The sequence below is a fragment of the Paraburkholderia sp. JHI2823 genome, from assembly GCF_038900695.1.
Taxonomy (GTDB): domain Bacteria; phylum Pseudomonadota; class Gammaproteobacteria; order Burkholderiales; family Burkholderiaceae; genus Paraburkholderia; species Paraburkholderia mimosarum.
The window spans coordinates 1-57,671 of the sequence record NZ_JAYMRY010000001.1; the positions used below are offsets into that span (position 1 = coordinate 1).

A 57,671-nucleotide genomic window follows, 5' to 3' on the forward strand; every position below is an offset into this window, starting at 1 on the left:
GACGCTCCGACGACCACTCGTAGAGGTTTTCGTTGGCGGGCGTGCCTGGATCGAGTTCACTCTCGATGCCATCGAGGCCCGCCGCAATCACGGCGGCCGTTGCGAGATACGGGTTGCAGGAGCCGTCGGGCAGACGCAGTTCGATGCGCTCGCCGGGCATGCGCACCATGGTCGAGCGGTTGTTGTCGCCATAGCTCACATAGGCGGGCGCCCACGTTGCGCCGGTGAGCGAGCGCCCCACCACGAGGCGCTTGTATGAGTTGACGGTCGGGTTGCACAGCGCGGTGAGTGCGGGGGCATGCTTGAGCAGGCCCGCGGTGAACTGGTAGCCAAGCTTTGAGAGTCCCATGCCGAGCGGATCGGTGGCGTCGGCGAACAGGTTGCGCTTGCCGTCGCCAATCGAAACGTGCATGTGCATGCCATTGCCGGGCCGGTTCGCGAACGGCTTCGCCATGAACGAGCAGATCATGCCCAGCTCGTTGGCGATCTCCGACGCGGCCATCTTGAAGAACACGTAGTGATCGCACGACGTCAGGCAGTCGGTGTACGTGTAGTTGATCTCGAACTGGCCGTTGGCGTCCTCGTGGTCGATCTGGTAGACGTCGATGCCCACCGCGCGCAGCGCTTCGGTGAGCCGCTCGAGGAACACGCGCGTGCGCGACAGCCCCTTGTAGTCGTAGCACGGCTTCGCCAGCGTGTCGCTGGGGTCGCACGGTTCGAGGGTTCCGGCAGCGGAGCGGCGCAGCAGCGAGAATTCCGGTTCGAGCCCCGTGAAAAGGGTCCAGCCGCGCTCGGTCAGGCGCGCGACCTGGCGCTTGAGCGTGACGCGCGAATCGAAGGCCCACGGCTCGCCATCCACGTGCCCGTCGCAGACGATGCGTGCGAGGCCCGGCTGCCACGGCACGGGCGTGAGCGTCGCGAGATCGCCGACTGCCATGAAATCGGGGCCGTTCGGCTCGATGCCGACACCCCAGATCGCGAATCCCGCGAAGCCCGCTCCCGCCTCGAGCACCGTCTTCAGATGCGCGACCGGCACCGACTTGGCCTTTGCGACACCGTGGATGTCGACGAACTGCGCCAATACGTACTTCACGCCCTGCTGAGCGAGCCAGCCTTGCGCGTTTTCCGCCGAGTCGAAACGGGGCACGCTTCCGGGCTCGCCGAGCGGCAGCTTACTCGCGTCGTTCAGATTCATCGTCACTCCTTGCACCAACTCCGTTGCGGTTGATAGAGGCTGGGCGCATCGCGCCTGGGCCGGTTCCGGGAACTTGCTGACCATCGTTCGGAGCGCGCACGCGGCCCGCATTACGCGCTCGCCAGGCGCTTCTCGTTGCGCACTGCGTCTGGAACTCCTTTTCCTGCCATGCAACAATGCTTCACACCATGAAACAACCGGCGCGCGCCACAGCGTGCCGGCCAGCTACGCGTCAAGCATTGCTACCGAGGCCGATCATGCACACTGGGGACGACAACAAAACCGCACTCGAACGCTTTCTGGGCGCCACCATCCGCGACCTTCGCCAGCGCCACGCGCTGACCATCGCGCAGGTGGCCGAACAGGCCGGCATCAGCCGCGGCATGCTCTCGAAGATCGAGAACGCGCAAACCTCGACCGGGCTCGACGTCCTGCACCGCATCGCCCAGGCGCTCGGCGTTTCCCTTTCCACGCTCTTTCGCAACTTCGACGCGCCGCAAGGCGGCGCGCAGCTCGTCAAAAAAGGCACGGGCATGGAGGTCGTACGCAAGGGCACCAAGCGCGGACACACCTACCATCTGCTCGCTTACGACCAGGGTCCGCGCAAAGCCTTCGAACCCTTCCTCATCACCATGGAGGACGAAGCCGAGCGTTTTCCGACCTTCGAACACCCCGGCACCGAATTCATCCACATGCTCAAGGGGGTGATCGAATACCGCCACGGCCAGCAAACCTACATCCTCCATCCCGGCGACACGCTCACGTTCCAGGCCGATATCCCTCACGGCCCCGAGCGGTTGATCAAGTTGCCCATCCAGTTTCTGTCGATCTTTATCTATCCGCCCGGCACCGCCGACTGAAGCGCCAGCGACCGCATTATTCAACGCAACCTTCGTGCCATGTTTAACTGCGTGAATCAAAAGTTCCCGCTGATAAACATCCCGGGCGCAATCCGGCGTCTACTGCGTTGCCCGCACGATTCTGGCGCGGCGCGTTGTTCGTTAGCGGTGCGTGCCCTCGTTGCCGCTAGTGCGCGCCTGCACTGAAACGGGACGCACGCTTACGCTGAGTCATCAGAACGTCTTATGCAAAAGCCGGGGCGAGACGCTTCACCGCTTCGAGCGCGCCACCGACCATGCGAACGAGCGTCGGCTGCACCGCCTGCGCCCGCTCGGGCACGTATTCGAACGGCGCAGTCTCGTTCATATAGGTGCATTGACACATTTCCAGCTGGATCGCGTGAATGCCGCGCGCCGGCGCGCCAAAGCAACGCGTGATGTAGCCGCCCTTGAAGCGGCCGTTCGCGACCCACGTCGAGTCGCTCGCCGCCATCGCCTCGACGGCCGCCTGCTGGACCGTGCCCGCGCACGTGCGGCCGTCCTGCGTCCCGAGATTCAGATCCGGCAGCTTGCCCTCGAAAAGCCTGGGCGATCGGCTCGCAATCGAATGCGCCTCCCACAGCAGCACGTTGCCGTGCCGCGCACGCAGGCGCGCCAGCTCCGCCGCGAGGGCATCGTGATACGGCCGCCAGTAACGGGCGATGCGTTCGGCGCGCTGCGCCTCGTCGGGCGCGCTTGCCGGCCGATAAATCGGTTCGCCGCGAAAAGTCTCGCCGGGGCACAGGCCCGTCGTCGTCTGGCCCGGATAGAGGCTCTCGTCGCCGGGCGGGCGGTTCAGATCGATGACATAGCGCGATATCCGCGCACCGATCACGGTCGCGCCCATCTCGCGCGCGAATGCATAGAGGCGATCCAGATGCCAGTCGGTGTCGGCCAGCGTGAGCGCCGCTTCGGTATACAGCGGGCGCAGCGCCTCGGGAATGTGCGTGCCGAGATGCGGAATCGAGATCACCAGCGGCGCCTCGCCGCGCTCCAGCGTGAATAGTTCGTTCATCCGTTCTCTCTTTCGTCTTGCTGCAATGTTGTGCAGCGGCTCACTGCAAGGCGTCGGGCGGCATCTGCGGCAGCGCGCGGGCCAACGCCGGCTGGATGGATCCCTCGAGCACCCGGCGCGTGAGCGTCGCGATCTCGCGCGCGAATGCCTCCCACTCGCCCTGCCGATGCAGCAGGAAAAAATCGCGCCGGCCAAGGCGCCCCGCCGGCAGCGGCAGCACCGCGATCTCCGGCAGGTAGTGCCGTGCCTGCCACAGGCACAGCGGCGTCGATATCGCAAATCCCAGACGCGCCGCGACGAGGCTCAGAAGCGGATCGGTCGCGTCGAACTCGTAGCGCCTCGGACTGTTGATGCCCAGGTGCCGCGCATAGCGTTCCACTTGCTGGCCGATCACCGAGCGCGTCGTATAGCGGATCATCGGCATCTCGGGCGCGAGCGCCCGCCAGTCCGCATTGCGGTGCTCCGCGAGCCAGCTGCGCGAGACGACCGCGACGAACGCCTCCGAAAAGAGCGGTATTTCCACGATGCGTGCATCGTTGATCGCCGTTTGCGTGCAGACGGCAAGATCGAGCTCGCGATCGTGCAACTGCTTGCTGAGGCCAGGCGTGAGTCCTGACCAGAGCGATATTTGCCGCGCCGAGCCGGCCACCGCGCGAATGAGCTCGGGGCCGACCGTCGCGGCGAACGAATCGACACAACCGAGGCGCACCGGCAGCATGCCCGCATGCGACGCATCGCCGATACGCGTGCTCACCATCTGCGCGTGCTCCAGTAGCGCGCCCGCCAGTTCGAGCAGCGCGCGGCCCGCCACGTTCGGGCGCGGCGGCCGGCTCTCGCGGTCGAACAGCGTCGTGCCCTGGTCGCGTTCGAGCCCGGCGATCGCCTGGCTCACCGCGCTCTGGCTGACACCCAACTGCTTTGCCGCGCCCGTCATCGAGCCCGTTTCGCACACGGCCAGAAAGGCCTGCAATGCGTTCAGATCGATAGGCGCCTGCGTACGTCTCATGATCGGCTCCGTGGATGGCCCGCACAATCGCCGTGCATCGCCGGCACCGCACCGGAATGCATGATGCCGCGCCCGATGCCGTGCGCACACTCGATGAGCATTTGCGCTCGCTGACCATAAGTTTGCCTAATACAAAAAAGCGTGGCCGCCCGTATTTCTAAAATCCGGCCCATCGTGCATTTACGGGGGCTTCATGAGCCACTATGACTTTGTCGTCATCGGCGCCGGCGTGATCGGCGCGTCCGTCGCCCATCATCTCGCCGCTGAACACCGATGAGTATCCGCATTCTGGTGCCCGTCAAGCGCGTGGTGGACCCGAACGTGCGCGTGCGGGTGGGCGCAACGGGCACGATCGACACGGCGGGCCTGAAGATGTCGCTGAACCCTTTCGACGAATGCGCGCTCGAAAAGGCGCTGCAACTGAAGGAATCGGGCGTCGCCTCGCACGTCACCGTGCTGACGTGCGGGCTGCCCGCCCATCAGGACGTGCTGCGCACCGCGCTCGCGATGGGTGCGGACGACGCCGTGCTCATCGACACGGGCGCCGCGACGGCAACGCTCGATTCGTTCGCCGTCGCTCGCCTCGTTGCCGCGCACATGAAGGACGCGGATTACGGACTCGTGCTGTGCGGCAAGCAGGCCATCGACGGCGACGTGGGCGGCGTGGCGGCCATGCTAGCCGCGCTGCTCGGTTGGCCGCAGGCGCTCAATGCGTGCGCGCTGGACGTCAAGGAGCGCGGCTGGCGCGTGAGCTGCGGCGAGGACGTGGGCACCGCCGACTGGCAAGTCGACGGCCCGGCAGTGATCAGCGCCGACCTGCGTCTCGCGCAACCGCGCCGCGTCACGCTGCCGAGCATCGTGAAGGCGAAGCAAAAGCCGCTCGTCACGTACGAGGCCGCTGCGCTCGGTGTCTCGCTGTCGGCGCAAAGCCGCGTGGTCGCGCTCAGCGACCCGCCCGCGCGCGAACCGGGCGTTCAGGTGAAGAGCGTGGACGCGCTCCTTCAGACGCTCGCGGATCAGCGCGTGTTCGAAACGGTGGGAGCGTGATGATGAGAACCCTGGTACTTCCTGCGAGTGCAGGTCGATTGCGCCATCGTCGATGAGCAGCAGGGTGCGGTTGTAGCCCGGGAACTGCGAAAATCGCGCGGGGCCTTCCACTGTGGCGACACTCACGCGCCATGACGCGCCGCCGTTTGCCTCGGGTCCGCGCGGGGAGCGTGCGCGTCGTGCCGCCGCCGTTGGCCCACGGTTCGGGTGCGACGCCGCTGCAGTCGATGAACCGCACGGCCGCGCTGGCCGTCGCCGCGTCGAAAACCAGAAGATCGACGGGTTGCGCCGACTGCCGGGCCGCGCCCACCACGCGCAGCGTCACGTCGGATATCGCGCCGAAATCGCCTTCGGCGAGTTGCAGGCGCGCGCCGGTCAGCCGGTGCATTTCTCCGGCGACCTGTACATGTGGGCGAACGCGCCCGGGCAGCCCGTGAGCGTCCTGAACGTCATGTGCAGACGCGGCGTGGCCCGCGCGCGGGTGATGCGCGGCGTGACCCTTGCGCCGCTCCACGTGCTCTGGATCAGCGGACGTTCCGAAGAACTCGCGCTACGGCCCTCGGCCCCTGGCGCACAACTGGCATCCGTCGCCATCGACCTGCTTGACGAAGACGCATCGCGTCCGTGACGAAACGACCGGAAGCAGCCGCTCAGAATCCTTGTGCGGTCCCCGTGGAATGCGCCACCAGCAGCACGACGCCCAGTATGCAGGCCCCGATCAAAGCGGCCAGCCCGACCGCCACGAACGGCAGCCAGCTGAAATTCACATTGGCGAAGTCCGCTTCATGGGCGGCGCTCTTGCGGACGCCGAAGAAGCTCCACAGAACAATGCGTACCATGCGGATGAGTTCCATCGTTTTCTCCATTTCGCTCGAGCGACTCGAACATGGACGTATGTTCGAACTTCTTCGCAAGCAGCAAAAGCGGCAGTTGCAAACGATTCGAGCGATGCAGCAGCAGCGTATTCGGCGCGGCCACGAGAAATGGCCCCGGCACGCGAGTGCCGGGGCCAAAGGCTTGCCACGCTACAGGCAAAAAGAGCCGCAAGCTCTGCGGGTTTAGGTGATGATCCGGGCACTCGCGCAGTAATCCCGGCGCATCCCGGGAGAACAGACCCGGACCTCGATGCGCGCTGATCGCCATGATCCGCCCCTGTGAAGCCACCGTACAGAAGCAGACGACGATAAAATCAGCGCAGCAGATCGCTTCCCCGGTCCGCAGAAGCCGACGCAAATCGCCCCCTCCTTCGATGAACAAAAGCGCATGACACGCTATGAACGCCTGGCGCAGAGCATGGCCACCGAGATCCGGTCCGGCAACCTGGCGCCCGGCGCCCGCATGCCGTCGCTGCGGCAGATCATCGCGCAGCACGGCGTGAGCCAGTCCACGGCGGCGCGCGCTTACTATCTGCTCGAACAGTGGGGTCTCGTGCGCGCCGAGGAGCGCTCGGGCTACTACGTCGCGCCGCCTTCGAAGCCCGCGGGAACGGCAGCGCAGGCAACGAGCGGCGAAACCGCTACCGTCGACATCAGCGAACTCGTTTTTTCGGTGCTCGACGCCGCCAAGCGTCCCGGCATCGTGCCGCTGGGGTCCGCCTTCCCTTCGCCGCTGCTCTTTCCGCTGTCGCGTCTCGCGAAGTCGCTCGGCCAGGCCGCGCGCAACGTGAGCCCGTGGAGCACGGTCGTCGACCTGCCGCCGGGCAACGAGAACCTCAGACGGCAGATTGCGCTGCGCTATATGCGCGTTGGCATTTCGCAGCCGGCCGAGGACATCATCGTGACCAACGGCGCGCTCGAGGCATTGAATCTTTGCCTGATGGCGGTCACGCAGCCCGGGGATATCGTCGCCGTGGAGTCGCCGGGGTTCTACGCCGCGCTTCAGGCGATCGAGCGGCTCGGCCTGCGCGCCGTCGAGATCCCCGTCGATACGCAGACGGGGCTCGATCTCGACGCGCTGGCCGGGGCGCTGGAAAAGCACCCCATCCGCGCATGCTGGTTCATGACGAATTTCCAGAACCCCACGGGCGTCACGTTATCGGCGGCGAAGAAAGAGGCGCTCGTCGACTTGCTCGCGAAACACGAAGTGCCGCTCATCGAAGACGACGTGTATGGCGAATTGCATTACGCGCCGAATTACCCGCCGCCGGCCATGGCCTTCGACCGGCGCGGACTCGTCATGCACTGCGGCTCGTTTTCGAAGAACCTCGCGCCGGGCTACCGCGTGGGCTGGGCGAGCGCGGGGCGCTTCGCCGAACGCGTGCAGCGCCTCAAGCTCATGACGACCATCTCGGCAAGCATCCCCGTTCAGGCCGGCATCGCCGACTATCTGGAGCACGGCGGCTACGAGCGCCATCTGAAGAAGATTCGCCTTGCCATGCAGACGCAACGCGACGCGATGATCGGCGCGATCCGCCGCTGGCTGCCCGAAGGCACGCAGTACACCTGCCCCGAGGGCGGCTATTTTCTCTGGCTCACGTTTCGCGATGCCATCGACGCCATGGCGCTGCATCGTCTCGCTATCGAGCGCGGCATCAGCGTGGCGCCCGGCCCGATCTTTTCCGCGTCCCACGCGTTCGAGAATTGCATCCGCCTCAATTATGGCCATCCGTGGTCGCCCCGCATCGACGAGGCGATCCGCACGCTCTCCGAACTGCTCGTTCATCCCGAGGTGCGCTCGCGAAGCTGACCGATTCGTGCGCGCGGCTTCTGCTGCGCTCTTTTTGGCGTCATCTGCTGCTTGAGGTGCCGGATGCGGCGCGATAAGGTCTTCGCTCCGGTCATTTTCGCAGTCACCATGTATCGCTATAACGAATTCGACAAAGCCTTCGTGGCGAGCCGCGCGGCCCAGTTCCGCGACCAGATCGAGCGCTGGCAAAACGGCACGCTGAGCGAGGATGCGTTTCGCCCGCTGCGCCTGCAAAACGGCTGGTACGTGCAGCGCCATGCGCCGATGCTGCGCGTTGCGGTTCCGTATGGCGAGCTGTCGAGCGCGCAGCTTCGCGTGCTCGCCCGCGTTGCCCGCGAGTATGACGAGCCTGACGCCGAGGTTTACCGGCATGCGCTCGAGGCACAGCGCAAGCTCGGCACCGCCCGCCTGCCGACGCACCATGCGCACTTCACGACGCGCACCAATGTTCAGTTCAACTGGATTCCGCTGTCGAAAGCCGCCGATGTGATGGACCTGCTCGCCACGGTCGACATGCACGGCATCCAGACGAGCGGCAACTGCATCCGCAACATCTCGTGCGACGAGCGCGCGGGTGTTGCGCCGGACGAGATCGCCGACCCGCGCCCCTTTGCCGAACTCATGCGCCAGTGGACGACGCTGCACCCCGAGTTCGCCTTCTTGCCACGCAAGTTCAAGATCGCGATTACCGGGGCGACGGAAGATCGCGCCGCGACCGGCTGGCACGACGTAGGGCTGCGTCTCGTCCATGACGAAAACGGCGAACTGGGCTTTCGCGTAGCGGTGGGCGGGGGCATGGGCCGTACGCCTGTTATCGGCGTGGTGCTGCGCGAGTTCCTGCCGTGGCGGCAGATCATGAACTACATCGAGGCGGTCGTACGCGTGTACAACCAGTTTGGCCGGCGCGACAACAAGTACAAGGCGCGCATCAAGATACTGGCGAAGGCAGAAGGCCAGCGCTTCATCGACGAAGTCGAAGAAGAGTTTCGTCAGATCGTGGACTGCGACGGTGGTCCGCACACGATTGCGCAGGCCGAGTTCGACCGCATGACCACACATTTCGCCGTGCCGCCGCAAGCGGCCGCTGGCCGCGCTGTCGATCCTGCAGCCGCCACTGCGCTGCAAACGGCTGCCCGGCAAACGCCGCAACTGCAGCGCTGGCTGGAGCGCAACGTCGCCCCGCACAAGGAAGCGTCGATGCGCATCGTCACGCTGTCCTTCAAACGCCTGCTGCAGGCGCCCGGCGATGCAACGGCGGAGCAGCTCGAACGCCTGGCGGATCTCGTGGACCGCTTCTCCGCAGGCGAAGCGCGCGTCACGCACACCCAGAACATCGTGCTGCCATGGGTTCATGCGGACGACCTGCTGCCGCTGTGGCAGGCGGCCGTCGACGTGCGGCTCGCGAGCGCCAACGTGCATCTGCTCACCGACATGATCTCCTGCCCCGGCGGCGACTTTTGCGCGCTCGCCAATGCACGCTCGCTGCCCGTCGCGCAGAGCATCATGGAGCGCTACCAGGATCTCGACGAACTCGACGACATCGGCGAGATCGACCTGCATATCAGCGGCTGCATCAATTCGTGCGGCCATCACCACAGCGGGCATATCGGCATACTCGGCGTCGACAAGGACGGCGCCGAGTGGTACCAGATCACGCTGGGCGGCTCGGATGGCTCCGCACGCAGCGGCGAAGCCCGGCCCGGCAAGGTCATCGGCCCGTCGTTCGCCGCGCACGAAGTGACCGATGCCGTCGACGCGGTGATCGGCTGCTATCTGGCGCTGCGCGAGCAGAAGAGCGAACGCCGCGAGACGTTCATCGAAACCGTGCGCCGCGTGGGGCTCGAACCCTTCAAGGCCGCCGCGGACGCGGTGCGCGCAACGGCGGAGGACGCGGCATGACGAATGTTTCGCGTATCCGGCTTTTAAGCGCCGGGGAACACGCCGACGATCACCGGGAAATCGTCCTGACTCTGTCTAACGACGCCGATCCGCTCGCGCACGCCGCGGAAATCTCGGCAGCCACGCGTGTCGAACTGCAATTCCCGACCTTCACCGACGGGCGCGCCTTTACGCAGGCCTATCTCGTCAGACGCCGGCTAGGTTTTCGCGGCGACTTGCGCGCGACGGGCGAGGTGCTAGTCGATCAACTGCTTCAGATGGAGCGCATGGGCTTTTCGAGCGCCGTATTGCGCGATGGCGCTTCAATCCAGGATGCGCTTCGGCAACTCGAACGCTTTGCGGCGTTCTACCAGGGCGACGTGCTCCGTGAAGCGCCCTCGCGCGGACCGTTGTCACGTTGACGCCGTTCATCGCGTTGCAACTGCATCGATACCGTGCGGCGTCGGTGCGCCAGGGGAGCAGGCAAAGCCCACTCCCCTGCTTTACGCGCCAATCAGGCCATTAATCCGCGGCCCGCTCCGGCACCGGGAGATTGACCCACTCCCTGTAAAACGCCTCGATGTCCGGTTCGAAGTCGTGAATCACCGGATACCACGGCGTCGGCGCCTCGACGTCGTGCATCGTGCCGCACTGCGGGCAGTAATACTCGCGATACACCTGCCATTGCGTGTCCGGCGCCATCAGCCTCGGATAGACCTCGGTCATTGCCTCCTCCGTGTCGCGCACGTAGATGGCGGCGTGCATTTTCCAGTTCTCGCGGTAGTCGCAAAACGGGTGGCCGCAGTCGCACTGGGTCAGCCATTTCTTCGTCGTAGCCGACTGCACGATGTAGAGGTGAGGACCGAGCGGCAGGACGATGCGGTCCGGGAAGCTCACCTTGGCCTGGAGCGCTGCAAGGTATTGCTCGAAGCGGCTCTCGTCCTTGGGCATGGAAAGCATGCGGAAGGTGGTTTCCCAGTCGAGCGAGCCTTCGACGAGGTGAGCGACCTGTTCGTTGGTGTAGGTAGACATATTTGGACTCCTGAATTCGATGATTACTCTTCGACCTGAACGACGGTGGTGACGTCGGGCAGGAGCGACAGGTCCATGCGGTGCTTTGCGCCGTAGGACGGGACGCCCAGTTCCTCCTCGAGCAACTGCCAGTCGTCGGGAAGGTTCCAGAACGCCTTGAAGTGGCGGGTGAACTTCTCCGACAGCGCGAAGCTCGTGGCGAACATGTGCTGCACCTGGATGGCGGCGTGCTTGTTCAGGACGCGTTCGCGTTCCTCCTTCATCCATTCTCCGGTCGGCAGGGACCGGGCAAGACGTTCCACCCGCATCTGGTTGCGGCGCGCGGCAGTCCTCGCCGCGTCCACCGTGAACACCCCGCCATCCTCGGTGAAGACCGCGCCGTACACGCTCTTTGCGTATTCCGGCAGCAGGAACTTCTGGTTGAGATCCGCCTCGATGGCCTTCGGGTCACGATCGATCGGATCGCCGAAGCCCGGGCCGCCGCGCAGATAGTTGAGGTACAGATCATGATTGGCATAACAGTCTTCCGTGGTGATGCACTGCTTGTCGCGCTTGACCACAGCAGAGGCGTTGAGGTGCCGTTCGTAGTCCGGGTTGCCCGGATCGATATCGCCGCCCAACGGCAGGGAATCGCCGATGGCAATACGCTCGTCCAGCCCCGTCTTGTGGGCTTCGAAGCGATAGCCCGTCGCGGACGGGTAGCCGCCCATCATGCCCCAGTCGCTGTTCATGAAGCCGTTGCCCATGAAGAACATGGTCCAGTCCTGCGCGTTCCACACCATCCGCAGCGTTTCGAAGCCGCAGCCGCCACGGTATTTTCCGTAGCCGCCGGAGTTGGCCTTCACGTTGCGCCCCAGGTAGAGCAGCGGTTCGGCCATCTCCCAGATCTCGATGTCACCCATGTCGCCTTCCGGATTCCAGATGGCGGCGGCGTGATTGAGACCGTCCTTGATTGCGCATGCGCCCGTGCCGCAGGAACTCGCTTCGAAACTGTTGACGGCATGAATCTCGCCGTCCTGATTGATGCCGCCCCCCTGCAGCCAGTTCGAGGTGTTGGCGTTGCCCGCGTTGACTTCCTCCAGGTAGCCGCGACTGAAATAGGACTGCGAAAGACCGCGCCAGAGGGCCGCCCAGCCGGAGACGAGGAAGTGCCAGGCATAGGCGTGGCCGGTCCGGCGGTCGTCCGGATTGCACCAGGTGCCTTTTGGCAGGCGAAATTCGGTAGCGAAATACGCACCGTCGTTGATGCGCTGGGTCGGCACGAGCGTCTGGCACATCATCACCCAGATCCCGGACGTAAATGCCACCTGATGGGCGTTGAAAGTGTGCCAGCCCCAACGGCTCGCGCCCTCGAAGTCCAGTCGCCACTTGCCATCCGGCCGGATGGTCATCTCCACCGGCGAGTGCATGATGGAGTCGAGCTTGGCGAACGCGTTGGAGACCTGCACGTCCTCATGCTTGTACGGAACGTCGACGAAGGAGACCTTGCGGTACTTGCCCGGCAGGGTCATGGCCTTGATACGGCTTTGCAGTCCGCGCCGCCCTTCTTCGATGACCTCGAAGGCAAACTTCTCGTACGCCTCGATGCCGTCGGCGCGGATCACTTCCTCCACCAGCTCGCGGATCATATGGCATCCGGCAATGCGGGTCTTCTCGTCGAGGATCCAGTACTTCGGTGTGCGAACCGAGCGCTGCGACTCGTGCAGCCAGTCGCGCAGCGGCTCGTCGTTCACGCCGGTCTTGCGGCAGGTGATCATGTAGCCGTCGCCGAAGCGCTGGGTCTGGCCGGTGGACATGGAACCCGGTGTCACCGAGCCCGTGTCGATGACGTGGGTGACGCCGCCGACCCAGCCGATCAGCCGGCCTTCCCAGAAGATCGGCACGATCGTGGCGATGTCGCAGGGGTGGACGTTGCCGATCGCGCAGTCATTGGTCGTGAACATGTCGCCGGGGTTGATGCCCGGGTTGGCCTCCCAGTTGTTCTCGATCATGTACTTGATCGCCGCGCCCATCGTGCCGACGTGGATGATGATCCCGGTCGAGGTGAGGACGCAGTCGCCCGCGGCGTTGTAGAGCGTGAAGCAGAGTTCGCCTTCCTGCTCGACGATCGGACTCGCGGCAATTTTTTTCGCGGTTTCGCGCGCATGCACCAGGCCGCCGCGCAGCTTGGAAAAGAGCTTCTCGTAGCCGATCGGGTCGCTGTCGCGAAACGCCAGTTTCTCGAGACCGTTGTAATGTCCGCTGGCCTTCGTGCGCTCAATGATGCCGTCGCGGTATTGCTTGAGCGTCTGGCCGGTTTTCAGCAGGTCGGCGCAGCCGATTTCCTTGTTGCTCATCATGTTCATGGCAGGTCTCCTTACTTCACTTCCTTGAGGTGGAACAGGCGGTGCTTGTCGACCGTCGTCTCGAAACCATCCGGCACCACGAAGGTAGTGGCATCCGATTCGATGATGGCGGGGCCCACGATGTGGTTGCCGGCCTTGAGCGCTTCCATCTTCCAGAGCTGGGCGTCCACCCACTTCTTGTGACGGTAGAAGGGACGCGTGCCGAGGTAAGCCTCCTGCGGCGGGATCGGCCCCGCGTCCGGGTCTTCAGGCAACACCGGCTTCTGGGTCACGACGGTGCCCCGCAGGATCGCGCCGGTAATCGAGAAGCCCAGTTCCGGCGAGCGGGCGGAACTCGCATATACACGGCCGTAGGTGTTCTCGAAAGCTTCGACGATCTGGTCCCAGTCGGTCGCCGTGCCGGCGCGGGTCACCGGCGAGACGATTTCAAGGTCGTTGAGCTGGCCCATGTACTGCATCTTGTAGCCCGGGATCAGCAGCACATCCTCGGCCTTGTAGCCGTTCAAGACGAACTCGTCGATGACCTTGACGGCCAGTTCGGACCAGGCGTCCTGCAGGGCCTTGCAGGCAGCTTCCTTGTCGGCTGCCGGGGCGAACTGGGCGACGCCGAGATCCACCGACTTGTCGTAGCGGTACTCGAAGTCGGCGCAGGCGCAGCCGAAGGCCGAGAAGCCGGCCGCCCACGCGGGCACGACCACGTCCTTGAAGCCGACGCCCCCGGTGTAGCCATACGTGTGGACGGGACCCGCGCCGCCATAGGAGAAGCAGGTGAACTCGGCCGGGTTGTAGCCCTTCGCGCTGATATTGGCGCGCAGATACTCGGACAAGGTCAGGTCGAGCAGCTCGATGACGCCAGCGGCCGCATCCTCGACAGAGAGGCCGAGCGGATCGGCGATCTGCTCCTTGATGTGCTGGCGGGCACGGTCGACGTCGAGCTTGATCGCGCCGCCGAGGAAGTTGTGCGGGTTCAGGTAGCCGAGCACGACGTGGCAGTCGGACACCGATACCGTGTCGAGCCCGCTCTCGGGCCAGCATGTGCCCACGCGGTAGCCCGCGCTGTCCGGGCCGAGCTTGATCGACTTGCTATAGGGATCGAGCCGCACGAAGCTGCCGGCACCCGCGCCGACGGAATCCATCGCCACGAGCGGCAACGAGAGGACGAGGCGCGCCATGTCCGGATCGGACTTGATGGCGAAGTTGCCTTTGGTGATCAGGGCCACGTCGAAGCTCGTGCCGCCAATGTCGGAGCAGGCGATGTTCTCGTCGCCAAGGGCTTCGCCGAGCAGTTTCGAACCGATGACGCCGCCAATCGGGCCCGAGACGATGGTGCGCGCCAGTTCCTTGGCCTTCCAGCTGATGGTGCCGCCGTGCGTGGCCATCACGCGCAGATCGAACTTTGCGCCGTGCTTCCTGAAGCGGTCGCTCACCTTCTTCAGCGTCTGACGCGAGGGTTCCGCGCCGTAGGCCTCGAGGATGGTGGTGTTCATGCGGTGGCTTTCCTTGCGCGACGGGTAGTAGTCGACCGAGGCAAAGACGGGAATGTCCGCGTTCAGCTTCCTGAGTTCCTCCTTGACGACGTCGCGAGCGCGCAGTTCGCTCGTCTCGTTCTTGTGTGATTGCAGCAGACAGATGACGATGGCCTGGGACCCGGCTTCCACGAGTTCGCGCGTGGCCTGGCGCACGTCGGCCTCGCGCAGCGGGATGACTACCTTGCCCTGCACGTCGGTGCGCTCGGTGACGCCGCGCGTGCGGGAAACCGGCACCAGCGGCTCGTCGTAGCGATGCGTGTTGAGGTGGATGCGGTCTTCGAGCGCGTAGCCCAGATAGCTCTGCAGGGCGCGGCCCATCGAGTGGACCTGCTCGAAGCCGCGATTGCAGATGAGGCCCACGTCGAGACCCTTGCGCATCAGGATGCGGTTGAGCATGGCCGTGCCGGAATAGACGCACGTCGCCAGTTCCGGGTACACGTCGTCGACGCCGCGGCCCCAATGGGCCAGGGCATCCTGCGACGAGTTGTAGATGGCGAGCGATTCGTCGCCCGGGTTGCTCTGCGCCTTGCCGACCACGAAACGGCCGTCCGAACGCACGAAGAAGGTGTCGGTCATCGTGCCGCCGGCGTCGATGCCCATCACCTGTACGGTGGATTGCTGCTGCATGTCTGTCTCCTGTCATTGACCTGTCATGGTGGGAATCCCCACGCACGACATATGGCAAGGGACATGCCAGGCTGACGATGTCGACATCGGCGGCTCGCACGGCCAATGAAATCAACGCGTTGCTGGAATATTCAGGATGACAAACGAGGATCTGCTGCCCGCCACCGGTGTCCGGAATCCCGACACCTGCACAGCCGCATCCGGAATCCGGACACGCTCTGTCTCATTTGATATGGAGTACCTGGTTTTGATCGACCGGGCGCGCCCCATGGGCGCCCTTCGACATCAAGAGGCTAGTGAGTTGCCGGAGGGCTTTGAACCCGGTGTCGAGCATATCGATGGCGTACGACTTCCAGACATCGATCTGCTCGCTGCGGCTCTCGCCGTGCAAGCACCACATGCAGAAGTGCTCGCAGTTATTGGAGATGAGCCGATAGCGGTCCTCTCCCAGCCGGGAGTAGGCTCGCCGAACGGCTTCCTGGCCAGCGAACCTGGCGCTGGGGTTTTTTCTGATCCAGACCGGGTGTCCGTTTGCGAAGGCTTCGAGCGTGATTTCCTGCACCGGGCCGCGATGCAGTGACCGTGACAACCCTGCGTAATGCACCACCTTGCCCGCCCCGGCATAGAGGCCATGATGTGTGTACCCAAGTCGTTCGGTTACGAGATGGCTTCCAATCATTAACTCGTGCCAGCCGATCCCATCACCCACGACGTATTCGTTCTTCGATAAGTACTTCATGACCATCACCGCATTTCGCTGCCTCTTGCGCTCTGCACCGCACGAGGTGTGCCAGGGGCCGATTCGAGCCCAGCACACAGCAGTGCGGTGCAAGGCGTCAAGCGCGCGCGCCTCTTTCTGCCGCGTGGGCAGCGGCGAATGTTGCGGCGCATTAGTCGCGAATCAGCGTGTTGGCGTGCGTGGGCAGGGAGGGCGCATATCGATTTCTGCTGCGCTTCACAGCAAACGCGAATTGCGGAGCGATCTTTACGATCTAAACGCAAGTCATTCCTCACCTTACTTGCGCGAGTGTCCGGATTCCGGACACTCGCGCAAGTAAGCACCATCCGGATTCCGGACACTGTGCGATCGACATGCTGCAGGCACAAGTCATTGATGCAAAAGACCTTAATTGACGGGGCCGTGGCCCCGGGCTAGACTCGCAGCACCAAACGAGCGGGATCGTTCCATGCCGTTTTCCCATTGCGGTGCCCTGATCCCACGCGTCAGCGACGAAGCCGTCGTGGCGTCTGCCTGGGAGCGCTTTCTGCAGGACAAACCCCTGGAGAACGAGGGGGTGCGCAAGGTCGTCCTTGCGTCCTGGCAGCGATGCCGTTCCGAAGCTGTCGATCCGGCCAGACCGTCCGCGCCGGGCGCCGCTGCCGAACGCGTCCGACAATTGCAGCGGCTCAACAGCGATCTCTGTGACGTCGCGCGTCCCGCGCTCGAATCCCTGCGCGACATCCTGCGCGAATGCGGCACGCTGATCATGCTCTGTGATCAGGGCGGCACCATTCTTCAGCTTAGTGGCGAGACCCGGGTCCGCAACGTCGGCGAGGAAATCAACCTGGCCACCGGGGGCTGCTGGAACGAGGAAGTCATCGGCACCAATGCGATCGGCACGGCAATCGTCACCGGTGCGCCGGTTCAGATCCATGCGAATGAGCATTTTTGCCTCGACGTCAAACGCTGGACGTGTGCCGCTGCGCCTATCCTCGATCCCTTCGACCACTCCCTGCTCGGCGTGGTGGATGTCTCCGGCGTCAAGGAATCCCTTCATGGCCACACGCTAGGCCTCGTGGTGGCCGCGGCGAGGCAGATAGAGTGCGAACTCGGCCGCCGCGACGTGGCTCGCCACGAGCGTCTTCTCACTCGAGCGATCGACCATTTCATCCGTTACGCGAGCGACTACGTGGTCCTCGTCGACAGCCGGGGACGCATTGTCCGGACGAACGGAAATGCACAGGCCGCGCGCGAGACGTACAACCTGCAAATGCTTCTGCAGGTCGGCAGCCAGGTACCCGAACTGGACCTTGCCCGCCCGGAGGCCGATCGATACCGCCAACGTCTGCAATGGCTTCGCCCCGAATGGTTACACCCGTTGAAGGATCATGAAGGCGTCCTGGGCACGATGGTGGTGATTCCCCTTGCCGTTGGCGACAGACACGCTGCCATATCGTTGCCGAAGACCGTGACGACGCCGGCAAGCGACGATGCCTTTGGCGAGATCATTGGAGAAAGCGAGGTACTGAAGGCGGCGAAAGCACGCGCGCGCCGCGTTGCCATGCTGGATCTCCCCGTCCTGCTGCTTGGCGAGACGGGCGCCGGGAAGGAACTCTTCGCCCGCGCGCTGCATCGGGCGGGGCCTCGCGCCGCTGCGCCGTTCATTGCCGTCAATTGCGGTGCGTTGACGCGAGAATTGCTTGCGAGCGAGCTTTTCGGCTATGCCGAAGGCGCATTCACGGGCGCGCGGCGGGGCGGCTTGCCGGGCAAGTTCGAGCAGGCCGACGGCGGCACCCTCTTCCTCGATGAAATAGGCGAGATGCCGCTCGACATGCAGCCCCACCTGCTGCGCGTGCTGCAAGATGGCGTCGTCGTCCGCCTTGGCGATACCCGCGAGCGATGCGTCTCGGTACGCATGATCGCGGCTACGAACCGTGACCTCCAGAACGAAGTGAATGCAGGGCGCTTCCGTCAAGACCTGTACCACCGGCTCAGCGTCGTCAACCTGCATTTGCCTGCCCTGCGCGAACGGCCCGGCGACATCGAGACGATCGTCGAGCACCTCAACAACAAGATGGCGCGCAAATATGGCTGTGCGCCCAAACGGCTCGATCCGGCCGTGAAACAGGCATTGCTCGACTATGGCTGGCCGGGCAACATCCGCGAGTTGCAGAATGCCTTCGAGGTGATGTTCGCGCTGAGCGAAGATGACGTCATCGACATCTCGCTCCTGCCGCCGTCCATCGCACAGGCGGAGTGGAGTTCGCCTGCCTCCCCAACCTCGGCGCCCGTCCCACCTTCGTTCGGAGGACTGAAGGAAATCGAGAGGCAAGCGATACTCGATGCGATCGCGAAGGCGCACGGAAATATGTCCATGGCCGCCCGAACGCTAGGCATCTCGAGGAGCACGCTGTACGTCAAGATGGCCGCGATCCGGGCGCAGCCTTGCGATTCGGGTGCCGTTGCCGCACGCGTTTTCCGCTAGCGGCATTCACGCGAGGCGACGCGACCTGCGCTTCGCTCAGCTACGCGCCTTCACGTACGGCCTGATCCATCCAAGCCCTGCGGACGTGCCCGCGCGCGGCCGGTATTCACAGCCGACCCAGCCGTCGTACCCGAGTTCGTCGATCAGCGAGAACAGATACGGGTAGTTCACTTCGCCGATATCCGGCTCGTGCCGCTCGGGCACGCCAGCGATCTGGATATGCCCGATGCCCTTCATGTCGCGCTTGAGCTTGACCGCAAGATCGCCTTCGACGATCTGGCAGTGGTACAGATCGAACTGCACCTTCAGGTTCGGCGCGCCGACCTCCACGCAGATCGCCTGCGCGTCGTCTTGCCGGTTCAGGAAGAAGCCAGGAATGTCGCGCGTGTTGATCGGCTCGATGACGACGGTGATCCCGTCCGCCTGGGCAGCCTTCGCTGCATACGCGAGGTTCCTCAGATATACGTCGCGATGCGCGGCTCGCGATTGCTCCGGCTTGATCAGCCCCGCCATCACGTGCATCTTGTCGTTGCCGAGCATACGCGCGTAGTCGAGCGCCGTGTCGATGCTGCGGCGAAACTCGTCTTCGCGTCCCGGCAACGACGCGATGCCGCGTTCGCCCGCCGCCCAGTCGCCCGGCGGCGCATTGAATAGCGCTTGCGTCAGGCCGTTTTCCGTCAACCGCGCCTTGATCTCGGCGGCCGGAAACTCATAGGGGAACAGAAACTCCACGGCCTCGAAACCATCGCGCGCCGCAGCGGCAAAACGGTCCAGAAACGCGTGTTCGTTGTACATCATGGTCAGATTGGCGGCGAAGCGTGGCATCGAAGCAACTCCTCAAACAAGCGTGTTTAGCGGTTCACGAGCCGCGCGGGCGTCAGCCAGACGGCGATCGCGCCGATCACGAGCATCGCGGCAAGCACGTACATGCCCGACTGCGTGCTGTGCGTGAGATCCTTGAGATAGCCGATCATATACGGACTCGCGAAGCCCGCCAGATTGCCGATCGAATTGATGATCGCGATTCCAGCGGCAGCCGTCGCGCCCGACATGAACGCGGTGGGCAGCGACCAGAAGAGCGGCGCGCAGGTCAAGACTCCCGCAGCCGCAATCGACAGGAACGCAATCGAGACAGCCGTGTTGTGCGCGAACGAAGCCGCAACCGTGAAGCCGACCGCGCCCGCAAGCGCCGGCCCGATCAGGTGCCAGCGGCGCTCGCGACGTTTGTCCGCGCTGTGGCCCATCACGTTCATCACGACAATAGCGACGAGAAACGGAATCGCGCTCAGCAGCCCGATTTCGAACGCGCCAGTCACGCCGGTCGACTTCACGAGCGTCGGCATCCAGAACGTGAGTCCGTATTGCCCCGTGACGAACGCGAAGTAGATCAGCGACATCCACCACGTACGCGGGTCGCGGAACACGGCACCCAGCGAATGCGATTTCGCGTTTTCCTGTGGCTGCGCGGCGATCTCGTCGGCGAGCAGTTGCTTTTCACGCGGCGTGAGCCATTTCGCGTGGGAGATGCCGTTGTCGAGATACAGGATCGTCACGATGCCGATGACGATGGCAGGCACCGCTTCGATGACGAACATCCATTGCCAGCCGGCGAAGCCGTGATGCGAATCGAAAGCCTGCATGATCCAGCCGGACAACGGATTGCCGAAAATGCCCGAAACGGGGATCGCGGACATGAACACCGCGATGATCTTCGCGCGACGATGCGAAGGGAACCAGTACGTGAGGTACAGGATGACGCCCGGATAAAAACCCGCTTCGGCGAGACCGAGCAGGAAGCGCAGCGCATAGAACTGCATGGGTGTCCGAACGAATACGAACAACGCGGAGAGCAGGCCCCACGTGATCATGATCCGCGCGATCCAGATACGCGCGCCCAGCCGATGCATCAGAATATTGCTTGGCAGTTCGAAAAGAAAATAGCCAACAAAAAAAACACGCCCGCGCCGAGACCGAATACGGTCTCGCTGAACGCGAGGTCCTGCGACATCTGCAGCTTCGCAAAGCCCACGTTGACGCGGTCCAGATACGCAACCACGTAGCACAGCATCAGAAACGGCACGATGCGCCAGAAGACCTTGCTGTAAGTGCGTTCGATTTCGGCCGCGCCGGGCTGGCCGGCGGCATCGGCGGTTGAGGCCGGGCGAACGGATACCGCCTGATTGTTTGTCATGCGTTGTCTCCTTCGAGATGGCGCCGGTTGCCGACCATCCGTTTTCATGTCGGACGGTCCTCCGGCTTTTTTGCCTGAGGTGGTTGATACGGATGGCCCGCGCGGGTGCGCGCGAAGCCCGGTTTGCGCCAACGGTTACCAGCGCAGTTACCAGCGCGCGCCAAACACGGTGCGCAACTCTTCGATCGCGGTCTCTTCGAGCGGTGCGGGACGCGGGTCCGTCATCAGCCACAAGCGCGCCGTCTCCTCCAGCTCTTCGAGCACGTACGAAGCCTGTGACACCGAACGCTCCCATACCACGGGCCCGAGCCGCTCCAGCAGCACACCGCGCACGCTCTCGGCAAGCGCAGCGATCTGTTGCGCGACTTGCGGATCGCCGGGGCGCCGGTAACGAATCAGCGGAATGTGACCGACTTTCATCACGTAGTACGGCGTGATGGGCGGCAGCACGTCGGCATCGCTCCAGACGCCTGCGAGCGTCAGCGCGACGAGATGGGTCGAATGCGTGTGCACGATGCCGCGCGCTTCGCGGTTGCGCTCGTAGACGCCGCGATGCAGCGCAAGCGTTTTCGACGGCCGGCCGCCGGAAACCGCGTTGCCTTCGAAATCGACCTTCGCGATTTCCGCGGGATCGAGGCGGCCGAGGCAGGCATCCGTCGGTGTGATGAGCCACCCGTCGTCGAGCCGCGCGCTGATGTTGCCCGCGCTGCCAACGGTGTAACCGCGTGCGTACAAGCTCGCGCCCGTCACGCAGATTTCTTCGCGGACCCTCGCTTCGCTGCTCGTGTGAATGGCGGCGGTCACTGCGCGTCTCCGTCCAGCATGCGCAGCGCCTTCGCGAAGAAGTCGACGGCGCCGAAGTTGCCGGACTTGAGCGCGAGCGCGAGTGGGTCCGCGCCGATGGTCGCCGTGGCGGGCACCCCTGGATCGATCTGGCGGCCGATGCGCAGCATGTCGACACCGAGCGCCTGCACCACGGCGCCCGAGGTCTCGCCGCCCGCGACGACGAACTTGCGCACGCCGAGACCGCGCAGACCGCGCGCAATCGAAGCGAGCGTGCGTTCGACTAGTTCTCCGGCGTGCGCCACGCCGAGCTCGCGCTGCGTCGCCTTCACTTCGTCGGGCGATGCCGTCGCATATATCAGCACGGGCTGCGGCTCGGCACCATTCATGTGCTCGCGCGCGAAGGCCAGAGCGTTATCGATTACGGGCTCGCCGCGCGCCACCGCAAGCGGATCGATGCGGAACGCGGGACGCGTTTCGCGCCACGCGGCAACCTGGGCGTTCGTCGCTTTCGACGCACTGCCAGCCAGCACCGCCGACGCGCCGCCGATACGCGGCAGCTCGCCGGCATCGCCGGCGTCGTCGAGCAAACCGGCGCGGCGGAAATTCGCGGGCAGACCGAGCGCGACACCCGAGCCGCCCGTGATCAGTGGCAAGTCCGCGCAGGCTTCGCCGAGCGTGTAGAGATCGGCGTCGGAAACGGCATCGGCAATCGCCATGCGCACGCCGCCGGCCCGCAACGCGTCGATCGAGGCGCGCACGGCCCCCGCACCTTGCGCCACCGCGTCGTAGCGCACGAGGCCGACTTTCGAGCGCGTCTGCCGCTGGAGCACGCGCACGAGGTTGGCGTCCGTCATCGGCGTCAGCGGATGATGCTCCATGCCGGACTCGTTTAGCAGCGCGTCGCCGACGAAAAGGTGCCCGCGATAGATCGTGCGGCCGTTCTCCGGAAACGCGGGGCACGCGATCGTGAACGGCGCGCCGCCGCTGGGCGCGAGCGCGTCGAGCAGCGCGTCGGCGACGGGGCCGATGTTGCCCTGATCGGTCGAATCGAACGTCGAGCAGTACTTGAAGAAGAACTGGCGGCAGCCTTGCGCACGCAGCCATTCCAGCGCGGCGAGCGATTGCGCGACGGCGTCGGCTGCGTCGATCGTGCGCGACTTCAGCGCGACCACGAGCGCGTCGGCTTCGATGCGCGTGTCGGCCGCGGGCACGCCGATTGTCTGAACGGTGCGCATACCGCCGCGCACCAGCATGTTCGCGAGATCGGTCGCGCCCGTGAAATCGTCGGCGATGCAGCCGAGCAGCGGCTTGCTGCCAGAGGCGGTCGTGTTCGTCATGGGTTGCGCCCCTCCGCTTACCGCTTCGCGGGCACATCGATGCCCGGGAAAATCTTGATGACCGCCGAATCGTCTTCGCCGCCGTGGCCTGCCGTCGAGGCCATCATGAACATCTGATGCGCAGCCGCCGACAACGGCAGCGGAAACTTCGAGCGCCGCGCGGTATCGAGCACGAGGCCGAGGTCCTTGACGAAGATGTCGACCGCCGAGAGCGGCGTGTAGTCGCCATTGAGAATGTGCGGCACGCGGTTTTCGAACATCCACGAGTTGCCGGCGCTGTGCGTGATCACATCGTAGAGTGCGTCGGGATCGACGCCCTCGCGAAGGCCGAGCGCCATCGCCTCGGCGGCGGCGGCGATATGCACGCCCGCGAGCAGCTGGTTGATGATCTTCACCTTCGAGCCCGCGCCGTGCTGCTCGCCCAGCCGGTACACCTTGCCCGCCATCGCGGCCAGCACGTCTTCGCACGCGGCATACGCGGCAGCGGGCCCGGACGTCATCATCGTCATGTCGCCCGAGGCGGCGCGCGCCGCGCCCCCCGAAACCGGCGCATCGAGCAGATGCAGCCCGGCCGCTTCCACGCGGCGGCCGAGGTCGATTGCGAAGTCGGGCGCAACCGTTGCGCACGCAACCACGACACCGCCCGGCTTCATCGACTTGACCGCGCCCTGCTCGCCGAACAACACCGCTTCCGTTTGCGCTGCATTGACGACGAGCGTGACGACTACATCGCATTGCGCGCCGAGTTCGGCGGGATTCGCGCAAGCCTCGCCGCCATCGGCCACGAACTGATCCAGCACATCGCGGCGCACATCGCACGCGTGGACATTGAAACCGCCACGCAGCAGCGAACGCGCGACACCCATGCCCATCGCGCCCAGACCGATCACTCCGACATTTCTCGACATCACTTTTCCTCTACGAACCGTGCTTCAGACAGGACGCCGCGCAGCGCGCGAGCGAATGCGTCTCGCGAATCAGCAGATACCGGCTTCGGCCAAACGGCGCGCCGCGTTGTACATGTGCGTTTGCGCGGCATTGCGCGCGGCCATCGGGTCGCCTGCGCGGATGGCCGCGGCGATCGCCGCGTGCTCGTCGCGCACCTGGCGCGAGAAGTCTTCGCGCAGCGCCTCGTTGCGGCGCGTGACGACCATGCCCGCTTCGAGGTACTGATGGAGAAACGTCAGCGTCTTCAGGAAATACGGATTGCCCGTCACGGCGGCAATCGCGCGATGAAACGCGACGTCTTCGGCCACGCCGTCGCGGCCCTCGGCGACGGCTTCGTCGATCTTCTTGAGCGCGGCGTCGATGGCCATCATGTCCGCGTCGGTGCGGCGCATCGCGGCTTCCGCCGCGACTTCGGCTTCGATCGCGCGGCGCACCGCGAGTATCTGCAGCACCGAGCCGCCTTCCATCGCTTCCGCATAGTCGATGCGCAGCGGGCGGATCGCGCCGTGCGCGGACACGTACACGCCGCTGCCCTGACGCGGCTCGACCACGCCCTCGTTCTTCAGGCGGGAAATGGCCTCGCGGATCACCGTGCGGCTCACGCCGAACTCCTGGGCGAGGACGGCTTCCGTCGGCAGCTTGCCGCCGCGCGCGAAGGTGCCCTTGTCGATCTGGGCGAGCAGCTGTTGCGCGACGGTGTCGCTCAGCGCCCTCGATGGAATTTTTTCGAACATATCCAGAGACTCACCATGTGATATGGTCATCATACAAATTTCGCCGCATGAATGGACACCAGGGAGAACCCTCCGTCGGCGCCGTCATCTTTTGAGGACACGGGCCGTGCAATGGATTCCCTAACAATGTGGAGGCCGGCGGCTACGGCAGCCCTCTTGCTGGCATGCATTTACCGGCACGACCCTGAGCTACGCGAAAAAGGCAAGCGTGGCCAGCTTGTCGCACCACAGCCTACGCTGAAACAGCCGGATGCACGGGCACAATGAACTGAAAGACAGCCCCACGGGGTACGTTCGCACTGACCCACAAACGGCCGCCGTGTGCCTCGACGATCGAGTGGCAGATTGAAAGCCCCAAGCCCATCCCGCTACTTTTCGTCGTGTAGAACGGCTCGAACAGTCGGTCGACGTGCTCTGGAGCGATACCTGGCCCCGAATCGCGCACCGTCAGCCGGACACCCTCTGGTTCATCCATAGCACTATGGATCGTCAATTCCCGTGGTCCGTCTTCAACCGCACTCATCGCATCGATGGCATTGATAACAAGATTCATGATCACCTGCTGGAGTTGCACGCGATCTCCTCTGATGAGCGGCAACGTCTGTGCAAGCTGCAACTGAATAGCAACGCCTCTCGTGTTCGCTTCATTGTGCGTGAGCGCTATGACCTCGCGAATCGCCTCGTTGATTTGCACCATCTCCTCGCACGCCGGGGTCTTCGTGATAAGGCCATGTATGCGCTGTATGACCTCGCCTGCTCGCCGGGTGTCGTGCACGATACGGCCAAGTGCTTCGCGGGCCTTGTCCACATTGGGCGGGTCGAAATCGAGCCAACGCAGTCCGGCTGACGCATTGACAGCCGTCGCGGCGATCGGCTGCTTCATTTCGTGGCTGATCGAAGCCGCGAGTTGTCCAATGGACGAGACGCGGTTGGCATGCAGAAGCTCGAGTTGCATCTGGCGGGCTTGCGCTTCCACGCGTTTGCTCTCGGTCAGGTCGAGTACAAAGGCGATACTTTGGCTTCCGCGCTCTTCCAGTCTCGCAACGCCGATCAGCACGGGCACACGGCTGCCGTCCTTCCTGAAGTACTCCTTCTCGAAGGGGTGCAATGTACCCTTGACCTGAAGCTCCGGCATCCACTCCGTCCTGTCGCGCTCGAGCCACTCCGGTGGCGTGAGGTCAGTCCATCGCAGACCACCCGCCATCAGATCGTTTCTCTCGTAACCGACGATACGAAGAAACGCGTCATTGGCTTCGAGTATCCGGCCGTCGATATCCGCAATGAAGATGCCGACGATGTTGGCGTCGACAAGACGGCGGATCGTCGCTTCCCGTTGCGCGAGATCGCGGTACAAGTGGGCATTTTCGAGCGTCATTGCCGCTTGCGAAGCCAGTACCTTCAGGACCGCAATCCTCGCCGGAGTAAAAGCGCCTGCGGCGAGGCGGTTCTCCAGGTACAGCAGCGCAATCAGCCTTCCCTGTTTGACGAGCGGCAAGCAGAGGATCGACCGCGCGTGCTCGCGCGCGACGTATTCGTCGTTGGCGAACGCGCCGCGAGCCGACGCATCGTCGAGGATGACGCTCTCCTGGGTACGCGCGCAATATCGCAGCACCGATTCGGGCAACTGCACAGTATCGATCGGTGCGTCGCGAAGCGCGACGGTAACTGCGCTGCCGTCTGTGCGCGCCTGCGCTTCGATCCACAGCTCGGTCCCGCGCGGGAGCACCAGCAAGCCCCGTTGCGCACCCGCATGTTCCACCGCCGTTCGCATCAGCGCTTCGACCAGGTTTTCGAGCACAATTTCGCCCGATACGATCTGCGAGACGCGGAGCACGGTAGCGAGATCCAACTGCTCGATCGGCGTTCCGCCTGTGGCCGTCTGACGCGAATCGACCGCATGAGGCTCCAGATTCGGGTAGCGCTGTTCGAGCTGTCGCGCTTTACCATCGGCTCCCCAACGCAGATAAGCGTCATGGGCGTCCTGCAGGTAGACGCGGGCGACCTTCGCGAAACCACGCGTCGAATAAAAGCGCGCAGCAAGTTCGTTGGCAAGCGCCTCGTTGTGTACGAAGCCGTTGGCCTCGGCGGAGCGTATGGCCCGCTCATAAAGCGTTTGAGCATCGAGCGCGCGACCCTCGATCCTGGCGATCTCCGCCCCCACCAGCGCAGCGCGGTTCTCGAAGTTCTCCGGACAAATATCCGCCCACATCTCGAGTTGTCTTTGATGGTCGGCGAGCGCGTCCAGATGAGCCCGCCGCTCATCAGCCGTGGCGGTATCGAAAGCAGCCGCGCGACACAATGCGCCGTAGAAGCAGTATTCGGCCGTCTCGAAGCTGGGCGACGACCACAGCAGCCGTCGCGCCCGCAATGCCGCATCGATCGCTGCACCATAGTCGCCCGCGAAGAACCGCGCTTGCAACTTGCGGACCCAATACCAGCATTCGGCAATCGCCGTGTCCGCTTTTTCCGTGAAGCCGCGCTCGATCCTATCCTCGTCGAAGTCCACATCGTCGAGTCTGCCAAATGTCGGCGTGAGCCCTCTTAGCGTTCGCACGAGACCAAGCTGGACGCTGATGCCATCAACGAAGGCACCGCATTGCATCTTCTGCGCAAATGCGAGACCCCGCTCGATTTCGCGTTGCACCTGTTCGAGCGGATCGCCGGCGGCAAGCAGGCCCGTATTGAGGTGGCTGCAACTGTAGACCGCGCCAGTCAGATCCCCGCTTTCGTTGGCCGCCTCGAACGCACGACGCACCAGTTCGCGTCCGGCGCGGACATGTCGTGTCCACGGCAGCACGACGCTGCCGAAGGCGATATACGTCGCGGCCTGGAAGCGCTTTAATCCGCGCTGCTCGACCAGCTGGCAGCCGAGCAAGCCGAAGCGATATCCGCTTGCGTAGTCGCCGAAGCGCGGCCCGGCGATCACGCCGAGCAACGCATAGGCGAAAGGAGACCCGTCCGCGTTGCCGCGTTCGAGACTCAGATTGACGAAGCGGCATATGACGAGGCAACCCAGGTTCGGGCTCGTATAAAAAGCAGGCACCGCGAGTTTCGCGAGAACTTCGGCAGTCGCAAGCGAAGCGGGGTCGCTCATCAGCGGCAAATCAACCAGTGCCTCTAGCGGGCGGTCTGCAAGGGTGGACCAGATCCGTTGATATTCCTCGCGCGCTTCCTGTTCAGTCGGCTCGAGCGACCACGCTATGCCCATACGCCGCAGGCATTCGAGCCCGACGGCGACCGCGCGGCCGCTCTGATCGCGGGTCACGTGCAGGTCGATGCGCAGACACGCGACTCGCGCTGCTTCCGTCGCGTTTTCCGTGCGCGCCGCCAGTACGGCCGGACGTTCGTCCGCAGCAGCCAGCGCGCCAGTCAGAAATGCGCATTCGGCGCGGTGCAACTCCAGCGCGAAGATGAGGTCCCTCTGGCGACGCCAGGCATCGTCGCCCAGGAGCGCAACGCCGGCTGCGAGATACTGAAGCGCGGAGGCGTAGGCGCTGGATGCCTTCGCGCGCTTCGCGGCGATCAGATTGAATTCGGCAAGCTGATCGCGCTCTGCGCGTGACTGGATCAGCGCAATCGCGCGATTGAGCTGGTTGACGATCTCGAAGATCATCTCGTCGCGCTTGTCGGCCGGCTCCGCCAGCAGTCGGCCGATTCGAAGGTGGAAAGCGTCCCGCCGGGCTGCGGGGATCAGCGAATACGCGGCTTCCTGAACGCGATCGTGGCTGAACCGGTAGCCGCTCGCACTACGCTCGATCAGTTCCAGCCGCAAGGCAGGCCAAAGCGCCCCATGAACCTGCTCGTCCGACGTCCCGAGGACAAGTGAGAGCGTCGCGGTCTCCGCGCTGTTGCCAAGGCACGCGAGCTGCTGCAACGCCTTCTGTGTCAGCTGCGGCAGGCGGGTGAGCTTCGCGACCATGAGGTCGACGACGTTATCGGTATATCCCCCCGTGGCATGGATATCCTCGAGATCCCAGCACCAGCGGGCAGCAGCGTGATCGAAAACGAGCAGCCCCGCGTCAGCGAGCGACGACAGGAACTGTATGGCAAAGAACGGATTGCCGCCCGTCTTCTGGTGGATCAGCTCCGCGAGCGGTGCGGCGTACGCGGGCTCGCAGCATAGCGCGTCCGCGAGTAAGTCCCGTAGATGCGCTTGCCCGAGCGGTGCAACCGCAATCCGGGCCACTTTGCCACCGTTATCCGCGATCGCCTTGAGCGTACGCATCAGCGGATGGTCAGCGATGACTTCGTTATCGCGGTAGGCACCGATCAACATGAGGTGCTGAAGATCGGACCGGGTCAGCAGGACTTCGAGCATATCCAGCGTGGCCGCGTCGAGCCATTGCAAGTCGTCGAGAAAGAGCGCCAGCGGATGCTCCGCTTGCGCAAATACGCCGATGAAGCGCTCGAACACCCGTTGAAAACGCCGCTGCGCGTCCTGTGGCGCAAGCGCGGGAACCGGCGGCGGTTCACCGATGATGAGCTTGAGCTCGGGAACGAGGTCGACGATCAGCTGTGCGTTCGGGCCGAGCGCCTCGGCAAACGCGTGGCGCCAGCCGGATAGCTCGGCTTCGCGCTTGCCGAGGAGCGTCCGCACGAGGCTCTGGAACGCCTGGGCGAGCGTCGCATAGGGAATGTCGCGCTTGTACTGGTCGAACTTGCCGGCAGCGAAGAGTCCGTGCTGTGGCACGAGCACCCTGTGCAGTTCGTTGACGACCGACGACTTGCCAACGCCTGCATAGCCAGAGATGAGCACCAGCTCGGGCACACCGTTCTTGACGATGCGATCGAACGATCTGAGCAAAGTCTCGACCTCATGGTCCCGACCGTAGAGCTTTTCCGGAATGAGCAGTCGATCGGGCGTGTCCTCTTGCCCGAGCGCGAAGTCGTCGATGTCGCCGGCGGCCTCCCAGTCGGCAAGGCAGCGCCGCAGATCGCGCTCCACGCCGCCCGCGGTCTGGTAGCGCTCCTCGGCGGTTTTCGCCATCAGCTTCATGATGATGGCGGACACCACTACGGGCACACCCGGGCACGTCTCGCTGGGCGGCACCGGCTTGCGCGCGATGTGGCAGTGCACCCACTCCATCGGGTCCGCGGCGGTGAACGGCAGCGAACCGGTGAACATCTGGTAGAGCGTAACGCCGAGCGCATAAAGATCGCTGCGGGCGTCGATTGAACGGTTCATGCGCCCGGTCTGTTCGGGTGCCATGTAGGCAAGGGTACCGGCAAGCGCCTCGGGCGGCTCGGGGGCCTGTCGCTCGCGCCGCAGCTGCGAGGCGATGCCGAAGCCGGTTAGCCGCGGCTGTCCGTCGGTGCAGTTGACGAGGACATGCGCCGGCGTGAGGTTCTTATGGACGAGGCCGCGCTGGTGAAGCTTGCCCAGCGCAGCGGCAATGCCAACGGCGATGCGCAGAGCAGCGCCCACCGCCATTGGTGCGCCGATTAGCCGATCAAGCGGCTCACCACCCGGATCCTCGAGTACCAGCAGCGCCTCACCGCCGTCACGGAGCAGTTGCAGCGGCCGAACCGCCCACGCGCCATCGAGTTCGTCTTTCAGTTCGAATTCGTGGGCCAGGTGGTCGAGCCTGGCAGCCAAGGGCTGCACGGTGGCGGACCGCGCAATCAGCAGCAACTCGTCGCCGCTGCCGGCAGGCCGTCGCACGCGGCTGACGACGCGCTCGCCGTCCGCCCACGCGACGTGGAAACCGTCGCGCATCTCGCCGTATTCATGTATAGCCATTTGCCGCCCCCGCCGTCTCTTAAGCATACACCCGACGACTTGTGATGACGGTGGCCGACTTTTGACGCGAAGTATTGCCCGTCCGTTGCTCGAGAATTAGCAGGCGTTAGGCGTTCAATGCGACCCGCGCATTTTCATCGACCGCGACGTTGACCGCATCGAAACAATGCTGTGATGCGATTCACGGGTTGATGCGTCAGGCGTCCGGCCCCGCACCCGCATGATCAGTTGTGGCAACTGGGTGGAAATTGCAGAGCGCAAGCACATAGCGAAAGCGCTGCATTGGTCTGAGGAAAAATTTTTTGATCTGGGCTTTCCACCCGCAAAGGTCTTCCAATAATTGAATGATCCGGGCGCAGAACCTCAGTGCAACGTCCCGAACATGACGTCAGCGCATTCGGAGGGCGTCAAGCCCCAACGGAAATAGTTTTCAAGACGGACTGCGGTGAAGTTGTCCATGACATACATGGGCTGAATGTAGCCAACCGCAACAGAATGGCGATACCAGGATTCGATCCAGTTGTGCAGTTCGGCTACGTTCATCGAGTGATCGGCAGTTTCACATTCAGCGATGCTTTCCAACATTTGGCTATCCTCACTAAAAAGACAACGCAATTCATGGACTTATTCTGAAAGCGCGTCGATGCTTCGTTTCATCGACATGAACTGCCGGCTTTCCATCGGCAATCGCGGCGCAGTCGCCTCTACGATCGCGCCGCAGATTCACCAGAAGCCCGCGCGCCCAAAGTGGACGTCGCGAAAAATGGATCCCATAGAGACCGCTCGTCTCGAACGGAGCGCTCGATTGCACCGGCCATGCGACAAGATTAGTCCCGCCAGATTGATAATTCCATTCTACGAACGGGCAGCGCCTCCGCTACCTGGGCATCGAACGCCTATACGCGGGTATAGGGCGCGGGCAGTTCGTGTGGGACACGCACGCACGTCGCAGCGGTCGAATTTGCACCTTGCCCGCCAGTCATGGCCAATCCGTCATACCGGCGTATAGCGCACTATCCACTCCGGAAAGCATAGCCAGTCGCCCAGCACGCCTTTGCTGATCGCGGGGTGCCCCCGCACGAAACCGGCTTGTGGCGCTTCGCGCCCGTACCAGCCGTACGCTTTCTTCACCTCGCTGGCAATGCGAATCATACGAACGTATAGAGCCGGCTAGCAACGGTAGGCGAAGGTCGAAACGCTAGCAGAATGGATTCGATACCGATCCCGCTCCTATTCTGGCAATCATGGACGGTGATGCTTCGACGCCAGATTGATGGCGTCGTGACAAGTGTCCGTCTCCGTCTAACAGGAGCCAATGCGTCGCAAGCTCGCCGTTTACGGCGGCAAGCAATCCGTGAGTCGCGGCGCGCAGGTGTTCCCGTCAAGTACGTCGGTGAAAAGGTTGAACCATGTTCAGCAAGTGCACACGTCATGGCGATCTGGCCCAATCCGGGCTCGATGCCCGCAGCGGCCCGGAGCCACTTGGGTTCGCGGTCACCATGTCGGCACTCGTCGTCTGTTGGTGGGAGCTGATAGAGATAGCACTCGACTTCACATCGATAGACGCCGACACGCTCGCCACGACGATAGGCACTCGATTGATCGTGGTGGTGTGCGGGCTCGCGGTCGTACTCGAATCCCGGATCGCACGCTCGGTTTTATGTTTTCTTTGCGCGATCAGCGCGCTTGCGATCGCCCCAGCGCTCGCAGCAGTGCACCTTACTGAACCGCTGCTGCAACCAGCGGTCGCTTTCATCGACTGCGTAACGAAACTCCTTTTTCTGGCCTGCACCCTCGTCTCTTCCAAAGGCGGCCGCAGTCCAGCAGAGCGAATATCAGTCCCGGGTTCTCACCGGCCGTAGTGTCGCCGCGCATCCCGAAGCGGAAAACATCACACACCAACCTTCATTTCGAGCTAACTGACATGTCCAACAGACTGCACAACTGGATCTACATCGGCGCCAACGCATACGACGAATATACGTTCGTCCCATGGCTCAACCGCAACATGTACCGCAGAACAGTCGACCTCCGCCATGTTTGCATCCAGTAACTGTTTTCTCCTGGCTGCCTGAGCTTCATGGCCTGACGTGGAATGCACTGATCGTCGTAGCGAGCAGGCCTCCTTCTCGTTGGGGCTTCGTTGCGAAATCACCGCCCTCCGTTCAAGCACGCCCTGTATGGAGTGCCCCAATTGACACCACACTTCATTCCGGTCGTTTTCCTGGGCGCATCGGCGGCGATTACATGGTCGCTTGCGGCTGTGCGCATCGCCAACAGTCTCGCGCCGGCACTCGTCAGCGTGCTCGCGTGGCCGGAACGGGAGCGCACAAAGCTTGCGGCTGCAACCTGCATTGCGATCGACGCTGTGTCGTCTTACCTCCAGGCGATGCAGCGCGATCTTTCGCTCGGCATCTGCGTCAGCCCCGAGCTAGTGACGAGCGCACGGCGCGATGCCTGCCGAGCGATAGACGAACTCGATTCTCTCGCCTCGGCAATGCGAGACGAAACGCCATCGTGCGAACAGCGCGTTGCCGCGGCCAACGTAATCGTTCGGCATTTGCGGCGGCTCGTCGACACCGTCTCGCCGCTGGAGCACCTGGCGGCTGGCACCTCGCATCCGGACCGTTGCCGACTCGCGGCCATCAACGCGAAGTGCATCGCCCTGCTTCGAGGCGCGCAGGTCGCACGCGACGAGAGCGGCGACGGCGCGATCCTGCCTGCCGCTCACACGCCGCCGGCATTCTTTGTGCAGGTGATCGCCCAGAAGGCCACCGAAAGCGCTGCCGCGGTGGGTGCCGTTCGCGCCACGATCTCATAGCGGTACGACTGCTAGCGGATGGAAGTCGCTCTGTCCCTGTGGCACGGAGCAGCCCGTGCCTGTCCACGGACTCCGCGAGCCGCGAAAACGGCCGCCCACGCGATTCGATGCTTTGCCAGCGGACCAGGAATCAACGCCGCCGCCGTACCACGTGTGGCAAACTTGCTGGGCGTGAGCTGCCCGGCCGCGGGGTCCTTGCCCCGACAGATGCGATCACGTCCTCACAAGGGCAGCAGGCAGCAGGGGAATCAGCATGAGGAACTTGCTTTCATTGTGCGCATGGGCAATTGCCTGTGCATGCCTGTCGTCGGCCTGCATGGCGCATGGGCAGCCGGAGCCGGTTTCGGAAGCCGCGAACGACGCCGGCGAGGTCTCTCTTGCAGTGGCACGGCAGGTCGCCGGCGCCGCCGCGCAACCCACCCTGCCCTGGAACGGGCCGCGCACCGGGCCGCACGCACAATCGGGCAAATACATCGCTATAGACGCCGAGGATTTGCGCAACGGCGGCATCCTCGGCGTCGTTGACGGTGTGCTCGAGGCGGCCAGGGTAATTGGCTGGACCGCAAAGACATTCGATTCGGAGGGGCAATCCGGGTTGCGGCTCAAGACCCTTGCGAACGCGCTTGCAAGTCGCCCTGACGGTCTCATTGTCGTGGGCGGCGACGCGCAGGCGCTGCTGCCAGGATTACAGCCATTCGCCGAGCGAAGCATCCCTGTCGTTGGCTGGCATGTTGCGGCCCAGGCAGGACGGGTAGACGGTACGCCGGTGGCGATGAATGTGTCGACGGATCCACGCGAGGTTGCGCGCGTGACCGCGCTCGCGGCGATCGCGCAGTCCGGCGGGCATCCCGGAGTCGTCATTTTCACCGACTCTAATTTCCGGGTTGCGCAAGACAAAGCCAATGCGATGGCCGCTGTCGTGCGGGCCTGCAAAACGTGCGCCTTGCTGGAAGTTCGCGACGTCCCGATTTCGCGCAGCGAGCAATTGATGCCGGCCGTAACGCGCGAGTTGCTCGCGCGTTACGGAAAGCGTTGGACTTGCGCACTGGCTATCAATGACATCTACTTCGACTACGCGGTCCCGGCGCTGACCCAGGCCGGCGTGCCGACCAGCGCCATGATCATGCTCTCGGCAGGCGACGGCAGTGACTCAGCGTTCCTGCGCATCCGGACTGGCACCTTTCAGACAGGAACGGTCGCCGAGCCCCTGTCTCTCCAGGGCTGGCAGCTTGTTGACGAGATGAACAGGCTGCTCGCGGGAGAACACGTATCGGGTTACGTGTTTCCGGTGCATCTCGTGACGGCTGCCAACGTCACCAGGGACGGCGGTGAGCGTCTCCTTTACGACCCCGCGAACGGCTATCGCGAGATCTATCGCCGCATTTGGCAACGGCCATGAAACGCCTGCTGCCCCAATCGCTCACGGCGCAATTCGCGCTGGTGGTCTCGTGCCTGGCTGCACTGGTAATCGCAGTCGGAGCCACGACCGTCTACTCGTTGACCTATTCCGCCGATGCGGTTCGCGGACTCGCCGGCGTGAAACTGCAGCGCGGAGAGGACACGCAAGCTCTGGTGCAGCGCACGCTGGCGATCGAAAGAATGGCGCTGCAGTTGTCCAACGCACGCACCGTTGACACGCTGCGAGAAACGCATCGGCATATCCTCGCGCAGCTAGAAGTCTTTGACAGCCTGGTGGACCGCCTCACCTCGTCTACGGCGAGCAACGATGTCAGTGTCGATGCGCTCGCGCTGCATCGAGCGAGCCAGCGTTTCCGAAATACAGTGAACATCGAGGCCCAGATGCGTGAGACGACGCTTGTCACGGCGGACGCGCCGGGAGCCTCTGCGCAGGCCGCTGCAACCGTGGCAGACCTCGATGAAGAGGTGCAACGCCAGGCGGACGCTCTGTCCGCCGCAGCGCGCCAGGTGGCGGACGATTTCACGCTCGACTACCGCAGAACGGTCGAAAACCTGGCGAAAGCCTCCAGGCGCCTGCGCGCGTGGGTCGTTGGAGAGGTCGCTGTCAGCCTGGTGCTCACCTGGTTGATCGTGCAGGGTTTTCTTGGTCGCCACATCGTGGCACGGCTGCGCCAGGTCAGCCACTATCTGCGAAATGGCGATCGCGACGGCGACGACAATGCACAAGCCCGTGTGCCCGTCGAGGGCGGCGATGAGATTGCCGACATGGCGCGCGCAGTCGAGCAGTTCCTCGAAGATCGCCGGGAGCGCAGACGGGCCGAGGACGCGCTCAAGCGACTCAACGCCGAACTCGAGGCGCGCGTCGCGCAGCGCACGGCCGAATTGGCGGCGGCTCTCGCGGGACAAACCGCGGAGATTGCCGAACGTCAACGTGCCGAAGCAGCCGCACGCGCCAGCGAGCACTTTCTGGACAGCATCATCGAGAACATACCGGTTTTACTGTTCGTCAAGGAAGCCGGGTCGCTGCGCTTCTTGCGGGTCAACCGGGCCACGGAGGAACTGCTTGGCTACCGGCGAGAGGAGCTGATCGGGAAATCCGTCCACGACCTGTTCCCAGCGCAACAGGCCGAATTCTTCGCGCAGATGGATCGTGCCGTGCTGGAGTCACGGCAACTCGTGGACATACCGGAAGAGACGGTTCAGACCCGTGATGGCCCACGCCTCTTGCATACCATGAAGATCCCGATCCTCGATGCGCGCGGCAAGCCACAGTTCCTGATCGGCATCTCGCGCGATATCACGGAGCAAAAGCGCGCGGAAGCCGAATTGCGTGAGAGCGAACGGCGGTACCGTGAAGCCCAGATGGCGCTGGTACGCGCAAACCGGATCACGACGATTGGGCAGCTTGCAGCCTCGATGAGCCACGAAATCAAGCAACCGGTCGCGGCAATCGTGACCAATGTGCAGACCGGGCTGATCTGGCTGGATTCTGTGCCGCCTAATCTGCCGAAGGTTCAAGAAGCGTTCGCTCGCATTTTGAAAGACGCTGAGCGAACAGCAGAAGTTCTGAACCGGATTCATGGCATCGTCGAAAGCAATCCGCCTTCCAGAGAGAGTTTGCAGATCAACGAGGTCATTGGCGAGGTGATTGCGCTGATGCGGGCTCAGGTTGCCGAGAGCGGCGTTTCGGTGCGGATGCAGCTTGCAGATGATTTGCCAACCATTGAAGGCGATCGCATCGGATTGCAACAGGTGATGCTGAATCTCGTCGTCAATGCCGTCGAAGCGATGAGCGGGCTCGGCGACGAGCGGCGCGAATTGATCGTCAATACCCGTCGCGACGAGTCCGGTGACATTCTTGTCTGCATCCGCGATTCCGGTCCAGGCCTCGCGCCAGATCACATCGACCGCATCTTCCAGCCTTTCTACACGTCGAAAGCCGGGGGAATGGGCATGGGATTATCGATTTGTCAGTCGATCATGGAAGCGCACGGCGGACGCTTGTGGGCAAGCGCCAATGCGCCACGCGGCGCCGTGTTCGAGTTCATGCTGCCGTGCACACAGAATAGGATAACGAATTAACCGGATGTCGGTTCCCCGGCGGAAGGATCGTCGCCGCGCTGCAGCATGCAGGCGATTCCACGCCCGGTCTTGTTCCGCTGGCCAACGCGCGTTCGTTGAACGGTTTATCGCGCTATATAATTTCGATGACGCGACGGGTCTTCCGCGTCGCGGTGCGTGCATTCATCCGAACAATTGCGAATGGACCGGTTTCGTTTCCGCAACTGGCAGACGGCAATTACGATGCTCGTATTGGCGTCGCTCATTTTCGTCGCCGATACCGTCACGGTCCCCGAAATCGCCGTAGCCACGCTGTATGTGCTCGTCGTGCTGCTGTCAGCAAGATCCGGATCGACCCGGGCGGTACTGTGGGTGGGCGCCGGATGCATCGCGCTTTCCGCGATCAGCTGGATCCTCACGCAACCGGGCGGTCCGGCCATCGAGGGGATCATCAACGAATCCATCAGCATCATCACGATTGCGCTGGTGACGCTCCTCATGTTTCGCAATGTGCGGACCGAGCAGAAGCATCGATATCAGGCAAGCCTGCTGGATCTGACCCGCGATGCCTTCATTACCTGGGACATGAACGGGAAGGTGCTCTACTGGAACAGTGGCGCGCAAGCGCTGTACGGCTTCGACCGCCAGGCAGTCCTGGGCAAGGTCGTGCACACGGTGCTCAACACCGAATTCGCCATACCCCTCGAACAGATGATCGACCGGCTGCTTCAGCACGATAGCTGGGAAGGCCAGTTCGTCCGACGTCGGGCCGACGGCGCCATTTGCATCGTAAGCGCCCGCCTGACGCTGCAGCGCGATGCGGCCGGCCGCCCTTCGATGGTTCTGGAAACGAACAACGACATTACCGAGCGCGTGCGCCTGGAAGATGCGCTCGAGCAGGCGCGCTCCGACCTCTTCCGGATGAACCGCGTACTCGTCCTTGGCGAGATGACAGCGTCCATCGCGCACGAGATCAAACAGCCGATTGCCGCGATGATGACCAGCGCCACCGCGGCGCTGAACTGGCTCGGTCACGATCCGCCGGCCACGCACAAGGCGGCGCAGGCCGTTGCGCGGATCGTCAACGATGGCAACCGCGCGGTCGAGGTGCTCGCTCGTGTACGCTCGCTCGTCAAGAAGGCGCCGCCGCGCCTGGAGCGCTGGAATTTGAACGAGGCGGCAAAAGAAGTGACCGCGCTAACTCAGGCCGATATCGCGCGTAACCGCATCCGGCTCATTGAGGAAATCGAAGATGTCCCCGTTTTTATCGACGGCGATCGCGTCCAGGTCCAGCAGGTACTCATCAACCTGATCGTGAACGGCATCGATGCAATGCGCGACGTTGACGATAGACGCCGCGAACTGACGGTCGCCACAGGCGTCGATCCCGAAGGGCATGCGTTCGTCGAGGTGCGCGACACGGGTGCCGGCATACAAGGCGGAGAATCCGCACGCCTGTTCGAATCGTTTTATACGACGAAACCGGAAGGGATGGGCATGGGCCTCGCGATCTGCAAGTCCATTGCTCAGGCGCACGGCGGACGCATCGACGTGGGGCCGAACGCGCCGCGCGGGGCCGTGTTTCGGCTGACCGTGCCGATTGAACGACATGAATGCACATCGGCTGTGCCAGAGCCGTGATGGCTCCGCGGTAAGGGCAGAGCCCGCGCAAAACTGCATTCGCACATTTGCCCCTGCCCTGGTTATCGGCGTGCCATACTAAAGCGCCTCTTGCTCGAACAGGCCACGACGCGCGTGCGACAGGCACGCCAGATAGCGCAGACCTCGCCCGGGCCTACCAAGGGACTTTCCATGGTTACCGATCGGCATGTTCCGTCCAGCGCAAGCGGAATTCGTAGCTCGACCGTTTTCGTCGTCGACGATGAGGAGTCCATCCGTCTCGCGTTGCGCGACCTGCTGGAGTCGGTCGGGTATTGCGTCGAAACGTTCGGCTCCGTCCGGGAATTCCTCGATTTCCGCAAACCCGGCGGGCCCAGTTGTCTTGTACTCGACGTAAGGCTGAAGGGGGAAAGCGGATTGGCATTCCAGCAGGCGATGGCGCGCGACGGACTCCACATGCCGGTGCTTTTCATGACCGGTCATGGCGACATGGAAATGTCGGTGCGAGCAATGAGAGCTGGCGCATTCCATTTCTTCCCGAAGCCGTTTCGCGACCAGGACATGCTTGATGCGATTTCCGAGGCCCTCTCGAAGGACGCGCGACGCCTCGAAACTGAGCAAGGCCTCACGGCGCTACGCGCAGCCTACGACTCGCTAACGCCTCGCGAACGAGACATCCTGGCGCTGGTCGTTCGCGGCCTGCTGAACAAACAGATCGCCGCACAGCTCAACGTAAGCGAAATCACCGTGAAAATACATCGGGGGCAGTTGATGAAAAAAATGAATGCGCATTCGCTTGCGGATCTCGTGCTCAAAGCCGCTGCGCTCGATATCGGCCCGAAGCCTGGGGAGCCGCATACCTGAGGTGTCTGTTCTGTAGATGCCCAAGGCATTCCGGATTCCGGATCAAACCCCGATGTTCTCGAGTTCGCGCTTAAGAACCGTGGCGTCCACCGGTTTATCGAGGAGCGCGACTGCCGCGCTTGCCTGCACCCGCAACCTTAAGGCGTCACTCGGGAATGCGCTGACGAAGATCGTTGGTGGCGCTGTGCCCAGCGCCACGAGTCGATCGAGCAACTCCAGGCCGCTCATGCCGGGCATGCGGATATCGGAAATCAGAACGCCGTCCTCGGTGCGCAAGCGGGAAGTGCGCGCGGCCAGGTACTCATCCGGCGCAGCGAAAACCTGCGTCGGATAGCCGAGCGATTGCACCAGACTCTCCATTGCGAGGCGCGAGGATTCGTCGTCGTCTACGATCCACACGGTCCCCGGAGCCCGGCCCGCGGGCGAAGCGCCAGTTTGACGGCTTGAGGGCATGAGTTCTCTGCCGAAGTACCCGTCAATCCAATCTATCTGGCCCCGAGCGGCTTGTCCATCATACGGACGTATGTCGCACTATCCCTTCCGGAACGCCGTTGAGCGAGGCGCCTGGCATGGCATTGCGGCTCGCCTCGTACCATCGACGCCATTTCAGATCACCTGAGACCGTTCGTCACTGAAACGACACTTGCCCACTTTTCGTCCATTCCCGGAATCCGCGGTCATGACTAGCGGAAACTACGAGTGCGAGCAGCGGCGTTCAAAGGCATTGCGCATCCGGCCCATGATCACGGCACTGACAATCAGGGTTAAATACAGCGTGACGAGATCGTGACGCAAAGCGTTGAGGGCAGCTTGATGGACCGCGAGCGTCGCATCGACAGGCGGAAGCACGCGGCTCATTCCCTCCACGGCTCGCATCATCCGGATAAAGCCCGCAGCGGACAACAGCGGCAACGAGACAACGAGCGCCAGCAGCACGGGCTTCAGGCGACGGGCCCACGCATAGTGGCGCAACCTGAACCACAGTCCGAGGCACCCGTGTATCCAGCCGGGTGCAAGCAGCGCAAGTTGCAGACCCTGCGTACCGCTCGTGAGCAGCACGACAATGACGCGCTCGTAGTCAGGCTCGAAGCCGTAGAGCGACGACGCGAGCCGGGTCGTCACCGCATGGCGGATGAGCAGCAGTGGCAGGCTGAGCCCTGCCCAGAGGCGGATCCATTCGGCGGGCGGCAATGCCCAGTGGCGCCGCCCGTATAGCGTATGCAACGCCAACGCAAAATGCAGAGAGGCAGCGCCATACAGCGCGATCGTTCCAGGCACGCTGCGCCACAGCCGCAGCGCGAGTACGAGTCCACGGCCGGCCAGGTCGAGTGACCAGATCCCGAGCGCGTGATTGACCAGATGAAGAAACAGCCAGGTCAGCATCACCAGGCCGGACCCGAGTTGTAACCGGCGCAGAATGGATTGCCACCGGATTCTCACTTCGCTGGTTGGGCGAGCGTCTCCCCGGAAGCCTCTCACTTCAGCCTCCAGCGCGTGATGCGCGACATGCGGCGAGCAGGTAACGCCACGGCACGCGCGGTTCCCGCAGGTTTGCTGATGCGCCCGCGTATCCGGACCGACGCGCTCGCCGCCGCCGGCCGGTGGGGGGCGCTGTCATTCCCGTACGCCTGGCGAAGAAGAAGCGAGTCGGCGAATCGCTGTAACGCCAATATCGAACCGCATACGCTTTGGTATTCCTCATGGCCAATCCGGCCATCGAGGATAACCGTCAATCCCGAAGCACGGGCCATGCCGATGATGTCCATTTCGTTTGCTCCATTGCATGTTCCACACATGCAATACCGGGAACAAACGCCGTTTATTTCACAATTCGACGCTACCCGTGAAGGCCCTTGCGCGGTGAAGGCTGGACTGCGAAGTCACGTGCCCGATCGACCGCCCGCTCCATGATCGACGCGCGGCGGGAGGTTACTGAACGTCGCAAGCCATATTCAACGCGATCGCTTTGCGCCGGGCGGCCACATGTCAATGTCCCGTCGAGCATGGGCTCGCGCGCGGCGCCCAACGTCTCGCTGTTCGTAGCCAGCAAGATCGCCAGGGCGCGGACATCGCATCCTTACGGATCAGTGCCAGAGTAGCGCGATCAGGATGATGATGGGGATCGGTACACCCAGCAGGTAGAGAAGAATCGAGCGCATAGCTGTCTCCAGACCGGTTCGGTAAAGGTAGGTGCCCCGCTGCGTCAGAATTCACGCATGCGGCCGCCGATCGTCGCCATGAGGCTGGCGGCGAACGCGCCCAAGAGCAGGGAAACAAAAAGCCACAACGTGACGTGTATGGTTGCCTTGCGCGCCTCATCCGCAGCCGCGCGCGCCGCGTTGGTTGCCTGGCCGGCTTTCTCCTGCAGCCGCGACCACGTGGTCAAGACCCGGGCGCGAGCGTCGGTTGGCGCAAGTCCTGTCCTTCGGGCGACGAGTCTGGCGACATAGTCACTATCGTCCGGTGCCAGTGCTCCGGTGCCTGAGAGACTGTTGAGAAAGATTCGCGCGATCTCCTGCTTCTGCTCGACCCTCGCGAACGCCGCTCCGGCACTCTGATCATCTGGCAGACTGGCTCCAGCCGGCGGACGCAGCATTCCGTCGATCAGATACCCTATCGGCCAGGTCCGGTAAGCAGCAAGCCCATCCCCACGCGAGAGCGAGCCAAAGCCCAGCGCGGTCGGCACGCCCGCTTGCGCCGCCTCTCCCGCCGCCACGTCTCTCGCCCCTTCTCGCACAACGCCGGTAACGGCAGATGCAACGACTACGGCAGACAGAAGTGTGGCGAGCGCCCAGGCGATAAAGCCGTGGGCGGTGTCCCGGAAATGCGTTTCGTCGACGCTGACGTCGGGCCAGTGACGACGCAGACGGCCAGCCAGATAGCCCCCGAGTCCAGCGGACATCACTTGAGTCACGCAGATCCAGATGATGGCCGCAAACCCAAAAGTTTTCGCATGCGCACCGCTTCCAGGCCACGGCGAGAGCGACGAAAGTCCGAGGCCGGTGCCGAGCGTGAGCAGAATGAGAGAAAAGGCCGCGATGGCCACCGCGCCGGCGAAGATCGCAGCCCATGAAACTGCGCCTTGCCCGCGCGCGTACGGCGGTTGGGTGCCACGCGCCGTCGCGAAATCCGTGTGCAGATGATCCGTCTCTTCCATGACGCCTCCTCTCCAGGTCGAGTGCCCGTGCCGGACATGCACCAGGCGCGGCCACACCGGGACAGCAGAAAGCGTGCCGCGTCCACCGAGCCGCAAACGCAGCGAAGACGACCGGGAAACAATCGAATTGGACGTGGGCCGATAGAAACACATGGCCGGCCGCTGCCATCAGCGAGCGCGCAACGGCTGCACGCCTGGAGGTGTTCACGCACACATCATTCGTACGCGGCGTCAACTGGATCTATCTGCCGTCGGGCGTCAGACTGCTCAGCACGTTGCTGGTTGGTGTCGATGGGTTCCTTGGTCTGCTGCTTGCCGGACTACTCGTGGACTTTCTCTACTGGTTTCCCCACGATCCGGTTCGGGCGACCGCGGGAGCGATCCTTGGGTCACTGGCGCCGTATCTCGTCTACCGGCTTGCGCTGGAATACTATGACCTGCGTGCAACGCTGACCAATCTCACGCCGAAGCGGCTCCTCATCCTTGCGGTTGCTTATTCGGTAGCAAATCCGCTGTTCCATCATTTATGGTTTGCGCTGACCGGTGCGACGAAGGAATGGTTCGAGAGCTTTTTCAGTATGTTCGTGGGTGACCTGACGGGCACGCTGATCTTGCTGTACACGATGAAGGGAATTTTGGCCCTGTTGCCGAAACAACGGAGTAGTTCACGTATGTCGAACGGCATGTTCAACATCCAGCTGGCGCTAAACAGGGCATATGACAATCAGTCAGCACGCCTCGAAACATAATTTTTCGCCACTATGATATGCCGTGACCTCGGACCGTTCATGCAAGCGGCAGTGGCCATCGATTTACCTGCACGGCGATGAAGTCAAGCGCGCGCGCCAGATCGGCCACGCTCTCATGGCGCGCAAGTGACCTCGACCGGGCGGCCCATCCGCTTCGAAGTCCGAACGGTTGACACGCCAGTTCCTGCTTTCTTGACTACACTCCTCTTCAGCCAGGCCCGCGAAAGCTCACCGTGCGGGTCCGGTGCAGCGTCAATCTCATCGACCACGTTATGCGCCGTGACGCAAATCGTCGCGACGCGCGGCATCCAAAGGAACATTGCGCATGCGCATCGAACGGATTCGCACGGCATTGCTGGGGCTCTTCGTCGCCGTGCTGACGAGCGTGAGCCACGCGCAATACACGAGCGACTGGCTCGCAAACACGTTCGGCACGCTTTCTGCGCATGTCGGCAACGGCGCGCGATCGATGTGGGTCGCGCCGGAAGGCGTCATCTACACATCGTCGCGCTGGGACGAACAGGCGGGCGGCATAGCGATCTATCGGAACGGCGCGACGCTCGGCACCATCGGCACGCATGATGAATTTCAGGGCGGCGCGATCACCGGCAACGCGACGTCGATCTTCGTTGCGCTCGGGTATAACCGGACGTTCGGCAGCGGCTCGGTGGGCCGCTATAGCCGCAGCACGAACGCACGCGATCTTCGCATCGCCGTGAGCACGTGGACCGGGCTCCCCAACGCGGATGTGATCACTGGACTCGCGACGGCCGGCACGCTGCTCTACGCCAGCGACTTTTACGGCAACCGTGTGCGCGTCTATACGACCGAAGGCGTCTGGCACCGCGACATCGCCGTGACGCAGCCCGGCGCGCTAGCGATCGACAGCGCGGGCAACCTGTGGGTCGCGCGCAAGAACGCGGGCGTCGTGGTCCAGTTCAGCCCCGCTGGCGCTCCACTGAGCACGATCCAGATGGCGGTGCTCGCGCGCCCCTCGGCGCTCGACTTCGACGCGTCGACGAACCAGTTGCTGGTTGGCGACGAAGGGCCCGACATGAACATCAAGATTTACACGCTGGCCGGCGTGCCGGCGCAGGTCGGAACGTTCGGCGTGCAACATGGCTATCTGGACACCACGACGGGCATCAAGGGGCAAGTCGGCGACAAGCGCTTCACGCGCGTCGCGGGCATCGGCAAGGATACGGCCGGCAATCTGTACGTGCTCAACAATGCGTGGGGCGGCGACTGGGACCTCGGGCGCAACGGCAGCACCGACATTCACGCATACAGCCCAACGGGGACGCTGCAATGGACCTTGCAGGCGCTCAATTTCGAGGCCGTCGCCGCGCCGGATCCGGCGACCGACGGTGCCTATTTCTACAGCGGCAACGCCGTCTATACGGGCATTGCAGGCGGCATTTTCGTTGCGAACACAATCGATCCGTTCACCTGGCCCGCCGATGCGCGCCTGAACATGAACGACTATCAACGCGGCCAGCATTTCGCGCAGCTCGTGCTCGTGGGCGGCAACCGTATTCTCGTCGCGTCCGGACAGAACCCCGACACCTTCAACCTCTACCACTTCAATGCGTCGAGCGGCTACGTCGCCATTCCGGACGGCTCGATTCCGGGCAAGCCGTTCAACACGAATCTCAAGGTAACGGCTGGCTTCGCGATCGACGGCCACGGCGACATATGGGCCGGGCTCGATCGCACCAACCACATTTACCACTATCCCCTCGCGGGCTTCGACGCGAACGGCAAGCCGTCATGGGGCGCGGCCACGGCGATCCCGATCCCGCGCGCCGTACTGCCGCTCACGAGGATCATCTATCAGTCGGACAGCGACACGATGATCCTCGCGCAGGGCATTTCGGATAGTTGGGATTGGACGGCGATGAACGGACACATCGCCGTCTACCACGGCTGGCAGGCCGGCAATACGGAAGCGCCCAACCCTGTGATCGACCTCACGGCCGCGAACCCGAAATCGATTGCGGCGGCCGGACATTATCTGTTCGTCGGCTACGTGCATACGGTGCCGAACATCGACGTATTCGATCTCGACACAGGCCGTCTGGTCACGACCTTGACCAACTCGAACGCACCGGCGATGGACGTCGGCAACGACGTGGATTCGATGTACGGGATTCGCGCGTACCTGCGATCGAGCGGCGAATACGTAATTACGAAAGACAACTACAACGGAACAAGCGTCGTCGTTTACCGATGGCGTCCGTGACACAACGACCGGAACGAGCGCGAACGACCGTCGCCATGACGGCTCGATCAGCGCCTGGATGCGTTCCGCCTGCCGTGGATCGACCGCGGTTGCAGACGATCATGTGCAGATCCCCCCGGCCATCGACGGAAAATGCCGACTGGCTCGAGCGCTTGCGCCGAAGGCGCGCCGCCGCGCAACCCGACTTGCCCTGGCACTCGCGTGCTGGGGTATGCCCTCGTCATGCGGGGTCACGGCGCGCGTCTTGCGTGCGCAACGCCGTGGCGAATCGGGCCGGCTCCCAGTTCTCGCCCAGCGCGCGTAGCATGAGCCCCTGCTGGCTTTCAGGTGCCAGGCCACCCACGGGCGGGTCACGGTCCAGATTCGTGGGAAACGGGTAACCCTCCGCGCACGCAGCAATGGCCGCGAGCGCCGCGGCATCGCCGAGCCGCCCGTTCGTGCGATGCTCGCGCAGCACGGGGTAAATCGCTTCGCACATGGCTGCGCGGTCGAGCGCTTCCATCGCACGCCCCATCGCCGACGACACCTGCAGCAGGTTCGCCATGCGCTGCACGTCGGCGGTTCGGTTCGCACCCGCCGCATGAAAAAGCGCGGGATTGAAAAACACGGCATCGCCCTTTGTCAGCGGCAGCTGCACGCAATGCGCTTCGAAATACTCGCGGAAATCGGCGCGCCGCCATGCAAGATACCCCTCGGCATAGCGCTGCGAAAACGGCAGGAGCTTCGTGGGCCCGCTCTCGACCGGCATGTCGCAATGCGCCACCGCGCCCTGGAGCGTGAGCAACGCGGACATGCGATGCACATGCGCCGGATAGCGCTGTGCCGATTCGATCGTCTGGAATCCCAGGTGATAATCACGGTGCGCCTCCTGCGCCATGCCGCCCGGACGCACCACGTTGACCTGCGAAGTCATCTGATAGCACGGCCCGAGCCATGCCTCGCACACGGCCATGAGCGGCAGGTTCGCAAAGTAGTCGACGAATACGGCGGGCGCCCGCAGGCAAAGCTTCTGCTGCGCGTTCCAGATACGATCGTTTGCGCCGGCTTTCGCAAAGTGGTCGGCACCGCTCGATCCCTGCTCCCGTTCGGCCCGGACGATGGCTTCGAAAACGGCGGTCGCCTCGTCTATCGGCTGCGTGCTGGCGTAGGCGCGTTCGAGCACCAGCACGCCCGCGCCGTCGCGCAGCACACGCGCCCACTCGGCCTGCAAAAGCAGGCGCTGCGCTGCGTCGTCAAGCACGCTTTCAAGATCGCGGCAGTCGTACACGGGAATGCACTGCCTCACTTCGGCGGCGAAACGCAACGGACCGCCTTCGTCGTGCAACTGGTTCACGAATGCCTCTAGCGAGCATTCGCGCTCCAGGTACCATTGCCGCCCCCGTTCCGGCGCGTGTGTCTCGTGCTGATCCATGTGTCCGCCTCCGTTTTGCCTCGAGGATAGCGTCGGTAACCGGCGTCCGGGACGCTCTAAGCGTCAGCATAAACACTTCGGGGCGGGAAGGTCTGTCACGCTGCGCGCGAGTCGGGTTGCGATCGGCGCCACGCGCATCACTCCAGCGGGAAGCCGTCCTTGAAGGTCTGCCGCAAGAATTCCGCAAAGCGTTTGACCGCGCGCGGCACCTGCGCCCCATAGGGCCGCACGACATGGAGCTGCGAAGCGAATGCGTCCACCGGCCGCCAGTTGGGCAGGAGCACGACCAGCTTGCCGGCCCGCAAGGCCGCCTGCGCGCTGAAGTCGGGCAACAGCGCAATACCCAGATGTTCGAGCGCCGCGTCGCGCAGTGCCTCGCTGTTGTTCGCGGAGAACGGGCCGTTCACCGTTACGGTCTCACGCGCGCCATCCACGCGGCGGCCAATCTTTTCGAACGACCACACGCCCGCGCCCAGCGTGCGCGGATAGTACAGACAGTCGTGCTGCGCGAGATCGGCGGGCGTTTGCGGCGTGCCGCGCTGCTTGAGGTAAGCGCGCGTGGCGACGATGACCGAGCGTGTGTCGCACAGTTTCCAGGCCACGTGGGTTTCCGGTACGTGCGCGCTATGGCGGATGGCGAGATCGAACCCTTCGCTCGCAATCGATGTAAGCCGGTCGGACAGCTCCAGTTGCACGCGCACTTCCGGATGGGCGCGCGAAAACTGCCCGAGACGCGGCACTAGTTGCTGGCGCGCAAACGCAACGGGTGCCGTCACGCGCACCGTGCCGCGCGCCACGTCGGCCATTTCGCGCACGCTCGCGAAGCTCGCCGCGATGCTCTCGAACTCCGCGCGCGTGTCCTCGACGAGCCGCAGCCCCGCTTCCGTGAAGCGCACGCTGCGCGTGGTGCGCTGCACCAGAGGCACGCCCGCCACGCGCTCCAGCTCGGCAATGCGCTGGCTCATGGCCGCCTTGCTCACGCCCAGGCGCGCCGCGGCCGCGGTGTAGCTGCCTTGCGCGGCCAGCACGTTCAACCAGTGCAGATGCGTCCAGAGCGCCTCGATTCGCTGCGTATCCATCGATGAAATGCCCGCTTCAAATGTCGTGATCAATAGCGTGTACCCACGCCGATACTAGCATCGCCGGCCCAAATCTTTCACGACCTGCACCATCGATTGTTCATCAACGAAAACAATCAATTCAGCGCCGGAGTCTGTTCCGGCTCCTTCGAGCTACGTAAACTGGACGGCACGCACTCACCAGACGAGGAGATGACATGCAGGCCTACACCGATTCCGCAGACGTGATCCACTTTATCGGCGGCAAGACCGAGCGCGGCGTGGGCGACCGCACCCAGGCGATCTTCAATCCCGCGACCGGCGTCGCGGCTCGCCGCCTCGTGCTGGGTGAAGTCGCCGATGTGGACGCCGCCGTGGCGAGCGCGAAAGCCGCGTTCCCAGAGTGGCGCGACACGCCGCCCATTCGCCGCGCGCGCGTCATGCTGCGCTTTCTCGAACTGATGAACCGCCACAAGGACGAACTTGCGGCCATCATCACCGCGGAGCACGGCAAGGTGTTTGCCGATGCGCAAGGCGAAGTCGCGCGCGGCATCGACGTAATCGAATTCGCCTGCGGCATTCCGCAACTGCTCAAGGGCGACTACACCGAGCAGGTCTCCACGGGCATGGACAACTGGACCGTGCGCCAGCCGCTGGGCGTGGTGGCGGGCATCACGCCGTTCAATTTCCCCTGCATGGTGCCGTGCTGGATGTTCCCGGTTGCGCTCGCCGCGGGCTGCACGTTCGTCCTCAAGCCCAGCGAGCGCGACCCTTCGGCGTCGCTCTTCATGGCGCGCCTGCTCAAGGAAGCCGGCTTGCCCGACGGCGTGTTCAACGTCGTGCAGGGCGACAAGATCGTGGTCGATGCCCTCCTCGCACACCGCGACGTGAAGGCCGTGAGCTTCGTGGGCTCCACGCCGATCGCGAACTACATCTACGAAACCGGGGCGAAGCACGGCAAGCGCGTACAGGCGCTGGGCGGCGCGAAGAACCACATGGTCGTGATGCCCGACGCAGACATGGATCAAGCCGTGGATGCGCTGATCGGCGCGGGTTACGGCTCGGCGGGCGAGCGTTGCATGGCGATCTCGGTGGCGGTGCTGGTGGGCGACGTGGCCGACAAGATCATGCCGCGACTCGCCGAACGCGCACGCACGCTCAAGGTGAAAAACGGCATGGAAGCCGATGCGGAAATGGGCCCGATCGTCACGAAGCAGGCACTGGAGCGCATCGAGGGCTATATCGCGAGCGGCGTGGAAGAAGGTGCGACGCTCGTGGTCGACGGGCGCGGCCTGAAGGTGCCGGGCCATGAAAATGGCTTTTTCACGGGCGGCACGCTGTTCGACCACGTCACGCCTGAAATGCGCATCTACAAGGAAGAGATCTTCGGGCCGGTGCTTGCCTGCGTGCGCGCGAAGGACTTCTCCGAGGCCGTGCAGTTGATCAACGACCACGAGTTCGGCAACGGCGTGGCCTGTTTCACGCGCGACGGCAACGTGGCACGCGAGTTCGGCCGCCAGATCGAGGTGGGCATGGTGGGCATCAACGTGCCGATTCCGGTGCCGATGGCATGGCACGGTTTCGGCGGCTGGAAGCGCAGCCTGTTCGGCGACATGCACGCGTATGGCGAGGAAGGCGTGCGCTTCTATACGAAGCAGAAGTCGATCATGCAGCGCTGGCCCGAGAGCACGGAGAAAGGTGCGGAATTCACGATGCCGGTGGCGAAGTAAGCGGCAAGGCGAAACCATCAACGAAAAGCCCACTTCATGTGGGCTTTTTGATTTTTCCGGGCGCCGTGCAAAACCCGGCCGCATCTCCTCAGCTTTCGTGGAGTTGCGCTTGCTCCGGATCGGCGCCAAGCATGCGCGAGACGTCGGCAACGAGTGCATCCACGGCCACGCGTACCTTCGAAGGCATGTGCCGCGCCTTCTGCCGCACGACGTGGACTTCGTCGCCCAGCACGGTGTTGCTGTCCATCACGAGTTCGAGGCGGCCGTCGCGCAAATACGGGCCCATGAGCCAGCACGGCAACCACGCGAGACCGGCGCCGCCGGCGGCCGCGTCGGCAATCGCCAGCAGGTCGTCGAAGCACAGCCGCGACGCGAGCCGGCACTCCTGCACGTCGCCGCCCGGGCCGCGCACGCGCCAGACCGCATTCTGACCGGCTCGGCCATACGCGATACCGGTGTGCGTGGCGAGCGCCGCGACGTCCGCGGGCTTGCCGTGGCGCGCGAGATACGCAGGCGAAGCGCAAATGCCCATGTGCTGCACGCCGAGCCGGCGCGCGACGAGCGTGCCGTGATCGGGCAGCGCGCCGATGCGCACGGCCAGATCAAAGCCGTCTTCGACGAGATCGGCCACGCGGTCGCTGAACGACAGTTCGACGTTCAGGCGCGGGTGCTGCTCCACGAGCCGCCGCACCACGGGCGCCACGCACTGGCGCCCGAACAGCACCGGCGCGGTGATGCGCAGGCGTCCCGACGGCTCACGCCGGCCGTGTTCGAACGCGGCTTCCACGGCGCCCAGCTCGCCCAGCACGCGACGGCACTGTTCGTAGTAGGCATGGCCTTCGTCGGTGAGACTCAGGCTGCGCGTGGTTCGCTGCAGCAGGCGCACGCCCAGACGCTGCTCGAGCCGCGCCACGATCTTCGCGACCGCCGAGCGCGTCACGCCCAGGCGCTCGCCGGCTGCCGAGAAACTGCCCGCATCCACCACGTCCACGAATTCGGCTACGCCGCTCAAGCGATCGCTCATTTCCTCACTTCCTTTTTGTATCCGTAGCAGCGACAGTTGTCATCCACAATCTCACCAATGTCGCCTTGCAAGCAACACTACCATAAGGGCTCCCACTCGTACTGGAGCAGTCAATGAAGGCATGGAAACTGAAGGCCGGGAGCGGCTATGGCGCACTCGCGCGCACGGACTTCACGCCGCGCACGCCCGGCGCGCACGACGTGGTCGTGAAGATTCACGCGGCTTCGCTCAACTATCGCGACCTGATGTTCGCGCGCGGCGATTACCTCGGTCTCGGCGATGCCCCGCTCGTGCCGGTCGCCGACGGCGCGGGTGAAGTGGTCGAAGTCGGCGCGGCCGTCACGCGCTTCAAGCCGGGCGACCGCGTGATCAACACGTACTTCCCGCACTGGGCGGACGGCGCTCCCGCGCCGTCCAAAGTGCGCGAGTCGGCGGGCGCGCAATTCGACGGCGTGCTCGCCGAGCGTTTCGTCGCCACGGAAAGCTCGCTCGTCGCGATTCCGGCGCACCTGAGCTACGAGGAAGCCGCGACGATTTCGTGCGCCGGCGTCACGGCCTGGAACGCGATCTTCGCCGATGGCCACGCGCTGCCCGGCGCGACGGTGGCGCTGCTCGGCACCGGCGGCGTATCGATCTGGGCACTGCAACTCGCCCACGCGGCCGGACTGCGAACCATCATCACTTCGTCGAGCGATGCGAAACTCGAACGCGCCCGCGCGCTGGGCGCGAGCGAGACGATCAACTATCGTTCGCACCCCGAGTGGCAGGACGAAGTGCTGCGTCTGACCGGCGGCGAAGGCGCGGATATCGTCGTGGAGGTGGGCGGACGCGATACGCTGCCGCGCTCGGTCGCCGCTACGAAGATGGGCGGGCTCGTTTCCATCATCGGCGGCGTGACGAGTTTCGCAGGGCCGGAGCTTGGGCTGCTGTCCGTGATCGGCGGCATGAAGCGGCTGCACGGCATCATGGTCGGCAGCCGCGCGATGCTGGAGGACGTTACGCGGCTGGTGGCGGCGCAACAGATCCGCCCCGTGGTGGATCGCGTGTTCGGCTTCGATGAAGCTCCCGAGGCTTATGCGTGGCTCGAGGCCGGCAAGCACTTCGGGAAGGTGGTCATTCGCGTGGCTTGATGCGTTAGCTCGAACGACCGCTAACCGTGTACGGTTAGCGGCGCGTGGTCGGCGTCATGACGCGACATGAAGCTCAGCGAACGGCAGCGTCGCGTTCGATAAATGCGCGCACGACATCGTCGAAGTTCGCATCGAAAACGAAGCCGAGCGAGCGCGCATACGTCGCCGAGAAGTTGCCGGGCCAGGAGTTGACGATCTTCTCGATGGCAGGGTCGCGCTCGAAGCGCACGCGCCCCGCCACGGCGTCGCCTGCGATGCGGCGCAGCGAATCGAGCATTTCGCTCACGGTCACCGAAAGCCCCGGCATATTGATGACGCGCCCTTCGCTCAGGCGTTCGGCGGGCAACTCGTGACCATGCACGAGGTTTTCCACGGCCCGGTCCGGCGACATGAGCCAGAGCAGCGTATCGGGCGCGACAGGGCACACCGCATCCATGCCGTTGATCGGCTCGCGGATGATGCCGCTCGCGAAGCTCGACGCGGCGCGGTTGGGCTTGCCAGGGCGCACCACGACGGTAGGCATGCGCAGGCTGCGTCCGTCGAGAAAGCCGCGCCGGCTGTAGTCGGCGAGCAGCAGGTCCGAGAGCGCCTTCTGCGTGCCATAGGAACTCCTGGGCGACCAGACGTGCGTGTCTTCGACCGTCGGCGGCAGATCGCCGCCGAACACGGCGACCGAACTCGTCATCACGAAACGCGCACGCGTTTGCAGCGCGCGAATGCGCTCGAAGAGCGCGCGCGTGGCGTCGAAGTTGATCGTCATGCCCAGGTCGAATTCCTGCTCGGCCTGGCCCGACACGATTGCCGCGAGATGGAACACGCTGGCCGTGCGAGGGCCGATCAGGGCTTCGATCTGACTGGTGTCGCTGATGTCGCCGGTGAGTACTTCGACGCGCGCGTCGTCGATACCTTCGAGCGCGACCACGTCGAATGCGCGAATCTTCGCGATGCGTTGCGCACGGCCATCGGGGCCGGTCAGCTCGCCGCGCGCGAGCAGTGTCCGAATCAGGCGTTGGCCCAGAAAACCGGCGGCGCCGGTCACCACGATTTCCATCGTCGTCTCCTTCGTTCTATGGGATGGCGGCGGACCGCTCCGTCAAAAGTTGTATGATGATCTTACCTTTTGACGAAACCCGCAAGTGCGCGATGTGCTTCGCCGCACCCAGGCGTGGCATGCGCGTGCCCTGCGCCAGCGGGGGCTGGGCGCCTAAGCGATGGTGACATCGTGTGCCTCCTTGCGCGCCTGGCTGCGCGTTCCCAATGGCCTGATGAATGAAGTTGGCCGCGAAGCGGCGAAGGAATGGGGGAGTTGCGACAGGCAGTTAGTTGCACTCTTACGGGATTGATCACCATCGGCTTGACACCGGGCTGCCACGCGATACAGCGCGTGTTCTGTATCCTGCGATTACAGGCTATGGTTTGTATTTCGTCTTTACAACGTATAAACTGTATTCGACTACGCCGCGCCCCCGCCTGCCCAACCAGCTCGATCTGTGGATGAACGGCCTGCCCGTGGGCTACTGGGAGAGTGCGCGCGGCAACGAACGCCTGACGTACCTCGACAGCTGGATCGACGACGAGCAAGGCCGCCCGCTTTCGCTTTCGCTGCCGTTCACGCCCGGCAACCTGCCGTACCGCGGCCCGCTCGTGACGGACTACTTCGACAATCTGCTGCCCGACAGCGACCGCATCCGCAGACGCATCGCCGCGCGCTACCAGACCGGCGGCACCTCGCCTTTCGAACTGCTCGCCGCGCTCGGCCGCGACTGCGTGGGCGCGCTGCAGATCCTTCCCGCAGGAGAAGCGCCCACCGGCCTGCGGGCCATCAAGGGACGCGCGCTGAGCGAAGCGGAGATCGCGCAACTGCTGCGCGAAACCACGGCCGCACCGCACGCCGGAGAGCGCGAAACCGTGGACAGCCTGCGCCTCTCGATTGCCGGGGCGCAGGAAAAGACCGCGCTGTTGCGTCATGGCGGACAGTGGCTGCTTCCCGAAGGGAGCACGCCGACCACGCACATCCTGAAGCTGCCGCTCGGTCTCGTCGGCAACATGCGCGCCGACATGCGCACCTCGGTGGAAAACGAATGGCTGTGCACGCAGATCATCGCCGCCTACGGTTTGCCTGTCGCGCCGTGCGAGATCGCGCAGTTCGAGGAAGTGAAAACGCTAGTCGTGGAGCGCTTCGACCGGCGCCTTTCCCGCGACGGCAAATGGATCGTGCGCCTGCCGCAGGAGGACCTCTGCCAGGCCACGGGCACGTCCGGGCTCGCCAAATACGAAGCCGACGGCGGCCCCGGCATCGACGCGATCATGCAAGTGCTCGACGGCTCCGCGCAGGCCGCGGCAGACCGCCGCCACTTCTTCGTCACGCAGATCGTTTTCTGGCTGCTCGCGGCAACGGACGGCCACGCGAAGAACTACAGCATCGCGCTGCTGCCCGGCAGCGAGTACGCGGCCACGCCGCTCTACGACGTGTTATCCGCCCACCCCATCATCGGCCGCGGCCGCAACCATATCGCGCCGCAGCGCGTGAGTCTCGCGATGGCCGTGCGGGGGCGCAACCGGCACTACCGCGTCGAGGAGATCTATCCGCGCCACTGGATCGCGCAAGGTCAGCGCGTGGGATTCGCCGCGCAGGACGTCGAGCAGATGCTCGCGGACGTGGCGGCCCGCACGCCTCGCGTGATCGAAGCGGTCTCGGAACGGATTCCTGCAACGTTCCCCATGGACGTGGCCGAAGCCGTGTTCGCGGGCATGCGCAGGCTCGCGACCAGGCTCGGCTGCTGAGAATTTAGCCGCCAGCAAGCGCTTCGTCATCGATTGCACGCGTGAGGAGACTGAGAAAGGCCTGCATGGCTTGCGGCAGCGTGCGGCCCGCCATCGTCTGGATCTGCAGCGTGCGCTGGTGCAGTTCCGGGTTCGTGAGCGGCACGGCGGCAAGCCCCTCCACTTCGAGACGGCCGCGCACGGTCAGAAAACCGGTGAATGTAACCGCATCGGTCAGGCGTACGAACCTTTGTAATGCAACGTGATAGTTGCTCACGAACACCGGTTCGAAGATGAGCCCTTCGAGACTGCACGCGATATCGAAGAGCTGCCGGATCGTCACGCCCTGGTTGTGCATCGCCACCGGCCACGGAAGCAGCTCGCGCAACGATAGCGACTCGCGCGCCGCCAGCGGATGATCGCGCCGCATGAGCGCGAAAATCGGCGCACGCTGCGAATAGTGCACGGCAATTTCCTTCTCCGGCGCGAGGCTGAAGCACAGCGCGATATCGGCCGTCCCCTCTCTCACGCGCTGCGTTGCAACAGACGGTTCCGAGACATCCAGCTGGAAATGCGTTTGCGGATGGGTCTTCAGAAAGTGCGCGAACACGTGCGGCAAAAACTCCGGCGCGAGGCCTTCGGAGCTGGCGACGCGTATCGTCGCGCGGCCGCCCTCGCTCAACCCGCGAATCTCGCCGACTACACGCTCCGTTTCGAGCACGCTGCGCCGCGCGTGCTCGGCGAGCATGCGCCCCGCCTCGCTCAGCACCATGCCGCGCGGGCGCCGCTCGAATAGCGGCGTGCCCAGTTCTTCTTCGAGGCGGGCGATCTGGCGGCTCAGCGCCGAGACGGCCACGAAGAGCCGCTCGGACGCCTTGCTCAGCGAGCCGCTGCGGGCCACTTCCAGAAAATAGCGCAGTGCGGTGTTGTCCATGTCGATGGGCGCGGTTGTGTTCGCTTTGCCGTTTCGGCAACGATGGGTCGCAAATATTGTAATTGTGCAGAAATATCGGCGGTTGCAGGATCGATTCCATTCGTTTCCGTGACAGGAGCTACGCCGTTGACTCGTGACTTCGCCATTCAAGCCGCCGCCGGCCAATTCGATTCGGGCCGTTTCCTCGACGACCTGCGCCGTCGCGTGGCGTATCGCACGGAGAGCCAAGAGCCGGCCAGCGCCGGGAGACTGCGCGGCTATCTGGACGACGAACTCGCGCCGCTGCTCACGCAATGGGGCTTCACCTGCCGCGTCGTGAGCAATCCTGTCCAGGGCGCCGGCCCGTTCCTCATCGCCCATCGCCATGAAGACGACGCGTTGCCTACGGTGCTGAGCTACGGCCACGGCGACGTGGTGCGCGGCTACGACGCGCAATGGCGCGACGGCCTCACACCGTGGGACGTCACCGTCGACGGCGAGCGCTGGTACGGCCGCGGCACCGCCGACAACAAGGGCCAGCACAGCATCAATCTCGCCGCGCTCAAGGCCGTGCTCGACGCGCGCGGCGGCAAGCTGGGCTTCAACCTCAAGCTGCTGTTCGAAACGGGCGAGGAAGTCGGCTCGCCGGGGCTGCACGAACTGTGCACGCAGCTGCGCGACGAACTGTGCGCCGACGTGCTGATCGCCTCCGACGGCCCGCGCCTCTCGGCGCATCGGCCCACGATCTTTCTCGGCTCGCGCGGTGTCGTCAATTTCAAGCTCGAGTTGACGCTGCGCGAAGGCGGCCATCATTCGGGCAACTGGGGCGGGCTGCTGCGCAATCCGGGCGTCGTGCTCGCCAGCGCGATCGCCTCGATGGTCGACGCGAACGGCGCGATACGCGTGGAAGGCCTGCGCCCGCCGCCCATTCCCGAGTCCGTGCGCCGCGCGCTCGCCGATATCCGCGTGGGCGGCAATCCCGGCGAGCCCGAGGTCGATCGCGACTATGGCGAACCGGGCCTCACACCCACCGAGCGCGTGTTCGGCTGGAACACGCTCGAAGTGCTGGCGTTTCGCACGGGTAACCCCGAGAAGCCCGTCAATGCGATCCCGCCGCATGCGATCGCGTATATGCAGATCCGCTTCGTAGTGGGTACGGACTGGCAGAACCTCGAGCGCATCGTGCGTGCCCATCTCGATGCGCACGGCTTCGCCAGGGTCGAACTCGAGGTGGAGCGCGGCGCGCCCGCCACGCGCGTCGATCCCGACAACCCTTGGGTGCAGTGGGCGCTGCGCTCGCTGCGCGAGACCACGGGAGAAGAGCCCGTGCTGCTGCCCAATCTGGGTGGCACGCTGCCCAACGACGTGTTCGCCGACGTGCTCGGCATGCCCACGCTGTGGGTGCCGCATTCGTACCCCGGCTGCTCCCAGCACGCGCCGGACGAGCATCTGCTCGGGCCGGTCGTGCGCGACGGGCTGCGCATCATGGCCGGCCTCTTCTGGGACCTCGGCGCAAGAGAGGCCGGCGCGTCCAATCCCGCACCGCAGATTCCGACAACGCTTGCATGAGGACTTCGCCATGAGCATCGATTCCGTACCTGCGCATCACGGCAGCGAACCCTGGCAAGAGGCCGCAGCGCAATCGTCGTCGGGAAAAAAAGTTTCGCGCCTGATCCTCGCCACCTCGATCGGCAACGCGCTCGAGTTCTACGATCTGCTCGCGTACGGCTATTTCGCGTCGACGCTCTCGAAGCTCTTCTTCCCCGTCCACGACGCCACGATGTCGCTGCTGCTCACGCTCGGCACGTTCGCGCTCTCGTACCTCGCGCGGCCGTTCGGCGCACTCGTGCTCGGCTCGTACAGCGACCGCAAGGGCCGCAAGGCGTCGCTCATGCTCTCCATCGCGATGATGACGATCGGCACCGGCATGGTCGCGCTGATGCCCACGTACGCGACGATCGGCATACTGGCGCCCATCGGCATTTTTGCGGCGCGTCTTCTGCAAGGCTTTTCGGCGGGCGGCGAGTTCGGCAGCTCCACGGCCTTCCTGGTCGAGCACGCGCCGCACCGCAGCGGCTTCATGTCTAGCTGGCAGTTTTCGAGTCAGGGCGCGAGCACGCTGCTCGTCTCCCTGTTCGGCGCCGTGCTCACGGGCATGCTCACGCAGCCGCAACTCGAAGGCTGGGGTTGGCGCATTCCGTTCCTGTTCGGTGTGCTGATCGGTCCGGTGGGTCTGTATATCCGCAAACGCATCGACGAAACGCCCGAATTCGAGCGCGTCGAAAAAGCCGAGTCGCCCGTACGCGAGCTGCTCGCCACACAGAAGGCGCGCGTGCTTGCCTCGATCGGCGTGCTGGTGCTGACCACGTCGGCGCAATACGTACTCCTCTACATACCGACCTACGCCGCCCGCCAGCTCGGCCTCGCACCCACGTCGGGCTTCATCGCCACGCTCGTTGCCGGCATCATCGCCATCGTGCTCACGCCGATCGTCGGCCACTGGTCGGACAAAGTGGGGCGCACGCGCTTC

At 64.1% G+C, this 57,671-nt stretch carries 46 protein-coding genes and 2 pseudogenes (1 of these 48 running past the window's edge); 21 read left to right on the forward strand and 27 right to left on the reverse strand.

From position 1 onward, the window contains the following. The coding region (gene glnT / locus VSR34_RS00005) for a type III glutamate--ammonia ligase (protein ID WP_342961556.1) at positions 1–1,195 on the reverse strand (1,195 nt) is incomplete at its 3' end. Positions 1,196–1,452: 257 nt separating this feature from the next. Between glnT and VSR34_RS00010 the strand changes: the two genes are divergently transcribed. Then, positions 1,453–2,055 carry an XRE family transcriptional regulator gene (locus tag VSR34_RS00010; protein WP_028213429.1) on the forward strand — a complete coding sequence of 201 codons (603 nt, stop codon included), beginning with the start codon at positions 1,453–1,455 and terminating at the stop codon, positions 2,053–2,055. Between the two features lie 223 nt (positions 2,056–2,278). Here VSR34_RS00010 and hutG read toward each other — a convergent pair whose 3' ends face one another. Both hutG and VSR34_RS00020 read right to left on the reverse strand, forming a co-directional pair. Continuing rightward, positions 2,279–3,088: an N-formylglutamate deformylase gene (gene hutG / locus VSR34_RS00015; RefSeq protein ID WP_028213430.1), complete on the reverse strand. Its 810-nt coding sequence runs from the start codon at positions 3,086–3,088 to the stop codon at positions 2,279–2,281. Positions 3,089–3,128: 40 nt separating this feature from the next. Next, positions 3,129–4,094 carry a LysR family transcriptional regulator gene (locus VSR34_RS00020; RefSeq protein ID WP_028213431.1) on the reverse strand — a complete coding sequence of 322 codons (966 nt, stop codon included), beginning with the start codon at positions 4,092–4,094 and terminating at the stop codon, positions 3,129–3,131. Positions 4,095–4,367: 273 nt separating this feature from the next. Between VSR34_RS00020 and VSR34_RS00025 the strand changes: the two genes are divergently transcribed. Then, on the forward strand, positions 4,368–5,141 hold the full coding sequence (locus VSR34_RS00025) for an electron transfer flavoprotein subunit beta/FixA family protein (protein WP_051381531.1): 774 nt from the start codon (positions 4,368–4,370) through the stop codon (positions 5,139–5,141). Here the strand turns inward: VSR34_RS00025 and VSR34_RS00030 are convergent. Continuing rightward, a pseudogene (locus tag VSR34_RS00030) lies at positions 5,100–5,267 on the reverse strand (HutD family protein); the annotation flags it as partial. The gene VSR34_RS00025 and the pseudogene VSR34_RS00030 sit on opposite strands and share 42 nt — an antisense overlap. Here VSR34_RS00030 and VSR34_RS00035 point away from each other — a divergent pair. Continuing rightward, positions 5,254–5,769, forward strand: coding sequence for a HutD family protein (locus VSR34_RS00035; protein WP_342961557.1), 516 nt, complete (start codon positions 5,254–5,256; stop codon positions 5,767–5,769). The pseudogene VSR34_RS00030 and the gene VSR34_RS00035 sit on opposite strands and share 14 nt — an antisense overlap. 22 nt (positions 5,770–5,791) lie before the next feature. Here the strand turns inward: VSR34_RS00035 and VSR34_RS00040 are convergent, their stop codons facing one another. After that, the gene (locus VSR34_RS00040) at positions 5,792–5,995 is read right to left on the reverse strand and encodes a DUF2970 domain-containing protein (protein ID WP_028213433.1); all 204 of its coding nucleotides are present in this window, start codon (positions 5,993–5,995) and stop codon (positions 5,792–5,794) included. Between the two features lie 409 nt (positions 5,996–6,404). On the opposite strand from VSR34_RS00040, the gene VSR34_RS00045 reads away from it, so the two are divergent. The 3 genes from VSR34_RS00045 to VSR34_RS00055 all read left to right on the forward strand — a co-directional run bounded on the left by VSR34_RS00045 (position 6,405) and on the right by VSR34_RS00055 (position 10,126). Then, complete coding sequence (locus VSR34_RS00045) at positions 6,405–7,826, forward strand: PLP-dependent aminotransferase family protein (protein WP_028213434.1); 1,422 nt, start codon at positions 6,405–6,407, stop codon at positions 7,824–7,826. Positions 7,827–7,934: 108 nt separating this feature from the next. After that, the gene (locus VSR34_RS00050) at positions 7,935–9,725 is read left to right on the forward strand and encodes a nitrite/sulfite reductase (RefSeq protein ID WP_028213435.1); all 1,791 of its coding nucleotides are present in this window, start codon (positions 7,935–7,937) and stop codon (positions 9,723–9,725) included. Next, a complete protein-coding gene (locus tag VSR34_RS00055; protein WP_028213436.1) occupies positions 9,722–10,126 on the forward strand; it encodes a DUF934 domain-containing protein in 405 nt (134 codons plus the stop codon). Before VSR34_RS00050 ends, VSR34_RS00055 begins: the two co-directional genes overlap by 4 nt. A gap of 100 nt (positions 10,127–10,226) precedes the next feature. On the opposite strand, the gene VSR34_RS00060 is transcribed toward VSR34_RS00055, so the two are convergent. The 4 genes from VSR34_RS00060 to VSR34_RS00075 all read right to left on the reverse strand — a co-directional run bounded on the left by VSR34_RS00060 (position 10,227) and on the right by VSR34_RS00075 (position 15,976). Continuing rightward, positions 10,227–10,736 (reverse strand): acetone carboxylase subunit gamma, encoded by a 510-nt coding sequence (locus tag VSR34_RS00060; protein ID WP_028213437.1) that lies wholly within the window; start codon positions 10,734–10,736, stop codon positions 10,227–10,229. 23 nt (positions 10,737–10,759) lie between these two features. Then, positions 10,760–13,081 (reverse strand): hydantoinase B/oxoprolinase family protein, encoded by a 2,322-nt coding sequence (locus VSR34_RS00065; protein ID WP_028213438.1) that lies wholly within the window; start codon positions 13,079–13,081, stop codon positions 10,760–10,762. An 11-nt stretch (positions 13,082–13,092) separates the two neighbouring features. Then, complete coding sequence (locus VSR34_RS00070; protein WP_342961558.1) at positions 13,093–15,237, reverse strand: hydantoinase/oxoprolinase family protein; 2,145 nt, start codon at positions 15,235–15,237, stop codon at positions 13,093–13,095. 223 nt (positions 15,238–15,460) lie between these two features. After that, complete coding sequence (locus tag VSR34_RS00075; RefSeq protein ID WP_238327974.1) at positions 15,461–15,976, reverse strand: lecithin retinol acyltransferase family protein; 516 nt, start codon at positions 15,974–15,976, stop codon at positions 15,461–15,463. A gap of 448 nt (positions 15,977–16,424) precedes the next feature. On the opposite strand from VSR34_RS00075, the gene VSR34_RS00080 reads away from it, so the two are divergent. Continuing rightward, a complete protein-coding gene (locus VSR34_RS00080) occupies positions 16,425–18,443 on the forward strand; it encodes a sigma-54-dependent Fis family transcriptional regulator (RefSeq protein WP_042291181.1) in 2,019 nt (672 codons plus the stop codon). Between the two features lie 36 nt (positions 18,444–18,479). Here VSR34_RS00080 and otnI read toward each other — a convergent pair whose 3' ends face one another. From otnI to VSR34_RS00125, 9 genes and pseudogenes are all read right to left on the reverse strand, one after another. Then, positions 18,480–19,268: a 2-oxo-tetronate isomerase gene (gene otnI / locus VSR34_RS00085; RefSeq protein WP_028213440.1), complete on the reverse strand. Its 789-nt coding sequence runs from the start codon at positions 19,266–19,268 to the stop codon at positions 18,480–18,482. 26 nt (positions 19,269–19,294) lie between these two features. Further along, a pseudogene (locus VSR34_RS00090) lies at positions 19,295–20,634 on the reverse strand (MFS transporter). Positions 20,635–20,781: 147 nt separating this feature from the next. Continuing rightward, positions 20,782–21,438 (reverse strand): aldolase, encoded by a 657-nt coding sequence (locus tag VSR34_RS00095; RefSeq protein WP_028232355.1) that lies wholly within the window; start codon positions 21,436–21,438, stop codon positions 20,782–20,784. Further along, positions 21,435–22,757 (reverse strand): 3-oxo-tetronate kinase, encoded by a 1,323-nt coding sequence (gene otnK, locus VSR34_RS00100; protein WP_028213443.1) that lies wholly within the window; start codon positions 22,755–22,757, stop codon positions 21,435–21,437. Before otnK ends, VSR34_RS00095 begins: the two co-directional genes overlap by 4 nt. A gap of 17 nt (positions 22,758–22,774) precedes the next feature. Next, positions 22,775–23,665: an L-threonate dehydrogenase gene (gene ltnD, locus VSR34_RS00105; RefSeq protein ID WP_028213444.1), complete on the reverse strand. Its 891-nt coding sequence runs from the start codon at positions 23,663–23,665 to the stop codon at positions 22,775–22,777. Positions 23,666–23,734: 69 nt separating this feature from the next. Next, positions 23,735–24,439, reverse strand: a complete 705-nt coding sequence (locus VSR34_RS00110; protein ID WP_028213445.1) for a FadR/GntR family transcriptional regulator — start codon at positions 24,437–24,439, stop codon at positions 23,735–23,737. A gap of 232 nt (positions 24,440–24,671) precedes the next feature. After that, a complete protein-coding gene (locus tag VSR34_RS00115; protein ID WP_342961559.1) occupies positions 24,672–30,179 on the reverse strand; it encodes an AAA family ATPase in 5,508 nt (1,835 codons plus the stop codon). Positions 30,180–30,542: 363 nt separating this feature from the next. Next, a complete protein-coding gene (locus tag VSR34_RS00120) occupies positions 30,543–30,764 on the reverse strand; it encodes a hypothetical protein (RefSeq protein WP_051381555.1) in 222 nt (73 codons plus the stop codon). Positions 30,765–31,172: 408 nt separating this feature from the next. After that, positions 31,173–31,331 carry a hypothetical protein gene (locus tag VSR34_RS00125; protein ID WP_154671427.1) on the reverse strand — a complete coding sequence of 53 codons (159 nt, stop codon included), beginning with the start codon at positions 31,329–31,331 and terminating at the stop codon, positions 31,173–31,175. A gap of 257 nt (positions 31,332–31,588) precedes the next feature. Here VSR34_RS00125 and VSR34_RS00130 point away from each other — a divergent pair, with 257 nt between their 5' ends. The 7 genes from VSR34_RS00130 (at position 31,589) to VSR34_RS00160 (ending at position 38,964) form a co-directional block, all read left to right on the forward strand. Further along, a complete protein-coding gene (locus VSR34_RS00130; RefSeq protein WP_342961560.1) occupies positions 31,589–32,041 on the forward strand; it encodes a hypothetical protein in 453 nt (150 codons plus the stop codon). Between the two features lie 62 nt (positions 32,042–32,103). After that, positions 32,104–32,232, forward strand: coding sequence for a hypothetical protein (locus VSR34_RS00135; RefSeq protein ID WP_255217825.1), 129 nt, complete (start codon positions 32,104–32,106; stop codon positions 32,230–32,232). 141 nt (positions 32,233–32,373) lie between these two features. Continuing rightward, positions 32,374–33,000 carry a hypothetical protein gene (locus VSR34_RS00140; protein WP_028213448.1) on the forward strand — a complete coding sequence of 209 codons (627 nt, stop codon included), beginning with the start codon at positions 32,374–32,376 and terminating at the stop codon, positions 32,998–33,000. Positions 33,001–33,253: 253 nt separating this feature from the next. Continuing rightward, positions 33,254–34,399 (forward strand): substrate-binding domain-containing protein, encoded by a 1,146-nt coding sequence (locus VSR34_RS00145; RefSeq protein ID WP_342961561.1) that lies wholly within the window; start codon positions 33,254–33,256, stop codon positions 34,397–34,399. Beyond that, a complete protein-coding gene (locus tag VSR34_RS00150; protein WP_028213450.1) occupies positions 34,396–36,501 on the forward strand; it encodes an ATP-binding protein in 2,106 nt (701 codons plus the stop codon). The genes VSR34_RS00145 and VSR34_RS00150 overlap by 4 nt, the downstream gene beginning before the upstream one ends. A gap of 180 nt (positions 36,502–36,681) precedes the next feature. Continuing rightward, entirely contained in the window at positions 36,682–38,121 is a 1,440-nt protein-coding gene (locus VSR34_RS00155; RefSeq protein ID WP_042291191.1) for an ATP-binding protein, read from the forward strand. A 171-nt stretch (positions 38,122–38,292) separates the two neighbouring features. After that, entirely contained in the window at positions 38,293–38,964 is a 672-nt protein-coding gene (locus VSR34_RS00160) for a response regulator (protein ID WP_028213451.1), read from the forward strand. 42 nt (positions 38,965–39,006) lie between these two features. Here VSR34_RS00160 and VSR34_RS00165 read toward each other — a convergent pair whose 3' ends face one another. The 4 genes from VSR34_RS00165 to VSR34_RS00180 all read right to left on the reverse strand — a co-directional run bounded on the left by VSR34_RS00165 (position 39,007) and on the right by VSR34_RS00180 (position 42,121). Next, entirely contained in the window at positions 39,007–39,417 is a 411-nt protein-coding gene (locus VSR34_RS00165; protein WP_042291193.1) for a response regulator, read from the reverse strand. A 240-nt stretch (positions 39,418–39,657) separates the two neighbouring features. Continuing rightward, positions 39,658–40,404: a hypothetical protein gene (locus VSR34_RS00170; protein ID WP_028232534.1), complete on the reverse strand. Its 747-nt coding sequence runs from the start codon at positions 40,402–40,404 to the stop codon at positions 39,658–39,660. A 35-nt stretch (positions 40,405–40,439) separates the two neighbouring features. After that, positions 40,440–40,730, reverse strand: a complete 291-nt coding sequence (locus tag VSR34_RS00175; protein ID WP_036019931.1) for a hypothetical protein — start codon at positions 40,728–40,730, stop codon at positions 40,440–40,442. A 437-nt stretch (positions 40,731–41,167) separates the two neighbouring features. Further along, entirely contained in the window at positions 41,168–42,121 is a 954-nt protein-coding gene (locus VSR34_RS00180; RefSeq protein WP_342961562.1) for a hypothetical protein, read from the reverse strand. A gap of 200 nt (positions 42,122–42,321) precedes the next feature. On the opposite strand from VSR34_RS00180, the gene VSR34_RS00185 reads away from it, so the two are divergent. After that, positions 42,322–42,870, forward strand: a complete 549-nt coding sequence (locus VSR34_RS00185; protein ID WP_342961563.1) for a hypothetical protein — start codon at positions 42,322–42,324, stop codon at positions 42,868–42,870. 325 nt (positions 42,871–43,195) lie between these two features. Continuing rightward, positions 43,196–45,112 (forward strand): hypothetical protein, encoded by a 1,917-nt coding sequence (locus VSR34_RS00190; RefSeq protein ID WP_028213454.1) that lies wholly within the window; start codon positions 43,196–43,198, stop codon positions 45,110–45,112. A gap of 220 nt (positions 45,113–45,332) precedes the next feature. On the opposite strand, the gene VSR34_RS00195 is transcribed toward VSR34_RS00190, so the two are convergent. Together VSR34_RS00195 and VSR34_RS00200 are read right to left on the reverse strand one after the other, a co-directional pair. Then, positions 45,333–46,523, reverse strand: a complete 1,191-nt coding sequence (locus tag VSR34_RS00195; protein ID WP_028232532.1) for a phytanoyl-CoA dioxygenase family protein — start codon at positions 46,521–46,523, stop codon at positions 45,333–45,335. A 137-nt stretch (positions 46,524–46,660) separates the two neighbouring features. Then, on the reverse strand, positions 46,661–47,602 hold the full coding sequence (locus VSR34_RS00200) for a LysR family transcriptional regulator (RefSeq protein ID WP_028232531.1): 942 nt from the start codon (positions 47,600–47,602) through the stop codon (positions 46,661–46,663). A 197-nt stretch (positions 47,603–47,799) separates the two neighbouring features. Between VSR34_RS00200 and VSR34_RS00205 the strand changes: the two genes are divergently transcribed. Continuing rightward, positions 47,800–49,311, forward strand: a complete 1,512-nt coding sequence (locus VSR34_RS00205; RefSeq protein ID WP_028232530.1) for a CoA-acylating methylmalonate-semialdehyde dehydrogenase — start codon at positions 47,800–47,802, stop codon at positions 49,309–49,311. Positions 49,312–49,399: 88 nt separating this feature from the next. Here VSR34_RS00205 and VSR34_RS00210 read toward each other — a convergent pair whose 3' ends face one another. Beyond that, a complete protein-coding gene (locus tag VSR34_RS00210) occupies positions 49,400–50,335 on the reverse strand; it encodes a LysR family transcriptional regulator (RefSeq protein ID WP_342961564.1) in 936 nt (311 codons plus the stop codon). A 113-nt stretch (positions 50,336–50,448) separates the two neighbouring features. On the opposite strand from VSR34_RS00210, the gene VSR34_RS00215 reads away from it, so the two are divergent. Beyond that, the gene (locus tag VSR34_RS00215; protein ID WP_028232145.1) at positions 50,449–51,465 is read left to right on the forward strand and encodes an NAD(P)-dependent alcohol dehydrogenase; all 1,017 of its coding nucleotides are present in this window, start codon (positions 50,449–50,451) and stop codon (positions 51,463–51,465) included. A 73-nt stretch (positions 51,466–51,538) separates the two neighbouring features. Here VSR34_RS00215 and denD read toward each other — a convergent pair whose 3' ends face one another. After that, complete coding sequence (denD, locus tag VSR34_RS00220) at positions 51,539–52,516, reverse strand: D-erythronate dehydrogenase (RefSeq protein WP_028213460.1); 978 nt, start codon at positions 52,514–52,516, stop codon at positions 51,539–51,541. A gap of 419 nt (positions 52,517–52,935) precedes the next feature. On the opposite strand from denD, the gene VSR34_RS00225 reads away from it, so the two are divergent. Next, positions 52,936–54,249 carry a type II toxin-antitoxin system HipA family toxin gene (locus VSR34_RS00225; protein WP_342961770.1) on the forward strand — a complete coding sequence of 438 codons (1,314 nt, stop codon included), beginning with the start codon at positions 52,936–52,938 and terminating at the stop codon, positions 54,247–54,249. A gap of 4 nt (positions 54,250–54,253) precedes the next feature. Here the strand turns inward: VSR34_RS00225 and VSR34_RS00230 are convergent, their stop codons facing one another. Beyond that, on the reverse strand, positions 54,254–55,162 hold the full coding sequence (locus tag VSR34_RS00230; protein ID WP_028213463.1) for a LysR family transcriptional regulator: 909 nt from the start codon (positions 55,160–55,162) through the stop codon (positions 54,254–54,256). Positions 55,163–55,288: 126 nt separating this feature from the next. On the opposite strand from VSR34_RS00230, the gene VSR34_RS00235 reads away from it, so the two are divergent. Further along, positions 55,289–56,710: a M20 family metallopeptidase gene (locus VSR34_RS00235; RefSeq protein ID WP_028213464.1), complete on the forward strand. Its 1,422-nt coding sequence runs from the start codon at positions 55,289–55,291 to the stop codon at positions 56,708–56,710. 10 nt (positions 56,711–56,720) lie between these two features. Further along, on the forward strand, positions 56,721–57,671 hold the 5' portion of the coding sequence (locus VSR34_RS00240; protein ID WP_028232149.1) for an MFS transporter. The gene runs 363 nt beyond the window's last position; only the first 951 of its 1,314 coding nucleotides appear in the window; it begins with the start codon at positions 56,721–56,723; its stop codon lies beyond the right edge, outside the window.

What these genes read in the sequence shown, in the direction of transcription:
- VSR34_RS00200 (WP_028232531.1), bottom strand. Translation starts at nt 47,602, where the DNA reads ATGGATACGCAGCGAATCGAGGCGCTCTGGACGCATCTGCACTGGTTG.
- VSR34_RS00020 (WP_028213431.1), bottom strand. Translation starts at nt 4,094, where the DNA reads ATGAGACGTACGCAGGCGCCTATCGATCTGAACGCATTGCAGGCCTTT.
- VSR34_RS00205 (WP_028232530.1), top strand. Translation starts at nt 47,800, where the DNA reads ATGCAGGCCTACACCGATTCCGCAGACGTGATCCACTTTATCGGCGGC.
- VSR34_RS00155 (WP_042291191.1), top strand. Translation starts at nt 36,682, where the DNA reads ATGGACCGGTTTCGTTTCCGCAACTGGCAGACGGCAATTACGATGCTC.
- VSR34_RS00180 (WP_342961562.1), bottom strand. Translation starts at nt 42,121, where the DNA reads ATGGAAGAGACGGATCATCTGCACACGGATTTCGCGACGGCGCGTGGC.
- VSR34_RS00110 (WP_028213445.1), bottom strand. Translation starts at nt 24,439, where the DNA reads ATGTTCGAAAAAATTCCATCGAGGGCGCTGAGCGACACCGTCGCGCAA.
- VSR34_RS00040 (WP_028213433.1), bottom strand. Translation starts at nt 5,995, where the DNA reads ATGGAACTCATCCGCATGGTACGCATTGTTCTGTGGAGCTTCTTCGGC.
- otnK (WP_028213443.1), bottom strand. Translation starts at nt 22,757, where the DNA reads ATGACGAACACGACCGCCTCTGGCAGCAAGCCGCTGCTCGGCTGCATC.
- VSR34_RS00230 (WP_028213463.1), bottom strand. Translation starts at nt 55,162, where the DNA reads ATGGACAACACCGCACTGCGCTATTTTCTGGAAGTGGCCCGCAGCGGC.
- VSR34_RS00160 (WP_028213451.1), top strand. Translation starts at nt 38,293, where the DNA reads ATGGTTACCGATCGGCATGTTCCGTCCAGCGCAAGCGGAATTCGTAGC.
- ltnD (WP_028213444.1), bottom strand. Translation starts at nt 23,665, where the DNA reads ATGTCGAGAAATGTCGGAGTGATCGGTCTGGGCGCGATGGGCATGGGT.
- VSR34_RS00130 (WP_342961560.1), top strand. Translation starts at nt 31,589, where the DNA reads ATGTTCAGCAAGTGCACACGTCATGGCGATCTGGCCCAATCCGGGCTC.
- VSR34_RS00075 (WP_238327974.1), bottom strand. Translation starts at nt 15,976, where the DNA reads ATGAAGTACTTATCGAAGAACGAATACGTCGTGGGTGATGGGATCGGC.
- VSR34_RS00145 (WP_342961561.1), top strand. Translation starts at nt 33,254, where the DNA reads ATGAGGAACTTGCTTTCATTGTGCGCATGGGCAATTGCCTGTGCATGC.
- VSR34_RS00120 (WP_051381555.1), bottom strand. Translation starts at nt 30,764, where the DNA reads ATGTTGGAAAGCATCGCTGAATGTGAAACTGCCGATCACTCGATGAAC.
- VSR34_RS00065 (WP_028213438.1), bottom strand. Translation starts at nt 13,081, where the DNA reads ATGAACATGATGAGCAACAAGGAAATCGGCTGCGCCGACCTGCTGAAA.
- VSR34_RS00175 (WP_036019931.1), bottom strand. Translation starts at nt 40,730, where the DNA reads ATGGACATCATCGGCATGGCCCGTGCTTCGGGATTGACGGTTATCCTC.
- otnI (WP_028213440.1), bottom strand. Translation starts at nt 19,268, where the DNA reads ATGCCACGCTTCGCCGCCAATCTGACCATGATGTACAACGAACACGCG.
- VSR34_RS00010 (WP_028213429.1), top strand. Translation starts at nt 1,453, where the DNA reads ATGCACACTGGGGACGACAACAAAACCGCACTCGAACGCTTTCTGGGC.
- VSR34_RS00080 (WP_042291181.1), top strand. Translation starts at nt 16,425, where the DNA reads ATGCCGTTTTCCCATTGCGGTGCCCTGATCCCACGCGTCAGCGACGAA.
- VSR34_RS00165 (WP_042291193.1), bottom strand. Translation starts at nt 39,417, where the DNA reads ATGCCCTCAAGCCGTCAAACTGGCGCTTCGCCCGCGGGCCGGGCTCCG.
- VSR34_RS00135 (WP_255217825.1), top strand. Translation starts at nt 32,104, where the DNA reads ATGTCCAACAGACTGCACAACTGGATCTACATCGGCGCCAACGCATAC.
- VSR34_RS00195 (WP_028232532.1), bottom strand. Translation starts at nt 46,523, where the DNA reads ATGGATCAGCACGAGACACACGCGCCGGAACGGGGGCGGCAATGGTAC.
- VSR34_RS00045 (WP_028213434.1), top strand. Translation starts at nt 6,405, where the DNA reads ATGACACGCTATGAACGCCTGGCGCAGAGCATGGCCACCGAGATCCGG.
- VSR34_RS00025 (WP_051381531.1), top strand. Translation starts at nt 4,368, where the DNA reads ATGAGTATCCGCATTCTGGTGCCCGTCAAGCGCGTGGTGGACCCGAAC.
- VSR34_RS00050 (WP_028213435.1), top strand. Translation starts at nt 7,935, where the DNA reads ATGTATCGCTATAACGAATTCGACAAAGCCTTCGTGGCGAGCCGCGCG.
- VSR34_RS00060 (WP_028213437.1), bottom strand. Translation starts at nt 10,736, where the DNA reads ATGTCTACCTACACCAACGAACAGGTCGCTCACCTCGTCGAAGGCTCG.
- hutG (WP_028213430.1), bottom strand. Translation starts at nt 3,088, where the DNA reads ATGAACGAACTATTCACGCTGGAGCGCGGCGAGGCGCCGCTGGTGATC.
- VSR34_RS00215 (WP_028232145.1), top strand. Translation starts at nt 50,449, where the DNA reads ATGAAGGCATGGAAACTGAAGGCCGGGAGCGGCTATGGCGCACTCGCG.
- VSR34_RS00190 (WP_028213454.1), top strand. Translation starts at nt 43,196, where the DNA reads ATGCGCATCGAACGGATTCGCACGGCATTGCTGGGGCTCTTCGTCGCC.
- denD (WP_028213460.1), bottom strand. Translation starts at nt 52,516, where the DNA reads ATGGAAATCGTGGTGACCGGCGCCGCCGGTTTTCTGGGCCAACGCCTG.
- VSR34_RS00150 (WP_028213450.1), top strand. Translation starts at nt 34,396, where the DNA reads ATGAAACGCCTGCTGCCCCAATCGCTCACGGCGCAATTCGCGCTGGTG.
- VSR34_RS00125 (WP_154671427.1), bottom strand. Translation starts at nt 31,331, where the DNA reads ATGATTCGCATTGCCAGCGAGGTGAAGAAAGCGTACGGCTGGTACGGG.
- VSR34_RS00115 (WP_342961559.1), bottom strand. Translation starts at nt 30,179, where the DNA reads ATGGCTATACATGAATACGGCGAGATGCGCGACGGTTTCCACGTCGCG.
- VSR34_RS00070 (WP_342961558.1), bottom strand. Translation starts at nt 15,237, where the DNA reads ATGCAGCAGCAATCCACCGTACAGGTGATGGGCATCGACGCCGGCGGC.
- VSR34_RS00055 (WP_028213436.1), top strand. Translation starts at nt 9,722, where the DNA reads ATGACGAATGTTTCGCGTATCCGGCTTTTAAGCGCCGGGGAACACGCC.
- VSR34_RS00210 (WP_342961564.1), bottom strand. Translation starts at nt 50,335, where the DNA reads ATGAGCGATCGCTTGAGCGGCGTAGCCGAATTCGTGGACGTGGTGGAT.